Here is a 53,471-nt window from a genome sequence, read left to right as displayed (position 1 = left end):
CCCCTCGAGCCTGTTGTTGCGGACGCGGTAGCTCAGATCGAGCGCGTAGGCCTCGACGTCGAACGAGGTGTCGCCGCTCTGGGGAGTGTAGGCGTCGTGGGTGCGCGCCTCGGGGGTCTCTGCGCCAGCTTGCTCGGTGCTGTTCGGACTCACGGGGCCGCCTGGTACGCGCGGATCTTCACCGCGCGCCACGGGCCGATGGGGTTTCCGCTCCACCGAGAACCGACCGGAACGCTCTCGCCGCGCATGACCAGCGAGGCGGGCCCCACGGTTGCGTGAGCGCCGATCGAGGCCGCGGGCAAGATAACCGAGTGCGGGCCGAGCGTTGCGCCGGGTTCGAGGGTGACGGCATCCATACTCATGATCCGATCATGAAACAGGTGAGTCTGCACAACGCATCCCCGGTTCACGGTGGATCCGTCGCCGAGGTGCACGAGATCCGGCTCCGGCAGCCAGTAGGTCTCGCACCATACTCCGCGGCCGACTCGTGCACCCAGGGACCGCAGCCACACCGCAAGTGCCGGGGTTCCGGATGCCGCACGCGCGAACCACGGCGCCGCAACCATCTCGGTGAAGGTGTCGACCACCTCGGTGCGCCACACGAAACTCGACCACAGCGGATGCTCGCCCGCGCGGATCGGACCGACCAGTGCCCACTTGGCGGCTGTCGTGGCAGCAGCCGCCGCCGCGCCAGCGACGAGCATGACAATGCCAGACAGCAGCACCGTCCACCACGGTCCAATGCTGTCCCACAGGGCGGCCAGGGTCATGAGCACTCCGAAACCGATGAGCCCCGTCACGAACACGGGAACGATCCGCGACAGCTCCCACAGGCTCCGCGCAACGCGCAGTGCTGCGGGCGGCTCATAGGTGCGGGACTCATCGACACTGGCCACGACCCGTCGGAGGCGCACTGCCGGGGACCCGAGCCAAGACGACCCCGCCTTTGCCTTCGCCGGCGCCGCAGAGAGCACCGCGATGAGTCCGTCCTTCGGCACGCGGTGCCCTGGCGCGACCATCCCGGAGTTGCCGACAAAGGCACGCTTGCCGATCCTGACACCGTCGACACGCATCCATCCGCCGCCGAGCTCGTAGGAGGCGACCATCGTGTCATCGGCAAGGAACGCGCCATCGTCGATGGTGGTCATCGACGGAATCAGCAGCACCGTGGATGCCTCGACGTTGCGTCCGACTGACGCGCCCAGCATCCGGAGCCAGATGGGCGTGAACAGACTCGAATAGAGGGGGAACAACACGGTGCGTGCCGAATCGAGCAGGCGCTCGGTCGTCCACACCTGCCAGCCGAGCCGGCTGCGCACCGGGTAGGTTCCCTCGCGAAGGCCGAGCGAGAGCAGGCGCACCGCCAGCACGACGGTGCCGGCGAAGACCACACCGGCGATCAGGATGCCGGGCACGAGCCACGCGAGGCCGAGAAGCGTAGCCTCGGCGAGCGTCTGCGTGTCCCGCATCGCGAGCGCCATGACGCCGGCGCCGGCGGCGAACGCGACGATCGGCAGCAGGGCAAGGCCAAGCGAGGAGGCGATGTAGGCCCAGAGCCACCGGTGGGGAGCGGGCGCGTGTTCCGCGGGCCAGTCGGCGGCGGGCTCGCCGACCCGCACCGCGGGCGAGCCTGCCCACGCCTGGTCGGGCTTGACCCGTCCGAACACCGCCGATCCGGGAGCTACCCGCGCCCGCTGACCGATCTTTGTGCCGGGAGCCAGCGTGCTACGGGCACCGATCACGGCATCCGCATCGATCCGGATGCCGCCCACGCGCACCGTGTCGCCATCGACCCACGTGCCGCTGAGATCGACTTCGGGGTCGATCGCCGCGTTGTCGCCGACCTCCAGCATCCCGGTGACAGGGGGCAGCGTGTGCATGTGGACGTCGCGGCCGATCGAGGCCCCCAGCGCCCGCGCGTAGTAGGTGACCCACGGCGCTCCGACGAACCCGACGGCGTCGACCTGATCGGCGATCTGCTCGGCCAGCCACAGTCGCAGGTGCACGCCGCCGCCGCGCGGATAGTCACCGGGTTGCAGTCCCGCGAGCAGCGTTCGGGCCGCGATCACCGCGATCGACATGCGCCCGAACGGGGTCGCGAAGACGAGGAGGCCGATGACGAGCACCCACCACGGCACGTCCGGGAGGAACGTAAAGCCACCGCCGAGCTGCAACAGCGCGCTCGCGGTAAGGAGGTAGAGGAGCCACCGGATGCCGGACAGGATGAACAGCGGCGCCCCGAGCAGGGTCTGGGCGAGCCGTGTGGTGGCCGGGGTGGGGACGGCGCGGTGGAACGCGGCGGCAGACGCGTCGGCGGCGGCATCCGTTTTCGGAAGAAGGGACGCCATGGCCCCGAGGCGGGGCATGTCGTAGATGTCGGCGACCGTGAACTCGGGAAGCCGCACCCGCACCCGCGAAGCAAGCTGCGCAGCGGCGAGCGACCCGCCGCCGAGGTCGAAGAAATCCGACCCGCGATCCTCAGCGGGAACACCGAGCACAGCCTGCCACTGCTCAGCCAGCCATGCCTCGTTCTCGGACAGCCCCGCAACCGGCTGCTCTGCCCCGGGAACCGGCCACGGCAGCGCTGCGCGATCGACCTTCCCCGACGTGCGCGCCGGAAGGTCAGGCAGCAGCGCGAACAGGGGCATGATGCCGGCGGGCAGGCGGTCTGCGAGGAACGTTCGGGCTGCGGCACGATCGAAGAGGTCGGGATCGTCGACGACGATGTACCCGACCAGGACGGGGTTGCCGGCCTCCGACGTGCGAACCGCGGCAGTCGCGGCGGTGACCCGGGGAAGATCCTGCAGGGCAGCCTCGACCTCACCGAGTTCGATGCGCCGCCCACCGATCTTCACCTGATCGTCGGCTCGCCCCAGAAAGACGAGCCCCTCGGGTTCGTAGCGCACGAGATCGCCCGAGCGGTAGGCGCGATCCCACCCCAGCGTCGGCATGGGAGCGTACTTTTCGGCATCCTTCGCCGGGTCGAGGTAGCGAGCGAGCCCGACGCCGCCGATGATCAGCTCGCCGCTCTCCCCCTCCGAGACCGGGACACCCTCGGCATCCACCACCGCAAGCGACCAGCCCTCGAGAGGAAGCCCGATGCGGACCGGGGCGTCGGGCACGAGCGGCGCAGCGCACGAGACGACAGTCGCCTCGGTAGGACCATAGGTGTTCCAGACCTCGCGGCCCTCGGCTGCCAGGCGCGTCCCGAGTTCGGGCGGCACAGCTTCGCCGCCGAAGATCAGCAACCGGACGTTGTCGATCGTCGAACTCGGCCACATCGCGGCGAGGGTTGGAACCGTCGAGATCACCGTGATCCCCTGTCGCGCAAGCCAATTCGCAAGATCCACCCCGGAGCGAACCAGGGCACGCGGTGCAGGAACGAGGCAGGCTCCGTGCGCCCACGCGAGCCACATCTCCTCGCAGGACGCATCGAACGCCACCGACAGTCCCGCCAGGACCCGGTCGGAGGTCCCGAGCGGCTCCTCCTGCAGGAACAGGCGACTCTCGGCATCCACGAACGCCGCCGCACACCGGTGCGTGACAGCAACACCCTTGGGGACCCCAGTGGAGCCGGAGGTGAAGATGATCCACGCGTCGTCATCCGGCGACGGCTGGGCGAGGACGTCGAGCGCTCGCGTGTGCCCCGCGGGGGCCTCGCCGGCGAACAGGTCCTCGTCTTCGTCGGCTTCCTCGTCGACGGAGTCATCGATGGTTGGAATCTCGGCCGTCACATCCGACGGTTCCGCGGCATCCTCACCGGACGCGTGCGCACTCGGGGAGTACAGGCCGCGACCGGTGATGACACCGCGAACGCCCGCCTCCCCGAATACGAGCGCGGCGCGCTCCTCCGTGTCATCCGCGTCGACCGGCACGTATGCAGCGCCGGCAGCCATCACACCGAGGATGGCGATGTAGAGCTCTTTGGTGCCCGACGTCATGCGGATGCCGACGCGATCGCCATGCCGCACGCCAGCGGCCACGAGGCGCGAGGCGGTGAGAGCGACCCGGGCAGCGAGCTCCCGGTAGCTCACCGCCGGCCCCGCGCCGTCATCGATCGCGGAAGCCTCGGGATGGCGACGCACCGTCTCTTGCAGGATGTCGACGAGCGTACGCGGCGCAGCGGCGTGAGCGGCCCGATCGAGAACGGCCGACTGGTCGAAAGTCACCGTTCGACGGTACCGGGGAGCATGACGCGAGGTGAGGGAAACACTGCAGACCGCCCGAGCCCGTTTACCTCGTGTTCACCTCTACCAACCGATCCCTTAAGAGTCGCTGTCTACCGTCACCTCAGTGCCCTGCACCGGGCCCGCCACAAATACCCCGACACAGTGAAGGATTCACAGTGAAGATCACCCGCTTTGCCCAGCTGGGCGCTGTCGCCGCCGTCGCCACCCTCGCGCTGGCTGGCTGCGCCTCGAACGAGTCCAACGGTGGCTCCGCCTCCGAAGAGCCCATGGAGTCGACCCTCTCGGGCACCATCGGCGCGACCGGCGCTTCGTCGCAGACCGCCGCGCAGGAGGCCTGGGTAGCCAACTTCCAGACCGCCAACCCTGACGTGACCGTCAACTACGAGCCCACCGGCTCGGGAACGGGCCGCGAGAACTTCATCGCCGGCGCGAGCAACTTCATCGGCTCGGACCGCGCGTTCAAGCTCGAGGAGATCGAAGAGAACACCTTCGCTGCGTGCGCGGACGGCGGTTCGGCCGGCATCGTCGAGATCCCGGTATACATCTCGCCCGTGGCCGTCGCCTTCAACCTCGAGGGCATCGAGTCGCTGAACATGACCGCCGATGTCATCGCGGGCATCTTCGCTGGCCAGATCACCAACTGGAACGACGAGGCCATCGCGAGCCTCAACGACGGCGTCGAGCTCCCCGACCTGGCGATCTCGCCGGTTCACCGCTCGGACGACTCGGGCACGACGGAGACCTTCACCTCCTACCTATCGGCGGCAGCTCCCTCGGTGTGGACTTACGAGCCCGACGGCGAATGGCCGATCGAGGGTGGCGAGGCTGCACAGGGCACCTCGGGTGTGGTCGACGCGACCCGCAACGGAAGCGGCACCATCGTCTACGCCGACGCTTCGCAGGTCGGCGGCCTGGGCACGGTCTCGGTCGGCGTCGGTGGCGAGTTCGTCCCCTACTCGGCTGAGGCTGCCGCGATGATCGTCGACTCCTCGCCGCTGCAGGACGGCCGCACCGAGGGCGACATCGTCTTCGACATGGACTACGCGACCGAAGAGGCCGGCGTGTACCCGATCGCCCTCGTGAGCTACGAGATCGGCTGCGTTGAGTACGAGGACGCCAACGTCGCAGAGCTGGTCTCGGCGTACTTCACCTACATTGCCAGCCCCGAAGGCCAGGACGCCGCCGCTGACAACGCCGGCTCGGCTCCGATCTCGGACTCGCTGCGTGAGCAGGTCAACGCCGCAATCGCCCTGATCGGCTGATCAACCTCCCTCTCGGCCGCCCCGTTCGGTACATTCACGATGTACTGAACGGGGCGGGCTGAGCGAGAGAGCCGGTTTCACCGGAGCTCTCGCTGAGCCTGACCCGGACTCGACACGAAGGACACACGGATGGCGACGACCACGGACGCGGGACCCGAAGCCCCGGCGAAGATCCACGCCAAGAAACGCCCGGGAGACCTCGTCTTCTCGGGAACGGCGCTCGGGGCAGGGATCATCATCCTGGCGGTCCTGACCGCTGTCACAGTCTTTTTGGTCATCGAGAGCATCCCGGCCTTCACGACCCCGTCGGACGAGAACCCGCTTCTGAAGGGTCAGACCTTTCTCGAGTACACGTGGCCGCTCGTCTTCGGCACGATCTGGTCCTCGATCCTGGCCCTCGTCATGGCGGCGCCGCTCGCGATCGGGATCGCGCTGTTCATCTCGCACTACGCACCGCGCCGGGCGGCAGCCGTCCTTGGGTACATCATCGATCTCCTCGCCGCCGTGCCCTCGGTGGTCTTCGGCCTCTGGGGCGGCCTGGTGCTCGCCGGGTTCGTGCAGCCCTTCTATGTGTGGCTGAACACTTACCTCGGATGGATTCCGCTGTTCAGCGGCCAGGTGTCAGCCACCGGCCGCACGATCCTCACAGCCGCCCTGGTGCTGGCGATCATGGTGCTGCCGATCATGACCGCGATCTGCCGCGAAGTCTTCCTGCAAACGCCAGTGCTTCATGAAGAGGCGGCTCTCGCCCTGGGCGCCACCCGCTGGGAAATGATCAAGATGGCAGTGCTGCCCTTCGCCCGCGGTGGCATGGTATCGGCGGCGATGCTCGCACTCGGTCGAGCACTCGGCGAGACGATGGCCGTCACGATGGTGCTCTCGGTATCGGGAGTCGTGACCTTCGAGTTGCTGACCCCAACCAACCCGACCACCATCCCGGCGAACATCGCCCTGCAGTTCCCCGAGGCATACGGCACAGGTGTGAGCCTGCTGATCGCCACCGGCCTCGTTCTGTTCGTCGTCACCTTCGCCGTCAACGCGATCGCTCGCTGGATCGTCAACCGCCGCGCTGAGTTCTCGGGAGCCAACTGATGTCCACCGCTACCGCCACCGCGACGCGTTCTGGCGTCAACAACTTCTCGAACGGACGGCTCCCCCGGGGAACGAGCTGGCTCCTGCTCGCAGGCTCCCTCCTGGTCATGGGCCTAGTGTTCTTCCTCCTGAACATCGACCAGCCCGTCGCCAACTACAACATCGTCGCCGCTGTGTTCCTGGGCGCGGTGTTGTACGCCATCCTGATCTTCGTCGTGGCATCCATCGTCGAGGGACGCCGCAACGCGACTGACCGATTCATCACCGCGGTGGTCTCGGCAGCGTTCACCGTCGCTCTCCTGCCGCTGATCTCCCTGCTGTTCACGGTTCTGGTCAACGGTCTTGCCCGGTTCGACCTCGACTTCTTCACGCAGTCGATGCGCAACGTCATCGGCGACGGCGGCGGCGCCTTGCATGCCATCGCCGGAACTCTGATGATCACGCTCACCGCGACGATCATCTCGGTGCCGATCGGCCTCATGACATCGATCTACCTCGTCGAGTACGGCAACAGCGGCAAGCTCGCTCGAGCGATCACGTTCTTCGTCGACGTGATGACCGGCATCCCCTCGATCGTCGCGGGTCTTTTCGCCTACGCCGTGTTTGTCATCTTCTTCGGAGCCGGATACTCGTCAGGTTTCGAAGGCGCCATCGCGCTGAGCGTGCTCATGATCCCGGTCGTCGTCCGATCCTCCGAAGAGATGCTGCGCCTGGTTCCCAACGAACTGCGCGAGGCGTCTTTCGCGCTCGGTGTTCCCAAGTGGCTCACGATCGTCAAGGTCGTGCTGCCGACATCCATCGCCGGTATCACCACCGGTGTCATGCTGGCGATCGCCCGCGTCATCGGAGAGACCGCTCCGCTGCTGCTCACCGCCGGCTACACGCAGAGCATGAACTGGAACATCTGGGATGGAAACATGATGACCCTCCCCGTGTTCGTCTACAACCAGTACGCCAACCAGGGCACCAACCCCGACGCCGCGATTTCGCGCGCGTGGGCCGGGGCCCTGACCCTGATCCTGATCGTCATGGTGCTCAACCTCGCCGCCCGCTTTGTCGCGAAGTTCTTCGCGCCCAAGACCGGTCGCTGAACCCGAAGGAATATCCGTGTCCAAGCGCATCGATGTCAACGACCTCAACGTCTACTACGGCAACTTCCTCGCCGTCGAGGGCGTCTCGCTCACGATCGAGCCCCGCTCGGTAACCGCCTTCATCGGCCCCTCGGGCTGCGGCAAGTCCACCTTCCTTCGCACCCTCAACCGGATGCATGAAGTGATCCCGGGCGCCCGTGTCGAGGGTGAGGTGCTGATCGACGGCGACAACCTGTACGGCGCAGGCGTCGACCCCGTGCTCGTGCGTCGCCAGGTCGGCATGGTCTTCCAGCGCCCCAACCCCTTCCCGACGATGTCGATCCGCGAGAACGTGCTCGCCGGCGTGAAGCTCAACAACCAGCGCATGTCCAAGGGCGACCAGGATGCGCTCGTCGAGAAGTCGCTGCAGGGCGCGAACCTGTGGAACGAGGTCAAGGACCGCCTCGACCGCCCCGGATCGGGTCTGTCGGGTGGTCAGCAGCAGCGCCTGTGCATCGCTCGCGCCATCGCTGTCGAACCGGACGTGCTGCTGATGGACGAGCCCTGCTCGGCCCTGGACCCGATCTCCACCCTCGCGATCGAAGACCTCATCGAGGAGCTCAAGAGCGAGTACACGATCGTCATCGTGACCCACAACATGCAGCAGGCCTCGCGCGTGTCCGACAAGACCGCGTTCTTCAACATCGCCGGCACCGGCAAGCCGGGCAAGCTCATCGAGTACGACGAGACCACCACCATCTTCACCCGCCCGAAGGTCAAGGACACCGAGGACTACGTCTCGGGCCGCTTCGGGTAAGCACCGGGAACGGATGGGGGGGTGTGGCCTGTCGGCTACGCCCCCTCTTCGGTTTCGGTCACAACGATTCGCGCCGCTGAGCGTCAGTCGCGGGCGCTGAGCAGATAGGCGTTCAGGTCGGCCGTGAAAGCGGCATCCGTCGGGATCGACGACCCGTCGATCGAGGTGATGGGCGCTGCTAGACGAACGCTCGACACGAGCCACGCTGCGTCGATGGTCGCGAGCGACGTGGTCGTGATCTGCTCGTACCCGCTCTCGTAGCCGCGCTCCTCGAGGTAGGCGAACATGCTCAGTTGCGTCGTGCCGTGCAGGATGCCGCCGGTCGGCGCCGGAGTGATGAACCGGTCCCCGCGGCGCAGCACCAGGGACGCCGTGGGAGCCTCGAGCACGAAGCCGTCGGTGGTGACGAAGATCGCGTCATCCGCCCCGCGACGGCGAGCCTCACGAAGCGCCGCCATATTGACGGCGTACGACAGCGTCTTGGCCCCCAGAAGCAACCAGGGCGCGCGCGCCGGGACCGTGGAGTCGTAGCCGCGGTCGAGCGTCACAACACGGATGCCGTTCGTGCGCACCGCGGTGAAGTCAGCCGCGGGTGCGAGCGTGACCCACGCGGTTGGGGTCGGCCCGTGCTCGATACCGCGGCTGAGGATGAGCTTGATGACCGACTCTCCCGCCGGGGCGTGCGCGGCCACCGCGGCAATCGCAGCACGCCACTGCGCCAGGTTCGGCGCCGGAAGATCGCAAATCCGCGCGGAGTGGGCGAGCCGGTCGAGGTGGGCGTCGACTTCTTGAGGGTGACCGTCGACGACGCCGATCGACTCGAAGATGCCGTCGCCGCGCTGCGTGCTCAGCTCGCCGACGCTCAGCGCGGGGGCTTCGGGATCCACCGAGGCGAACGTATCAGCGAAGTCGGTGCGGTCGGCATCCGCCTCAGCAGGCTGGATCATGAGGGCGAAAGTCGTGGCCATGCGATGAAGCCTACGCGTCGGGAATACCCAGTCCGGTGACGCGGTTAGACTGTCATAGCCGGGCCGCAGTAACCCCGGGCTCCATCTTCTGCCGCTACGAGCGGCCTCGCGCCGAGAGGCGTTCTGCGGCCCGGCACTTTCGTGTCTGGGTGGCCTGCAGGTCCGCCGCGACTCCGTCCTCCCGCGCCCACCCCCAGGTCGCTGAACCCGCACGCTCCGAGTGTCGAACCCACACGCTCACGCGCGAACCCACAGCATTCAGCGCCCGAAACCTCTGGGTTCGCGACCAATGGTGTGGGTTCGCGCCACGATGCCAGGGCAGGATGCCGAGGTCAGGGGCTGACCGGCTGCGGCCAGCTGACCGGGAGCGAGGCGCTGAACCCACACCTTTCCGCGCCAGCCCACAGCATCCGACGCCCGAAACCTGCGGGCTCGCGACCGATGATGTGGGTTCGCGCCACGATGCCGGGGCAGGATACCGAGGCGGGGAGCGAGGTCGGGCGCTGCGGCCCTTGATCAGGTGAGGGATTCGCGGCGCCAGAGGGCCGCGCAGGCGCTCAGGTCGGATGCGTAGTCACTCAAGCGCAGCGCGCGGGTCGTGAAGGCGGCGCTGCGGTCTGACTCGGTTGCGTCGTAGTCATCAGCCAGGTATGTGGCACCAGCCGCCTGCACACGGCAGAACGCGGCGGCGCGATCGAGAGCTACCGCAAAGTCACCGCGGAAGAGCCCTCGCAGGATCGTGTCGACGAGAGTGACGAGCTCGTCGGGGCTTGCCGGAACGGGCGCCCCGGCGATCAGGGCATCCGCCGTGTCGAGAGCTGCGCGCCCCCGCTCGTACGTCAAAGCCGCTGTGCTCGGGTCGTCATGGATCATCAGCTGCACGAGGTAGAGCCGCCAGAGCGCCCCAGGCAGAGTCTTGGCCGGTGAGCGCGACCATAGCTCCGCGATGTCGTCGATCCCGTGCTCGGCGGTGAAGGCGATAAGCCTGTCAACGACGGCCTCGTCGGGGTTGGCCCGAACGCGTGACAACAGCGCCTGCGCCGTCGAGTGCGCGACACGGGAGACCTCGGCGGGGTCCTCGGCAGCAAACAGCCGGTCGAACAGCTCGGCAGGTCTGCGGACGGGCTTGTGGTAGGGCCGGGGGTCGTCACTCACCCGCTCCAGGGTAGTCGCGACGAGAGCCGCTCAGGTCGCGATCGCGACCACCGCGTCGGACGTGGGCTCGCCCGTCGGGGAACCACCAGCAGGCTCGATCGTGATGGCGATCGTGTCACCCGGCTCCATCTCGCCATCGAGGATCCACGTCTCGGTTCGCTGCCCGCTCGCTGCGAACGCGCCGGCCGGGATCGGAGACTCATCGCCTCTCACGAACCACAGTTCATAGCTCTGATCGTCAGCGATCTGCGGAAGTCCGTCCGAGACGATGACGGCCTTTCCGACGGAGTCGGCCCAGTAAACAGTGGACTCGCCGCCGCCTTCGATCTGAGCCGTCGCGGACTGCGCATCCGGTGCCGACTGAACCTCTTGCAGGGCCACGACCTCGGGCGGGCGGTTGACCCAGTCGTTGATGCTGACGGCGGTGAAGCCCAGCGCGACAAGAAGAACGAAGGATGCCGCGAGGGCGAACATGCTGCGCATCCAGCGCGTGCGGGACTGGGTCTGGATGGCGCCAGTACTCGGCGCCGGTGTCGCACCGATCGGGACGGCATCCGTCTGCGGCGCCAGCGCGATTCGGGTGAGGATGTGGTGGCGAAGCTCTGCGGGCGGGTCGACCTCGGGTGCGTAGTCGGCGAGCGCAGCCGCGGTCTCGAGGTCGCGTTCAGCGATGCCGCGCCATTCCGGATGCATCGTGAGAGCGAGGTCGAAGGCCTGCTGCTGCTCAGCGTCGAGAGCGCCGAGGGCGGACGCCGCCGACAGCTCGGCGAACTCCTGCTCGTTCATGAGGCCACCCCCATTTCTGCTCTCAGGCGCGACAAGCCGTCGCGCATCCGGGTCTTCACTGTTCCCAGCGGCGCCCCCACCAGCGCCGCAATCTCGCTCTGACTGTAACCCCCGAAATACGCGAGGGTGAGGGCCTCGCGCTGTGATTCGGGAAGGGCGGTGAGCGCCTCTGTTACTCGTCGGCTCTCGATCCGCAGTTCCGCCTGCTCGGCGACGCCATCGTGAGCGACGTCGATGTCACGGAACCCGACCCGGATGTCGCGATCGATGCTCGCCTGCGAAGCCCGCACGCGGTCGACGGCTCGGCGGTGTGCGATCGTCAGCACCCAGGATCTGCCCTGGCCTTTGTTCGGAGCGAAGCGCGCGGCGGATTGCCACACCTCCAGGAACACCTCCTGCAGAACCTCTTCGCTCTGCGACCGGTCCACCACCACGCGCAGGATGAGTCCGAAGACCCGCGACGACAGCATGTCGTAGAGGCTCGCGAAAGCCTCGTGGTCGCCGCGCGCGACTCGTTCGAGAAGTTCCGCGACGTGATCGACGGCGCCCGCCCCGTCGTCTGGCACGTCCATGCCGTCGATCACCATGCGTCCAGCATGCCGCATGAATTTCCCATCCGATGTCGACTCGCTTCCGAAGACCCCTGTGTAGGCCGCCACGAGCGGACGACCACGAGCCCTGACGAGGCTCCGACAACACCGGAGGAACAATGTTGATCACCAAGAAGTCGCGCGTCGCAGCTGGCGCCTCGCTGGCGTTCGTCGCCGCACTTGCCCTTTCTGCCTGCTCCACCGCCAGCACGGGGGACATGGACGACGAGATGGCCGAGACGCCGATGACCGAACAGACCACTCCCATGGACGACATGGAGGAAATGGATGCCGCCGCCTACCTCGTGGGCCCGGGCTGCATGGAGTACGCCGAGGCCGTGCCTTCTGGCGCCGGCTCCGTCGATGGCATGGCCATGGACCCCGTTGCTACCGCGGCATCCAACAACCCGCTGCTGACGACGCTCACCGCAGCCGTGAGCGGCGGACTGAACCCCGACGTGAACCTCGTCGACACCCTCAACGGTGGCGAGTTCACCGTCTTCGCTCCGGTCGATGACGCGTTCGCGAAGATCGACCAGGCCACGATCGACACGCTGTCGACTGACTCGGATCTGCTGACGTCGATCCTGACGTACCACGTCGTTCCCGGTCAGATCCTGCCTGAGGACCTTCCCGGCACCCACACCACGGTGCAGGGTGCTGACGTGGAGGTGACCGGTTCGGGCGACGAGCTCATGGTCAACGACTCCATGGTCATCTGCGGTGGCGTTCAGACCGCCAACGCTGTCGTGTACCTCGTCGACACGGTGCTCATGCCTCCCATGTGAGCGCCCGTTGACGATCCCCCAGGGTGGAGGGACGCGAGGCCGTCGTCATCTTCGGATGCGGCGGCCTCGTCGTTTCTGTGTGGTCGGAAGCGGCCCCGGGCTTCAATCCCCGGGCCGCCCCCAGACGACTCCCGGAAACCTCCCGAAGTCACCGTCGAAGGTCACGATCTGTGCGCGATTCTCGATGGCGAGGGCAGCAAGGTGAGCATCCATGACCAGATTCCCACCGGTGCCGACGTCGGCGAGAAGCATGCGCATCCGATCGGAGTGTCCGGCGCCGGGCTCGGGGCTGATGACGCTAGGTCGATTCATCCATCCGTTGAGGATGTCGAAGGCGTCATCGACCGGTAAGGGATTCGCGTAGATCCGACGACTCGTCGCCAGACGAACAAAGGCCAATGCGCAGACCCACGGAATCGCGACGGTTTCCCTCGAACTCAGTGCGCTATCGAGCCACGTCTTGGCCCGTGCGTGATGACGCGCATCCGCGTCTACGGCGTAGAGCAGGACGTTTGCGTCAACGAGTTTCACTTCGCCAGCTCTTGCTTCTGAGTGATTGCCTCGTCTTCCAGTTCAGCCGCGATAGCGAGAGCACGATCCAACGGGACGCTTGCCTTGCCGAGCCTGTGCACCGGCGTCTCGTAGCTGTCCACGGGATCGGGGTCCAGACCAGCGAGGATCGCCGAGTTCACCGCGTCCTTGAAAGAGAGGCCACGCTCACGCATGACCTTGCGCACGGCTTCCTCGGCAGCTGAGGTCAGCGTGATCGTGGTCCGCATCCGTGCATCATATCATCACTTGCGATGATGCTTTGATGCAGCGCGCATGAGACGCTTTACTGCAGGGTCGCAAAGCGGATACCGCGCACGAAGTAGGCTGGTAGCCCTGGGGCCTGTAGCTCAGTCGGTAGAGCATCGGACTTTTAATCCTTGTTGCGTTGTTCTGGAATGAACAGGGATCGGTCACCGTCGGGGTTGTCGAAGGTGACGGACAGGTATGCGGCGTAGAGATCGAGTGCGGACACGCGTAAAGGCGTGGCGATCGCTTCGATCTCATCGGCGAGGAACGCGGTTGCTCCCCTGAGCCTGCTGGCGAGGGTAGAGCGTGAGATGCCGGAACGGTCAGCGACCGTGTTCCCGGTGAGCCCGTAGTTCTTGATGAGGTCCCGGATGTACGCGCCTCGGAGACCCGCGAGGGTGTCGGACTGCAGTGCGGTGACGTTTGCGCTCATGCCTAAACCGTACAGGATTCTGCATGATATGCGCAACGCGACGTTGGTTACGCGCAGATTAACGTTCGCTGTGTGCGACACGTGGCGTGTCGGGGTTGACACTGTGCAGGATCTCGCACAGACTGATCCACATGCAGGACGAATCAGTCGATATCGCGAATAAGGTTCGCGGTGTAGCCGCAGAGAAGCGGGTCAGCCAGGAACGCATCGCTTTGATTCTGGGCATCTCCCTGGGATCGGTGAACGCCCGCATGAACGGCAAGGTCCCGTTCTCCTCCGTCGATCTGCTTCGACTCTCGCGAGCATTCGACGTCGAGGTCGGGGCGTTCTTCCCAGTGCGGGAGCGTGTCGCATGAGCACTGTCCCGCCGATGGTGTACCCGGGTTCCCCGAATGTCCGTTCCACGGACCCGATCGAGTCGCATGAGGCGGCGGACAGGACGGATGTTGCGGGTTCGCAGCAGGAAGTCCTCCGCATCCTCCAGGGGGCGGGGCGCCCGTTGGGTGACGGGGAAATCTACCGGACCCACATCCTGAACCCTGGCCCTCTCGACGTGGTGTGGTCTGAGGCAAGGTTGCGTACCGCCCGCCACGAACTCGTCGAAGCGGGCATGGTCGTGGACGCCGGTGTCGGGGTCACTAGTGCTGGGCGTCGGTGCCGGGTATGGGCGGCGGTGTCGGCATGACCGCAGCCAAGCCCATAGAGATCGGATTTATTAGCGCCGAAGCGTTTGCCACGCGCGTCGTGCCGGACCCGGCGACCGGATGCCACAACTGGAGAGGAAAGACTCGCCACGACGGCTACGGCGTCGTGGTACGCAATCGATCCTCGCGCCAGGCTCACCGAGTCGCCCTCATCCTCGCTGGCATCGACCTGCCAGTCGATGCGGTCGTGGACCATCTGTGCCGAAACCGCCGATGTGTGAATCCCGCTCACCTCGATGTGACGACGAGCCGAACGAACACCGAGCGGGGTATCAGTCCGATCGGTGCGTATCTCCGAGCTCACGCTAGCGGTCGCTGCATCAACGGGCACGACCTCGCGATCGTCGGCTTTCACAGGGCCGGCCGTACGAAGACATGCGCGCAGTGCGGTCGGGATCGAGTCGCCGCCTACAAGGCTCGGAGGGCGTCATGATCACCATCCGTTGGTGTGCCGGTGCACTGTTCTTACTGGCCCTGATCCCCGCGTTCCTGGGTGTCCGCGACTGGTTCCTCGCCGCGTTCCTGTTCGTGATGTTCGTGGTGGCGTTCACCCCGTGGCACCGGCTTGTGGCTGACCTGCCGGCGGGGCACCCGGAGTCGGTGAGCAGCCTCGACCATCTCGACGGGATCGGGCGCTTGAACTTCACCAAGGAGAAGAAATGAGCATCACGAGCGAGACGTTCTACCGCGCTGAGTGCGAGGAGTGCCATCGGACCATTCCCGACGAGGAAGACGAGGCATCGCATTGGCCCCTCGCTTTTGTGGAGGAGTACCTCCGCGAGAAGCACAGTCACGGTGTCGGCGATGTCGAGGTTCAGTGGTTCTACGACGGACAAAGAACGCTATGCCCTGAACATCATCCCGAGGCGCGTCCGTGCGGGACGTGCGGAGGACAAGGCTCAGTCAAACAGCCAGGCCCTCCGCCGAACCTTCCCGAAGGTCGCGAGTGGTCTTTACCTCATCACTGGGCGGAGTGCACCGAGTGTCATTGGGTCGGGTTTCACCCGGCGCCAGATAGCGCCACCTCATGATCGCTCTCGTCCTGGTCGCCGCGCTTATCGCGCTGGTGGTCATCACTTCCCCATCTGATCCTCCGCGGCATCGCCGCTGAACCTCTCCGTATAGAAGGGCACACACATGACGGAGCAAACAACTACCCGGATCTACCTGGGCCGGTTCGATGGTGACCGGCTTGCGGAGGTCACGCATTTCACGTCACGGGGTGACCGGTGCGTCCCCCCGAGCATTGTCGATCTGGTCGCCGCGGACCCTACCCGGGAGTCGTATACCGACTGGGACGGGGACGTGTGGTTTCCCCTCACTGAGGGGCGTGTGACGGAGCAGCGGGCGGACATGGGTGGCGCGTGCTGCTGGTGCGAGTTCCCCCAGGCCAGACAGAAGTACCTCCCCGTACCGGCATCAGCCGCTGTCGGTGGTGTTCACATGCGGCCGTTGCGGCGGGACTCCCGGTTCTGGGCCACGGTCGCTGTGACAGGGCTTGTGGGTGTCGTGCTCGTGTGGCTGGTCATCGCGGCGGTGACCGCATGAACGACTTCACCGCATCCAACGGCATCGGCGTGGAGATCAACGACGAGGAGCAGATCGTCTTCGCTGTAGGCAATCGTCCTATCACTCCGATATGGACCAATTCAAGTGAACTCAAAGCCCTCCGGGAGTTCTTTCGGGCTGAGGAGGATGAACGCCTCGGACGGTGGAGGTATCCCGAGAACCCGGACTATGTCGTCTACCTGCGTCCTGACGGGCAGGTGATGGTCCTCGTCGAGTCATCCGGGCAGACGGTCTACAGGTACCGGGGCGAGGCGGACGAACTGCGCGACATGCGCTCGCGCGACGGGAAGGACATCATGCCGGCCACTCGTGCGGCTGAGGCATACTTCGATGCTCACCCGGAGCCGCTGGATATGCCCGACGGCATCTACATGGTCAACAAGACCTTCCATCCCTACGAGCGACTCGTGCAGCGGCGACGGGGCGAGTGGCTCCACCTCTACCGGGGTTATGCGCCACAGCACGAGACGCACACCGCCGAACAGGTCGCCCGCATCGCGGCGAAAGAGGGCCGTCTGACTCCGCTCGTTCAGGTTCCTGAGCCTGACACGACTGGGGGTGCGTCATGACCGCAGCGAAGTACCTGCAGACGGGTGACTGGGTGACACACCCGGCATCGGGCAGCATCATGGTCGTCACGGCACCACCGGAACCGCTCGGGCAGCGGAGCCTTCTACTCACAGTGTGGACGGTCGGTTCAGGCGATCAGGCCCGGTACACCGTCGACCAGGACGAGGACTACACGGTCCTCGGGTCGGATGAGTTGCGGTCCGTGCGGGTCCAGGAGCAGAGCGTGCAGCTCGCGTTGGGGCGGGATTTGTTGGCGTCGCAGCGGATTGTTGCCGCGATCGACACACACCTGGCGGTGAACCAATGAGCGCCCCGTTCGTCAGGGTTGACGTGACCCCTGATACTCCAGCGTGGGAGCAGGAGCGCCGCAACAGTGTGGGCGCGTCCGAAGCCGCTGCAGTGTTGGGCCTGTCAGCGTACGGGGTGACACCGCTCGACGTGTACAAACACAAGCTCGGTGTGGATCGGCATTTCGATCCGATCCTGGCGTGGGTGGGGCACCAGTCCGAACCGATCATGGAGGCGTGGCTGCGGGAGTTCTCGGGCCTGGATTTGAACATCCGCCCCGGGTTCATGGCCCGCTCGGTGGAGCACCCGTACCTGCATGCGTCGTTTGATCGGGTGAACGAGGCACCGTTCTTCCCCATACAGATGAAAACAGCGCACCAGTATGCGGGGCATCACTGGGATGAGGGTATCCCAACCGACATCCGCGTCCAGGTGCAAGCGGAGATGGCTGTCGCCGGCACACCACGCGCACTGGTGGTCGTGTGGATCGGTGGCCGGGAGTTCCGGCACTTCTGGGAACCCCGCGACTACCGTTTCATCCGCAAACACCTCATCCCCACCCTCCAGCGGTTCTGGGACGGGAACGTGCGCGCGAAGGTCGAACCACCAGTGTCGACGCTCGCGGAGGTGAACGCGATCGCCACGGAGCAGGTCGAGATCGAACTGTCCGATCAGGCGTTCGACACTCTAGAGCGGATCACGGTCCTGAACTCGGACATTCAAGCGCAAGAGGCCGAACGGGACCAGTTGAAGGTAGCGCTCGGGCAGTACGTGGGCGCGGCGGACACCCTCACCCGTGACGGCGTGAAGGTCGCGACGTGGAAGCAACAGAAAGGCCGCGCTGGGTTCGACCTCAAGGGGTTCCGGGATGTGCACCCGGACCTCGCGCAACAGTTCACGACGGTTGGGCAGCCGTTCAGGGTGCTGCGCCGCACAAAGACCAAGGAGCAGAAGTGACCGACCTGAGCGTCGCCGCCGCGCAAGCGAAGAAGCAACCCACCGTCGAGGACTACCTCCTCCGGTACGAACCCGAGTTCGCTCGCGCTCTCGGGCAGTCGATGGATGCCGCGAAGTTCACACAGGACGCCCTCACGGCGATCAAGCAGAACCCGCAGATCGGGCAAGCCGATCCGCGGTCCCTGTTCGGGGCGTTGTTCCTCGCCGCGCAACTCCGGCTCCCGGTAGGTGGCCCGTTGGCGCAGTTCCACCTCACCACCCGGAAAGTCAAGGGTGCAGTGACCGTCGTCCCGATCGTGGGATACAACGGGTACATCCAGCTCGCGATGAACACGGGCCTGTACTCGAAGGTGTCCGCGTTCCTTGTCCATGAGAACGACTACTTCACTATGGGGGCTTCGTCGGAGCGGGGCGAGTTCTACGACTTCAAACACGCAGACGGCGACCGCGGCGCGCTGAAGGGTGTGGTCGCTTACGCGAAAGTGAAGGGCTTCGACGAGTCCTCCTGGGTGTATCTCGATGCTGACACGATCCGCAACCACCACCGCCCCGACTACTGGAGCAGCACACCCTGGGCAACACGTGAGGGCGAGATGTTCCGCAAGACCGCTGTGCGGGTGTTGCAGAAGTACCTCCCGAAGTCGACGGAATCCCTCGCCCTGTCTCTGGCCGCTCAGGCTGACCAGGCCGTCGTGCGGAAGGTCGAAGGGCTCCCCGAGCTCGACATTCAGCATGACGAACCAACCGACGCTGTGGAGCCCGGTTTTGGGGCTCTGGGGCGCACGGCAGAAGAGATCGCCGAGGACCAGCGATGAATGCTAAGCGGCCCACACGCCGACGCAAGCCAAGGAGACGGCCATGAGCCGCGGAATCAGCCATTGGCGACCCGATATCGCCCGCAACCGGGCGTCTCTCGACGCGCTCCCTGACCGGGCCGTCATCATCGACGCACACGGTGACGCATGGCAGAAGTCGGCGTACCTGGATACCTGGTATCGCGCTTTCGACGGAGACGGTGTTCCAGCTTACACGCTGGCGCAGAACGTCGGGACCGTGAGCGTCATGCACAAGGCTGGCGGTGGCGCAGCATGACCGGGTGCCGGTATTGGATCGGTTCGGACACGAAGGGTCACGTATGTGGTGCTGCGGTCGACAGGTTCGGGCTATGCGACAAGCACTTCGATATCGAACTGGAGCGGACCAAGAAACGCCTGGCACGCGAGAAGGCGCAGCATGAGGCGGCGGAGGCCCGGTGGCGGGAACGCAACGCCCGGAAGCTCCCCGCGTGGCGGGTGCAGCTCGAGGCGGCGGAAGCGGAGTACGCCTACCGCACCGCCTCCCCCGTGGCTGACCGTGCCGCGGTAGGCGGGTCCATGCACGGCTCGGTTGTGCGGGCGCAACGGTCGCACCTGTCCGACACGAACGTCGCGAGGGTGGCGGAGTTGGACCGGATCATGGAGCGGCTCCGCGCCGACATCGAACGGATGGAGAGGTCATGAGGTTCCCGTTGCGTTACGGGGTAGGTGTCCTCAAGTCCGGGAAGTGGGTTGAGGCCGGTGAGGATTCCGCACCCGAGGGGGCGATGCGGGACGCTGCGGTCCTGCGGGCCGAGGGCATGTATGCGCGGGCTTTCGACTGGTCCGTGGGGCCTGCGGGGCTGATCCTTGACCCGCAACCCGGAGACCGCGAGTACCGCGCAGACATCACACGGATGGAGCGGCAGCCATGATTGGCCCGAAGATCCGCAAGCTCACCGCGGCGCAGGAGCGGGAAGCGTACAAGCTCGTGACCGAACGCGACAATGGCACGTGCGTCCGCTGCGGGCACCGTGGCCCTACCGAGCGTGACCACCGGCAGAACCGTGACCCGTTCAACACGGTCCCATCCAACCTGCAACTCCTTGGTGGCCCGTTCGGGTGCGGGTGCCACAAGTGGAAGACCGAGAACCCCGCCGCGGCCGTTCTCGAGGGTTTCTCGGTTCCGTCGTGGGCTCGCCCTGAGCTGTGGCCGGCATGGCGGCACGACGTCGGCTGGGTGCTGTACTTCGACACCCCAGACAGTGACGGGGCCTGGTGGAAACAGATCAGCCAGGCGACCGCCGACCTACTCATGAACGGAGGAACCGCCTGATGGCTATCAACAAGAGAACTCGTTTCGAGGTTCTGCGACGCGACAAGTTCCGCTGCTACTACTGCGGCGCGCGGGGAAACGAGACCACAGGTGACGGCCTGACCATCGATCACGTCATCCCCGTAGCACTCGGCGGCAGTGACGCGGCCACGAACCTCGTAGCCGCGTGCGGGGACTGCAATGCGGGCAAGACATCAACTGCGCCCGACGGCGAGACAGTCGACGACCTCAACATCGATGTCGAGCAGTACAAGGCCGCGCGCAAACTAGCGCTCGACGCGCTCGAGGCCGACATCGAGGCTCGAGACGCTTACGTCGACCAGATATGGGAAGAGTGGGACCACATATTCCCCGAGCACGCCCGCGACAACCGAGACGTCGAATCTGTCGCCACGTCGTGGTTCCGCAACGGTGTCCCCGTAGCCATCGCGGCCGAGGCAATGAATGTCGCCCAGCGCAGCCGCGCTCCCAGGGGCACGAAGATGCGTTACGCGGCCGGCGTGGTCAAGAACCTCATGGCTGACGCTGAGGACCGTACACGGGCGCTCGTGGCGGGTGACGAAGTCGTTTACGGCGCTGGGTACGACGCCGGATTCAACGACGGTCAGGGTTTCGAGAAGGCCCGCAGCGACCTCTTGCGGATGCACATTGACGGGGAACGTGGCGGTCTCTACGCAGTGATGACTGAGGATCAGTACATCCCCTGGAAACGGAGGGCGTGATGGGCCGCGAGAGGGCTTCTATCAACATCGACATCTGGGGAGACTCCGCCTTCCGTGACCTCACGGTCCCGGCGCAGGCCCTGTACTTCAAGCTGATGTCGCACCCGAAACTGGACTACTGCGGTGTGGTCGAGTTCCACCCTGGACGGCTCGCGTCAATGAGCCGTGAAACGACCGCGGAAGACATCATGACCGCAGCGTCGGAACTGTCTGAGAAGTGGTGGTGCGTGTTTGACCAGTCAACCGATGAGGTGATGGTCCGCGGGTTTCTCCGCCACGATGGGGTGCTGCTGCAACCGCGCCTGGCGGTCTCGGCGGCGAAGGCTTACGCGGCGATCGCATCGAACAAGATCCGCGCCGTCGTCGTGCATGAGGTGAAGAGATTCAAGCGTGAGAACCCGGGTCTCGCGGCGTGGGATAAGCCGCAGATGATCACTCTCCTGAAACAGGAATCTGCGGATGTTCGGGATACGGTCACGGACCTGGATTGGGCGTTCCTGACGATGACGCTCGGGGAACACTACGCCCGACGTTTCGGGCAGGACTACGCCCAAGCCTCAGACCAAACGTCGGGTAGCGCTACGACCGGGCCTACTACAGCTACAGCTACATCTACACCTACAGCTACATCTTCTAACGAAGATGCGCTCGAGCGGAACGAACGTTATCCACAGGTGCTCCCGCACCCGAGACGGTCAGGGATCGCATCATGACCATCCACGTCTTCGAGGTTCAGCAGTTCATCCACGAAAACGCACTGGAGGTCGCGTGATGAGTACCTATGGGCTCTACGAAATGGGGCTTTCTGCAAAGGCCATCGCAGGAGGCGGGGTTGACCATCCGCACGACCCTTCAGATCTCCGTCGATGCATTGGCTACTGCGAGCGGATGGGTATCTCGACCGAGACCTTGCAACGTCGGATGGCGGGTCGCTCGCCTGAGTGGGATCGGCTGCTGCCTGAGTGGGATCGGCTCGTCGCGATTCTCAAGCAGGAGATGGACTCGCGGACCGATGGGCGCGCACCGCTGACGTACATCGAGATGAAGATCCTTCGCTTTGGCGGGACGAAGTGCGTCTCCTGCGCTGGAACGGGTCGCGGTGTCGATTGTGCGAAGTGCAAGGGCACGGGTAGGCGGTCTGGCGGAAAGTGCCGCGCCGAACACTGCTACAGGGGTGCCGACTTCTGCCGGACATGTAGCGGCCGGGGATACACGAAGGAGGTCGCGTGATGGAAACGATGAATGTCACGGTCCCTGCGGGGGTGTGGGGGCGGCTCGCGTCGGAGGCAGATAACCGTGGTGTGACGGTCGAGGACATCCTCGTCGCGGCTATCAACCATGTGATCCGCCCGCAGGGCCGTAGGGAGATGATTCTCGCATTTGTCAGGGCGGGGTTCACGGACGCTCAGGTCGCCGCGCACACCGGGGAACTGGTCGGGTTCGTCGCGCAGGTCAGACGTGACGCCGGGTTGAAAGCAGTGAGGGGTAGCCGTGGGTGAGTTCGAGGTGGAACGGTTCTGCGTCCGTGGTTGCACCCGGGATGACGGGTCTGGTCTGGTGGCGCGTCACGGGGCGTATTGTGCGCGCTGCCACGGGAGGATCCGTACGGCGTTGCTGATATCTGGTGAGCTCGCCGGTCACCTTCTGCATCACGGTGTTGTGATGCGGCCGGCGGAGGCTGAGCGGGTGGATTCGTCGTCGGAGGCGCCTGTCCCGTTCAATGCTGCGGCGTTTGATGATGTGAACGAGTTGTATTCGTTGCTGGTGTATTGGGTGACGGTGTGGGCTGGGACGCTGCGTCAACCGGTGCCGGGGGTTGCTGGGCGGGCGTGGCGGTCGGACACGGGCCGGATCATCGGCCTGCCCCGATCAACGTCACCAGTGGATGGGCAACGGCTTGTGTCGGGGTTGGCGGGGTGGCTGGGTGACCGGCTCGACGCGATCCTGTCCGCTGACCGGCCGGATGATGTGGATGCGATGTCTGACGCTGTGCGGGATGTGTGGCGGATGAACGCCCGCTGGCCCCGTATCGAACGACCATCGTTCTCGGCTATGCCGTGTCCGAGGCAGGATTGCGGCGCCCGGATCGCCGTGTACCCGCCCACGTTTGAGGGTGATGACAGGCGTGTCGTGTGCACCGCGGGGCACTGGTACCCGGAGGAAGAGTACGAGCACCTGATCCGGGTGTTTGAGCAGGTGGCTCGGGAAGAAGCGAAGACAGCGCGGGTCGCGAAACGTCTCGCGAAGAGATACGGGATCGGAGCAACGACATGACCAAGTACACCAACCAACAGGACCGTACCCAGGAGGAGAAATGACCGATCGAGTGATGAACCGCGGCACGGACTACGCCGAGACGGAGGCGTTGCTGGCGACGCTTGCTGATGACGCGGAGGGGCTTGACCGTCAGTTGCGGAATCTCTATCCGTCCGAGCGCCGCAAACTGTTGGCCGCGTGTTACACGATCGCCCACGCAATCCAGCGGATGCCGGAACCGGAGGGACAGGGAGCATGAGCGCAGCAGGGAACTACCAGAGAGGCCGACACCGCCGCACCGACCCCGCGTGCCACTACCACCGCGAGCCACGAAACCGGTTCGAGCGGTGGCGATACAACCGTGCTCGGGGGCGATCGTGCGAACTATGCATCCGCATCCGAGAGCTTGCCGAACATCCATTCTGGAGGCGCAACGGATGGCGCACCTGGCGTGATGAAAAACCGGGAGGTTCGGAGTGAAGACGATCACGGTCGAACTGAGGGAAGACGAGTTCAGGGCGCTACGCCAGTGGGCACCTGAGATGCGCTTGCCTTGGCGGGAGTCGCTGGCACTTCAAAGAGCGCGTGCTCGCATCGTCTGGGCCGTCGAACGTACTGCTCACGAATCGGGTGATCCGTCATGAGCTTCACCAACGACGACCGATTCCTGCGCCAAGCGACCGAAACCGAGCGACGACGACTCGGAATGGACCCGCGTTCCATCGAGCGCTCAGACGAGCCGGAATGCACGCCGTGGCCCTGGGTTTGTGGGCTGCACATGGTGCAGCATCCGAACCTGGCTCACCGATCGGGTGATCCGTCATGAGGGACCAGTGCTATCGCCGTGGTTGGCCGCACGGCGAAGAGCAGGACGGCGACAACCCGTGCGTGTGCGGCGAGAAGGCATTCCACAGGGGCCTGCATGTCTGCGACGACTGCGGCGCGAAGTGGGCAGGCGGGCGTGCTCCAGGATCGGGTGATCCGTTGCCGGATCGCGCGGAATCGTCCGCTTACCAGGCCGGAGCATCCGGCACCGAGAACCAAGGCGAACAGGAGCAGGAAAGATGAACGGTGCGCGACCAGAAGTGGTCACTCTGTGCGGCTCGACCCGGTTCTACGACGCTTTCCAGCAGGCGAACTACGACCTGACGATGCAAGGCAAGATCGTTCTCTCGGTCGGGTTCTACCCGCACGCCAAGGCTGAGCATGGTCACGGCGAGGGAGTGGGGCACGACAGTGCCGAGAAGGTCGCCCTGGACGAACTGCACAAACGGAAGATCGACATGTCTGATCGCGTGCTGGTACTCAACGTCGGTGGCTACATCGGTGATTCGACTCGTTCCGAAATAGAGCACGCCCACCGTGTCGGCGTGCCGGTCGACTACCTCGAATCGGGAGGTCCGTCATGAGCAGCGGCAGTTCTTGCTCCACATAGAGACGATGATCCACATGATGATCCACATGATGATCGCTATGCTCACCCCCGAATCGGGTGAACAGGTGCATGGCGACACGCCGTAGCGGCGAAGATACTTGACAAACGCGAAATCACGGTAGTCTAGGGTTGTCCGAAGGTCGCGCCCGCCAGGGGTTGCGGCCTTCACCCGTTCTTCCCGGGTGTGCGTGTGCCCCGCACCCCGGGAACACTTCCCCCTCCCGGCTAGTCGCCTGACACGCGGCCCGTGCTGGTCGAAGGGTATCCGTCCCAAGGTTGGGGCGGTCATCGGGTTGTCCCGCCGCCACACGCTGACACCTACATCACGCTTGAGCTGTTGATGAGCGGCGGGACACCACACCCCCAGGAGGCGGTCATGTTCCGCAGGTTCGGTGTACTCGTGGTGACCCTGCTGGTGATCGCGTTCGCCCCGTACCGGGTGCAGCACCGCATGTACATGTGGCATGTCAACAGGAACCACCGTTGATGGTCCGCGACATCCCGAAGACCACAGACGCGATGCTCGACCACATCGGCGCACAGTCGAAAGACAAGGGAGATGCGCTCGACGCGATCGGCCGGTTCCTCCTCGAGCACCCCGAGTACGAAGATGATCCGCGGATTCTCACAGCGCGCCTAGCGCTGCTGCGGTAGAATTAGAACGGCCCGAACAAGTGCTACCAACACTCGCCGGGCCTAACCAGAACCCCCTAGTTGCGTAGGAGATTCAATGGCTGACAGCCAGCGTACCTGCACCTTGAACGGATGCGAGCGGAAACTTCGAGCCCGCGGCTTATGCGGCGCCCACTACATGGCCGCGAAGCGCAGTCGCACCCTCCCGAGCGAATGGACCAGGCAGACGCGCACCACGCCCCCGATGGCCGAACACTTCTGGAGCTTTGTCCTGCGAGGCGCCGATGGCGCCTGCTGGGAGTGGCAAGGTGCAACCTCACGTGGCTACGGGCACATCCGAATCGACGGGCGTCCTCAACGTGCGCACCGGATCGCCTACCGACTCGAAGTAGGCGAGATACCTGACGGCATGCACATCGATCATGTGTGCCGCAACCGTCGATGCGTGAACCCCGACCATCTTCGCCCGGTCACTCACGCTGAGAACCAGCAGAACCGCAACGTGCGCAGGGATTCATCATCTGGGATTCGCAACGTCTTCTGGCATGCGCGAGACAAGCGGTGGGAAGTGTTCGTCAGGCTAAACGGCAAGGCACACTTCGGGGGCTCCTACGCCCCGCAAGGAAGACGCTAAGGAGGCAGCGGTTGCTCTCCGCCAGAAGCTGTTCTCACATTCGCCAGACTGACGACGAACACCTCACCGATGCGAGATTGGCATTGCTGTGACCGACATCGAACGACTCGTCACCGAGCAAGCCGACCCGCGCATGTTCGAATGCCCTGTCTGCGAGTCCCAGTACACGTCACGTCTCGCGGCAGCCGAGTGCTGCGACCCAGCATGGGAACAGTCCTGATGGCCGACGCGAAGTACGGTCACGATCACCAGAAGCTCAGAGCCGAGTGGAAACGCAAGGTCGACGCAGGCGGCGTACACTGCGCCGCAGAGTTGCACGGTCATCCGTGCGTCATGCCAGAGACGATCATCCATCCCGGAAGCAAGTGGGCACTCGGGCACTACGACGAACACATCGACCCGGAGCAGGTCATGCCACCAGCGCCCGAGCACTTCAGGTGCAATGCGAAGGCACCATCTCTCTGGAAGCAGAGGGCCCTCGCGCCCAAGGAGGACTACCAGTGGTTTACATGACCTCCCCGCGTCACCGGGTGTCCCGCACGATCCGCGCACGCATCTCGAAGCGCAGCGCGATGCGTGCAGCACGGAGCATAACCATCGACCGGAAGGGCCTCCTCATCGAGGGCCAACGGTTCCCGTACTGGGTGGGCGCAGAGATAGGCATCCGACACATCGGCAACCTCAACATCCTCGAGGCCAGCATCCTCACCGAGAACGTCACCGTGCGCGGACCACTCGGACGCCACACGAAGATCACCGAGTCGTGGGACTGATGGACACCACAGACCCGGACCTGCACCGCCTCGCACTCACCATCGGATTCAGTGGTGGCGCAACGCAAACCGCAACTCCTCGGCTACTCCGGCGAGCTCAGCCTCGACAGCGACACCGAACTTGACGACGACCGCTGACTACCAACTACGATGACGCGCATGAGGATCATCGGTGCCGCCGCCGCGCTCGGTCTACTCGCGCTCACTGGCTGCGCAGCGACAACAACCAGCGAGCCGGCAGCAACCACGGCGCCCGACAGTGAATGCCTCACCGTCAGCCCGGAAGCGCAAACCGCGCTCGAGGCCGGCATTATCAACGGATACACGGTCACCGCCATCACCGCGGTCCACAACGACGAGGCATGGTGGGTGTCAGCACACCTCACCGGCGACCCTGACGTCACCGCAACATGGATGACCATCCACGACCCAACCGCTCACACGGATAACGCGTACACGTCAGCAACAAAACTCGCAGCCCTCACCTCGACCTACCTGATGCCCGAAGACCTCACCGGCGCAGACATCATCACCCAATCCCAGAACTGCCTCCCCTAACCGGAAGGACGCCCCCGATGACATGGAAGTCCGGGGGCCCATCACGAACATCCACCCCCCAGCACAGAGCATGGCGGGAGGCGGTAATCAACCGGGCCGGGTGGCAATGCGAAATCCGAGACCCCCACCGCTGCACCGGAACAGCCACAGAAGCAGACCACATCATCGAAGTCACCGACAGACCAGACCTCGAACACGACCTCAACAACGGTCAAGCAACCTGCCCCCCATGCCACGCACACAAGACAGCACTCCACGCCAACACCAAACGCTGGACACTGCAACGACGCAACAGCACACACCCACAAGAACAACACCCAGGACTCACCTGACCCCCACCCACCCCCCACCCCCCGGGCCACGTTCTCCCACGGGAGGGGCTGTGATTTTTTCTGCGTACGGGTCTGGGAGATTTGCCCACGGCGCGCTGTGAGCGTGCGTGTGAGGGGCGTTGCGGCGGGCCAGCTGGTGCAGGCGGTGGGTGTGCTCTGCCGGTGTGTCAGATCGGCGTGTGCGGTGAAAACCGTTACAGGGTGATGGTGCGTCCGGTTGTTCGGATGAACCGGCTGTGGGTGTAGCGCTCGTGTCGGCCTTGCCAGGATTTGGTGCCGTGTTCGTCGCTGGTGGTTGCGAAGAAGATGTGCGCGCCGGTTCCTGAGATTGAGCGTTCGGCGTAGATGATGTGTTCGGGGATGAGCGCGGCGAGTTCTCGAGCTTCGGTGTCGGTGATGTGGTCGAGGTCGTAGCAGCCTAGGCCGTCTCCGAGCATGATTCCGAGGCCATCGCCGGCGGTTGATGCTTTGACGTCGCGGTAGGTAGTCCAGGTGTCCGGGTTGGTGCTGGATGCTGGTGCGCCGGTTGTGGTGATGGGACGTTTGCCGTCTGCGCGTGTCCAGGTTTGGCGTCGTGTGAGTTCGGTCGGGTATGCGGTGCGGTGTGCTGCGACTCGGCATCGGGTCGAGCAGTAGAGCGCTTGACTGTTGCGGCTGGTGATGTTCCGGCCGCATGTTCCGCATGTCCTCATGATCCGATTGTAACGGTTTTTGCCGCGTGTTTGCGGTGTTTTGCGTTGACCCGAAACGGGTTGGTGCGGTTGATTCCCGAAACGGGAGGCAAGTGATGGCTGGTCGTGGACCTGCGCCGAAGGATCCTGCGAAGCGGGCTCGGCGGAATGCTGATGTTGTGCCCTTGCGGGTGATTGAGGTTGAGTCTGCGCGGAAGCCGGACCTTCCCGAGTTTGAGGTTGAGGTTCGCCCGAAGGATGGTGAACCGTTCATGGTGCCGTACGTGTGGCCGGCTGCTACGCGTGACTGGTGGGAGATGCTGGAGATGCATCCGCTTGTCGGCGAGTTCACTGATATGGACTGGTCGTACCTGCTTGACACGGCTTTGTTCCATGCGGCGTTCTGGAAAGGGAACCTGGATGCCGGTAAGGAGCTTCGGCTCCGGGAAGCGAAGTACGGGTTCACGCCGGAGGATCGCGCGAGGTTGCGGATCCAGTTCGCTCAGGCGACTGGTGCTGAGGCTGACACGGCCCGGAAGGTTCGTTCGGCGATGCCGTTCGATTCGTGGAGAGTGGAACCGGCCTGATGCCGTGGAAGCCTCGCGCGGGTGAGGTGTTCCCGTCTTTGGGGCGGGATGTTGCCGAGTGGATGGCGACGTTCCTGGCGGCACCTGACCGCACCGATTATGAGCCGTTCATGGTTTCTCGGGAGCAGTACGAGTTCCTGGTGCGCTTGTACGAGCTGGATCCGTCGTCTGGTCGGCGGGTGAAGCATCGTGCGGTGTTGCAGCGTCCTCGAGGTTGGGGGAAGTCTCCTTTCCTGGCTGCGATTGCGTGTGCGGAGGCGTTGGCGCCTGTCGTGTTCGACGGGTGGGACGCGTCAGGTCAACCGGTGGCGAAGCCGTGGTCTGAGGTGCGGACACCGCTGGTGCTCGTGACGGCTGTGACCGACGAGCAGACACGCAACACATGGTCTCCGCTGCTGGAGATGCTGCGTGAGGGTTCCGCGGTCGACGAGTACGACATTGAGCCGATGGATTCGTTCGTGAACCTGCCGAAGGGTCGGATTGAGCCCCGCACGTCGTCGGCTAGGTCGGCGAAGGGGGCCAGGGCGGTCGCGTCGATATTGGATCAGACTGAGGAGTGGGTTCCCGGGAACGGTGGCCCAAAGTTCGCTCAGGTGCTCCGCAACAATGCGACGAAAGTCGGTGGGGTGACGTTGGAGTCCCCGAACGCGTTCACACCGGGTGACGGGTCGGTGGCTGAGTCTTCAGCGAAGTTCTGGGACCAGATCCAGTCGGGGAAGTATCAGAAGCTCGAGGATGTCCGGTCGCTGCTGTATGACCACCGTGAAGCACCGGCAGAGACCGATATCACTGATAGGGATTCGCTGATCTCCGGGTTGCGGGTCGCGTACGGTGATTCGTCCGACCACGCTGATGGGTGTGTGCTGCATGACCCGCCGTGTGATCCGGGGTGGTCACCGATCGGCCGTATCGCCGCCGACTTCTTCGACACGTCGAATGACCCGCAGCAGATGCGTGCGGACTTCCTGAACCAGATCACCCACGCTTCCGATTCGTACGTGTCGTCTCCCGAACTGCGTGCGGTGATTGACCGGGACAAGGTTGTTTCGGGTCAGGAACCGGTCACTCTCGGGTTTGATGGGGCTGAGGGGCGCAGGCAGGGTGTTGCCGACTCGACGGTGCTGGTTGGGTATTCGGTTCAGCAGAAGCACTTGTTTCAGATCGGGTTGTGGGAGCAGCCAGCGAACTGGAAACCGTCCGAGGATCGGCCGTTCTGGCGTCCGTCAGAGGATGAGGTTGATGCTGCTGTTCGCGCGGCGCACCGGAAGTACAACGTGGTCGGTTTCTTCGGCGACCCGTCAGCTGGGTGGGCGACGAAGATCAAGGAATGGGAAGCGGCTTTCCACAAGCAGTACAAGGTGTCGGCGTCGTCGCGTGATGAGCCGATCCGGTGGCGGCAGAAGGAAGTTTCCCGGGCCTGTGAAGGTTTCGAGGCGATGCGGCAAGCGATCGTCACGAACGACCTGACGATTGACGGTTCGGAGCGGATGATTGCTCACTTCCTGAACGGGCGTCGTGATCCTCGCCGTGCCGGGTATGTGGTGAAGAAACCTGACGACGATCAGGACTACGCCAAGGTCGACCTGGTGTGGGGTTCGATGTTCGCTTTCGCGGCCGGTCTTGAGGCTGTGGGTAAGGGTGTGCTGCTCAGTCGTAAGACGGTGCCGCGACGTATCTACTAGGGGGTGTTGATGCCTACGACGGCTGATGAATGGCTCCCTGTTCTGACGAAACGGCTTGATGACCGGGCACCGCGGGTGAAGACACAGCGGGATTACACGAACGGGAACGCACCACTCCCGGAGATGGGTCATAACACGCGGGAGGCGTGGTCAAAGTTTCAGGCGAAGGCGCGCACGAACTGGGGCGAGCTCGTTGTTGAGGCGTTGGCGGAGCGCTGCGTGTTCTCCGGTGTGTCGGTGGGTGGCGCGCTCGAGGATGACGACCGGGTGCGTCGGATTGTGCGGGAGAACCGTCTGGTGATCCAGGTCGGTGATCTAGCCAGGGACATGTTCACCACGTCGATCGGGTACATGATCGTTGGTCGGGACTCGTTCGGGCGTCCGGTTATCACTGCTGAGGCCCCGGAGTTCGTGTATGCGGCACCTGAACCGTTGGTGCCGTGGCGTGCCCGGGCTGCGGTGAAGGTGTGGCGTGACCGGGACGAGGGGTTTGATTACGCGAACGTGTGGGTTCCTGGGGTGCGGGCGAGGTACGCGCGTTCCGCGAAGGATGAGTACGGTGTGATGATCCGTCGCGCGTCTTCCGGTGGGTGGGTAAAGCTCGGTGAGGACACTTACTCGGGGCAGATTCCCGTGTTCATTTTCGAGAACCACGGCGGCACGGGCGAGTTCGAAACACACACCGATCTGCTGGACCGGATCAACACGGGCCTTCTGCAGCGGATCGTGACCGTCGCGATGCAGGCGTTCAAGCAGCGTGCACTCAAGGGCGGGCTCCCCACCCACGATGATGACGGCAACGAGGTGGACTACTCGAAGGTGTTCGAGCCGGCGCCCGGTGCGTTGTGGGATCTCCCTGACGGGATTGACATTTGGGAGTCGCAGGACGCCGCTCAGGGGATCCTGGCGATGCTGCAGGCGTCGAAGGATGACATCCGCGATTTCGCCGCCGCAACTCGGACGCCGTTGGCGACACTGTTGCCTGATGCGTCGAATCAGTCGGCTGAGGGTGCCGCGTTCGCCCGTGAGGGGCTCGTGTTCAAAGCGAAGGACCGGATCGAACGGTTGAAGGTCGGGCTCGCTGAGGTCATCACCGCCGCGTTGCGTGTCGAGGATCCCGAGTTCTCCGAGACCGTTGACGTGTCGTTCGCGCCTCCCTCGTACGTGTCGGAGACCGAGAAGTCGGCTGCGGCTGTGCAGGCGTCTATCGCTGGGGTGCCGTGGCGGTCCCGGATGGCTGACATCTACGGGTATCCCGCTGATGTGATCGACCGGATGGAGCAGGAGCGGGCGCAGGAGATGCTGATCGGGGGGCTGAGTGGATCAGTCAACTCTGGAACGAGTACAGGCAACACAGCGGGCGTATGACCGGCAAGTCAGCATCATCCGCGACCGGGTGACGTCGGCTGTCTCCCAGTATTGGGGTTCTCTTCGCGCGTACCGCGACGCCGACATTACGGCTTTCGTGGATGCCGTACTGCCCATCATCGCTGCCGGCAAGTCAACGGTTTCGGGATTGACTCTCGCGTATCTGACTCAGGTTCGCGCAACCGTCGAATCAACACCGATGGCCCTAGCCCCAGTCGGCGACATGACCGACCTTCGCGGTGTTCCTTCCGCTGAGGTGTACCGCAGACCCGGGAAGACCGTGTATAGCGCGCTGGCTTCGGGAAAGTCTCTGGACGCCGCCGCCGCCGAGGGTTTGGCGAGGGCGGTTTCTCTGGCTCAGACGGATCTGCAGCTCGCGAAGACGCACACAGTGGCGAGGTCTGGTCTGCGGTGGTTCCGGCGCACCCTGTCCGGTGCTGAGAACTGTGCGTTGTGCGCGATCGCGTCAACGCAGCGGTATTACCGCGGCGACCTGATGCCGATACACCCGGGGTGTGATTGCGGCGTGATGGAAGTTTTTTCTGAACGCGATCCGGGTCAAGTCATCGACGATGCAACGCTCGAGATGGTTCACGCGGAGGTTGAGGCGTTCGTCGGTGTTTCTGACCGTGGTGGGCGCGTCCCGGACTACCGGAATCTGATTATCACTCGGGAGCACGGAGAGTACGGCCCGACTTTGGCGTGGCGTTCCCAGAAGTTCACCGGCCCAACCGATTTCTGATCTTCCCCCAATCGTGGGGGTTGGCGTTCACCGAAATGGTGGGCGCTTTTCTATTGCCCGAAACGGGGATCACTGATGACTGAAGCAACCGAACCTGAAGTGGTTGAGACTGCGCCGCAGAGCACCGAACCGGTGCCGGCTGGGCCTGCTCAGCTTCCTGACGACCACCCTCTCGTGAAGACCCTGGCAGCTCAAAAGGAGCTGATCCGGGATCTGAAGGTGAAGGCTGGGCGGCTGGACGAGATCGAGGAAGCGCAGAAGAGCGAACTGCAGAAAGCTCTGGACCGCGCTGATGCTGCGGAGAAGCGTGCGGCGGACGCCGAGATCGCTCACCTCCGGTCATCGACAGCGGCACGTTACGGCGTCCCCGAGGACCTGCTCACAGGTTCCACGGCTGACGACCTCGACGCCGCCGCGCAGAAGCTGCTCAGCTTCCGCGGCACACCCCCCGCAACCCCGTCCGCGGAAGGGCAGGGAAAGCAGGGGTCACCCGTCACGGAGGGTGTGAAGCAGCTCACCCGTGAAGATCTCAAATCCATGTCGCCTGAAGCGATCGTGAAAGCCCGCGAAGAGGGCCGCCTCGAGTCGCTGATGACCGGCAACTAACCACAGAAAGGGCCAATCATGGCTGTCACCAATTTCGTGCCCGACATCTGGTCGGCACAGATCCAGGTCGCGCTCCGCAAGAAGCAGGTCGCCGCGAACCTCGTGAACCGCAACTACGAGGGTGAGATCCGCCGCATGGGCGACTCGGTGAAGATCACTTCCATTGATGATGTGACGATCGGTTCGTACACGGCTCACACCGACATCGACTGGGAAGCGATCGACGACTCGACCCGAACCCTCACGATCAACCAGGCGAAGTATTTCGCGATCCAGCTCGATGACATCGAGAAGGCTCAGGCCGTCGACGGTGGGGCGGCGCTGAACCAGGCGATCGACAACGCCACCTATCAGCTGCGTGACGCGGCCGATACCTTCCTCCTCGCGGCGATGAACACCGCCGTGCAGGGCGGGGCGAACGACCTCGGAACGGTGCCGATCCACACGACCGCGAAGAACCTCTACGACACGTTCGTGGATCTCGCTGTCACCCTCGATGTGGACAACGTTCCCGAGGAGGGCCGGTTCGCTGTCGTTTCGCCGTCGCTGCACGGTCGTCTGCTGAAGCTCGACACGTTCATCACCCCGGGCGACCAGGCAGCACCTGCGGCCCGCCTGAACGGGTTTATCGGTTCCATCGCCGGCCTGGACATCTACAAGTCCAACAACATGCCGGCCGTGACCGACGTGAACGCGACCGGTGGTCTCGCGATCGCGGGCCACATGGTTGCGACGACCTACGCGGAGCAGATCGTTTCGGTGGAGGCGATGCGTCTGCAGAACGTGTTCGCTTACGGTGTTCGTGGTCTGCACGTCTACGGTGCCGCGGTGACTCGCCCGACCGCTATCGCTGTCGCCGAGTTCGACGCGACCGCGTAAGCGACTCCAGAAGGAGGTGGGGGGATGGCTCTTGCTGATTCCCTTGATGTGGAGGCGGTGCTGGGTCGTTCCCTCACCTCCGATGAGGAGTCCCGTGTCGAGTTCCTGATCAGTAAAGCGTCGGGACTGTTCGCGCGTGAGGCTGGGCAGGAGTTCGTCCCCGGTGAGACGACGGGTGCGCGGTTGCGTGTCCGTGCCGGCGGGGTTGTATACCTCCCTCAGCGCCCAGTGGTATCCGTTACCGCTGTGACCGATGAGAACGGCGAAGACCTCGCCTACACGGTCGCTGGTCAGGCTGTGACTGTCACATCTCCGGGCGAGCTCGTGTGGGTGCTGGTGTCGTACACGCACGGTGGGGACGTGCCGGACCTGGTGCGTGACACCGTTGCTGAGGTCGTCGCACGCACCCTGCGGGTACCCGATGACGCTGTGGCGGGGAAGACGCAGGCTGGGGAGACGGTGGGTCCGTTCTCGTCTCAGGCGACGTTCGCGGCGTGGGCTGTGGGCGGCAGTGTCCGGCTGTCCCCGGAGGATGTCGCGGTGGCGCGGTCGTTCCGTAACCCGTGGCGTGCCGTCGTGTCTTTGGGGGCGTGATGGAGTCGGTGACGATCACATCGGTGGGAGCTGTCACCGGTGCGACTGACGCGCAGGGTAACCCCGTCCGCGGTGCGTCAACGAGCGTCACGTCTGCCGGATGGTATGTGGCCGGGAACAACGGCGGCGCGGAAGACCCAACCGGGTACGGCACCGCCGATGTGCCACGCATCACGATCTACAACAAGACTGCCGTCGCGGTGAAAGCGACAGACCAGATCACGATCCGCGGGAGCGTGTGGAAAGTCGTCGGCGTCGTCGAGGGATGGGTTTCACCGTTGGGTTCCACCGTTGGTGGGACGGCGGTGACGTTGGAGAGGGCCGGGTAGATGCCTCGATACCGACTGAAGCAACTCCGATCCCTTGGCGTGATCCTCGCATCAAGCGAGATGGAAGCGTTCGTCCTGGACATCGCGGAGGACATCAAGTCGCGGGTTTCGGACCCGAACGGCGAGTTCATGGCATCTCTCGACGCGCACACGTTCCAAACGACATCCGCCCGCGGTGTGAAACGTGTCGTCGGGCAGGTCGGTGCCGCCCCAGGTGTCGGTGAACGTGTCGAGGCTGCCCGCGGGCCGCTGGCCCGAGCGAAGGCGGCATCCGGTGCGTGACGTCCTGTACCCGATCGTCACCGGCCCGATCATCGCCGGATTGAAAGGGTTCCTGAACGGCCGGGATGAGGCGTATGCGTCCTCGGTGACTGTATCGCGGGTATTGCCGCCCGCTGCGGAACGCACGACACGGATGGTTACTGTCCGTGACGATGGTGGCCCACAGGTGGGGGTGCAGGAACGCCGGCAGGTCGGTTTCAACGTGTGGGCCGAATCGTCGGTGAATACGGAACTGCTGGCCCGCCTGGTGATGGCTGGGGTGCAGTCCCTCCCTGACGGTGACCCGATCACGTTTGTTGACGAAGTGAACGGGCCCTTTGAGGTCGTTGACACACAGTCTGACCTTCTCGTGGTGTCCGGGGTGACCCTGGCGCACTACTTTTTCACGGCGCGTGTTTCAGCGCGCGGCACTGACCTGTAACACAAGACGTTCGGCAGCTCCCGGCCGGCATGTGACGCACCACGCGTCATCTACCAACAAAGGAGACTGCTATGGCTCAGACTGCCAGCGAAGTTCGCGTGGGCGTCAGCGGGAAGGTGCAGGTCGCGCCGCTCGGGACGACCGCGCCTACCGGGATTGATGCGACGTGGACGGGAGCAACCGACCTCGGGTATGTGTCCGAGGATGGCCTCACCGAAACCACGTCGACCACGATGGAGAAGATCCGTGCGTGGCAGAACCGCACGATCGTGCGTTCCGTCGTGACCGAGGGTGAGACCACATTCCAGCTCACCCTGATCCAGACGAACGAGGACATCCTCACGGAGGTGTATGGCCTCGGGAGTGGTGACATCGCGTCTGGCGCGTTCGTGTCCGACCCGGAGGTGGAGCGCCCACACAAGGCGTGGTGCTTCGACGTGATCGACGGCACCAACCTTGTCCGCAAGTTCATCCCTGACGGGCAGATCACCGAGGTCGGCGACATCGTGTACCAGAACGGTGCGGCGATCGGTTTCCAGATCACGGTGATGGCGTACTACAACTCGGCTCTCGGCGGTGCAGTGAAGCACTGGTACACGGAGATCGCTGAGTAACCAGGCCGGGGGTGGCCGTATCGGGAGCTACGGTCACCCCCTCACATCAGTGCTCCCGTTTGCTCCCGAAGGGGTTTCACAATGGCGTCTTTTGAGACCGGCGGCAAGTACACGTTCCATGTGGACGGGAAACCGTACATGCTGCCGATGGCGACATTCGGTGACGCGGAAGAGTTGCAGGCAGCGCTTGAGTCAGCGCGCGGGCAGGGGCTCGGTGTTATCCGGGCCGCGTTCGAGAAACGCGCCGACAAGCGGACGATGGCGGCGATCGACAAGCTCACGTTCCCGCAGGTCGGTGCACTGTTCCGCGAATGGGCTGGCGCGACCGTGGGGGAATCGCAGCCCTCTGCCGACTGATCGAGTCCCACAAGGCAGAGGTCATCGCTGATCTCCGATCCCACTACGGGGTCGGGTTGTGGGATGTGCCGTTGCGGGAACTGTACCCGCTGGTTGTGATGTTGCACCGCGACCCGACGTCGTGGCTGTTCACGAAACTCAACGACTGGGACTACCCCGCGTCCAGGGGTGAGTTGACGCTCGCTGACCTGTTCGACGTGTTCCTCCGGGCGAACTCCCGCAAGGGGGCTAACCCGAAACCGTACCCGCGGCCTTTCACCCCGCACAAACGGTATGGGGGCCGGGGTCGCACGAAACCCCGCACAACCGCTGAGATCGACGCGTTCTTCGAGGCCCGCCGTTTGGAGGACTGATGACCGATTCTCCGATGTACCGGGCTTTCGTCGAGGTTGTCCCCGAAGCTTCCGGGTTCACTGGGGCGTTGACGGGGCAGGTCGCTGCCGCATCCGGCACGGCCGGTGTTGCGGGCGGCTCGGCGATGGCTGGCGGGATCGGGAAGGGTCTCGCGAAAGCTGCCGGTGTTATCGGTGCCGCCATCGCTGCGCTGTCGCTGGGGGATTACCTTCTCGACGCGATCGGTTCCGCCGCGGACTATCAGCAGAACGTTGGCGCTATCGAAGACGTGTTCGGCGGGGCTACCGACGCTGTACTGAAGTTCAGCGATAGCTCCGCGAAAACGTTCGGCCTGTCAGCGAACCAGGCGCTCACCGGGGCGAAGAACTTCGGGATCTTCGGGAAGGCCGCGGGCCTGACCGGTGACGACCTGGCGACGTTCTCCACCGACCTTCTTGGGCTAGGTGCGGATCTTGCCGCTTTCGGCAACACGTCACCCGAAGAAGCGGTCACCGCGTTGGCTGCGGGGCTTCGAGGTGAGTCCGAACCGCTCCGCAAGTACGGTGTGCTCCTCGACGACAACACGCTGCGCGCGAAAGCGATGGAGCTGGGGATCTACGACGGCAACGGGGCGTTGACGTCGCAGCAGAAGATCCTCGCTGCGAACGCTGCGATCTTCGAACAGACCGCCACCCAGCAGGGTCAGTTCGCGGACGAGTCCGACACTCTCGCGGGCAAGCAAGCGATCCTCGCCGCGTCGTGGGAGGACATCGGCACAAAGCTCGGGACGGCGTTCCTGCCGATCGCACAGCAGGTCACCGACTACCTCCTCAACAATCTTCTCCCCGCAGTGGAGGATTTCGCGGAGTGGATGAACTCCCCCGAGGTTCAGGAATGGATCTCCGGTGTTGTCACCGGGTGGGAGGAAGCGAAACCTACCCTCGACGGCATCGCCACATTCTTCAAGGGCCTCCTCGATTTCCTTGTGGGGGTGTTCACCCTCGACCTGGGGAAAGCGTGGGACGGCATCGTCGGGATCTTCACCGGAGCCGGCCAGGCGATCTGGAACGGTCTTGTCAACTGGTTCGACACGATCTCGAGCTGGTTGACGGGCGCGAACCAGTGGATCGTAGACACGTTCGGGGACATCGGTGTTGACGCGATCGCTGGGTTGATCGACGGTTTCCTGCAAGGCTCCGTCGACCTGTACAACACGATCTCGGATGTTGTGGGCGGCGCGATCGGCTGGGCGAAAGACCTCCTCGGGATTCAGTCGCCGTCGAAGGTGTTCGCGGAGATGGGCGCGTACTCCGCTGAGGGGTACGCGCAAGGGTTGCGTTCCAACTACCGGATGGTTCAAGCCGCCGCTGGCGGGATGGGCATGGCTGGCATGTCGGGTGCGTCGGTGACTCAGAACGTCACACTCCGGTCGGATGACCCCAGGTTGGCGGTTCGGCAGATGAGCCGCGAGATGGAGAGGGCACTGGCCGCAGTATGACCATTCTTCTCGACACCATCACGTTCCAGAAGCACGCAACCTCCGGGTGGGTGTACTCCGGTCTGACTGACTGGCGGGGGCAGGTCGGCAACAAGGTTGCGATCACCCAACGCCCGCAAGCGCCGGGTGGTTTCCCATCCGACCCCATTCGGACGTCTCGCGCGATCTCGTTCACCGCGTCCTATCTGGCCGACACGGCAGCCGACGTTGAAGCAGCAATGGATGAGCTTGCCGCTGTAGGGGCTGACGAGTCGGTGCTGATGACGGTCACGCAGTCTGATACGACGTGGCGGTGGGTGAGTGTCGAGGTTGCAGCCGCCGCTGATCATTTCGACCGCAGCACGGGTACCGCCACTGTTGATCTCATCGCTATCGACCCCAGAAGGTACGCGACGGGCGGCTGGCAGGAGACCGCGCCGCCGACTGCTGGTGATGGTGTGGTGTGGCCGCTGGTGTGGCCTCTCGTATGGCCTGGCGGCGGCAACCCCGGCCGGGTGTCGCTGACGAACTCGGGTAAGGCCCCCTCCTCTCCAGTGTTCCAGTTGGTCGGTGGCATGGGTTCCGCGGTCATCACGTGCGTCGACACGGGGGCGCGGATCGGATTCGACCGGGCTATCGCTTCCGGGCAGACGGTTGAGATCGATGTCGCGTCCCGTCGTGCCACGCAGGGCGGGAATGACGTGTCCCGGTGGCTCCGCTATCGGGAATGGCAGGAGGTCCCGGCCGGGACGACGCGCCGCTACCAGCTCGCCGTCACGTCACCGTCTGGGTCGCCGTTGCTGCGGGGGAAGGTGGATTCGGCGTGGTGGTGAAGTGCTACGTGTTCGAAACCCGCGGCGGCGCTGTCGTCACCGAGCTCGAACCGTCAGGGGCGTCATGGGAGGTCCAGTCGAACACGGCAGAAACGATCTCACCCACGTTCCAGTTGTCGCGGACGAGCGGGCTGCGGAACCTGCTGACACCGTGGAAGCACTCGATCGCTGTTGATGTCCGGGGTCGGTTGTTCGGTGGCCCGATCATGCCCCACGATTTCGATGAAGACGCCGCACGGTTGAAGGTAACTGCCCGCGGTTTGCGGGTGTTGTTCGGTCGCCGATCGATTCTCCCGGTTGATGCGCTCACTCAGTCGCTGACGGCGGCGGACGGTACCCCGGACACGTCGCTGGACACGGTGCTCACCGGTCTTGACTTCGGGTCGATCGGTCGGGCTATCGGGGTGCAGGCGTGCGAGTGGCCCGGATTTGATGACATCCCGATCGTGTGGGGTTCCGCCCGGGCGGGGACACGCACGGAGACGTATCCGGCTGTTGACCGGAAGAAGGTTGACGACGCGTGGTCTGACTTGTCCGCGAGGCAGAACGGCCCCGATATCCGGTTGCAACTCAGGTGGGCTGATGCCGACTCGTTCGAATCGATTTATGAGTCCGGGACGGAGGCGCAGCCGCGGTTGCAGGGCGAGGCCGTGCATGCGTGGGAGCCGGCGCAAGGGTCGGGGCTGAAGGTCACCGTGGACCCGTCACGGATGGGTTCGCTCGTGTGGAGCGAGGGTGGTAGGTCGTCGGATCAGGTGCTCATCCGTTCCTTGTACGACTCCACCCTCATCGACAAGGGGTTCCCGCTGCTCGAGCTTGAGTCTGACGCGTCGGTTACGACGTCGGATCCGGCGACGTTGGATTCGTGGAACGCGGAAGCGCTCAGGACGGCGGGTGTGCCGTGGGAGTTCTGGTCGTTCCGGGTCCGCGCCGATCAATCGCCATTCCCGTACGAGTACAACTGCGGTGACCTGATCACTGTGACGGTGACGGAGGAGACGCCCGTGTCTGGCGGGTACATCCCGCCCGGGGTGCATTCGCGGCGGATCGTGGGGATCTCGGGTGACCTGTCGGAAGAGTGGGTAACGATCACGTGTGGGGTGGTGTATGGCTGACCCGACACCCCCGCGGAGTGGTGCCGCGGCTATCGCTGATCAGTTGGTCGCGGATAGGAAGAAGCGTGCCGAGCTTGAGCGTGCAACGGGAACGCAACGCGTGATCGTTGTCGACGACCTGCTCGGGCGTGTGTCCTACGCGGACTTTGACACTGCGGCTACCGGGTCGTGGTCCGGGGTAGGGACAACGACCGATGTGCTGTACGGCCCCGAGGTCGAGGTGACCGTCGAGGTAGATCGTGTGGTCAGTCTTGAGTCGCACATTCGGGCTAGCTGCGCAGCGAACGCCCCGTCCGGGTCGACCGCGAACGTGACCGTGAACTCTTCGATCTGGGTCGACGGGGTGCGGTTGACGTCGGACATCGCTGAGGGCGGGCTGGGAACGTACGCGGCCGGGTCTGGCGGTATCGCCATTGGATCTCAGAACTTCGGTGTGCTGAACGCCCGCGCCCTTGTGACGTTGACCGCCGGCACGCACACAATCCAGGGCGGGTTCCGTGAGATTGCCCGACTAGAAACCGGGTCGGGGACGGTCATGGGTTTCAACTCTGCCGCCGCATCCCTGTTCGTCGACGTGCTGCAACGCACCATTTAGGAGACCACGATGACGCTATCTGCTTCTTTTCCGAGCGAGGACTCGTCCGGTAACCCGATCGACGACACTCGCCGCATATTCGGCGGAATGGTCGCGACAGCGGCGGACGGCACCCCGCGGTTGGGTGTGATCGACCCGGACCCGTCGACACCGCTGGTGACCGGAACCACGTCGATGGCGTACCTGATCAAGGGCGATGAGACGTTCGTGACTCAGCGGGATTCGTCCACGGGGGGCGTCGAGCTGTCAGCGAACGACGCTGTTGCGTCGGTCGCGACGACGACAGCGCCGGTCGCGAACTCTCGTATCGATGTGATCTGGATCAAGTGCCAGTTTGACGTGTACGGCGACTCTGGCCTGTACGCCCCAACGTTCGGGGTGACGCAGGGAACCGCTGACGCTTCCCCTTCGGTGCCGTCGATTCCGACCGGGGCTACTGCGCTCGCGCACGCTGAGGTCACGTCGACTGACACGACGACGGAGACGGTGGTGATCACGCAGGTCGCGCCGTTCACGGCGATGGCTGGTGGTGTGGTTGTTCTTCGCAATGAGACGGAGCAGGCCGCGTGGGTTCCGCCTGTTGGATCTCCTGCGTACCGGCAGGACATTGACGTGGCTTTGGTGCGGTCTTCGTCAGGGTGGGGGTGTGTTCCGCATTCGAAGACGATTCGACGAGTGATGGGCGCGACGAACACGTTCACGAACCAGACGAGCTACGCAGATTTCCCGGTATCTGGTGATGCTTCGGCGTTGCAGATGTCGTTCTCGAAAGGGTCGTCTGACACGAAGTTGCGTGTTGAGGTGACGGGTACAGCGCAACTGTCGTCGGGTGTTTCTCAGCGCGCTTATATCGGCATCCGGGTTGGTTCTACGGACTACGACGTCGCGCTTCGCATGTTCCCTGCTGCGACGTCGCGAGAGAACATCACGGGTGTTGCGGAGATAACGGGTGTCGCAGCGGGATCGTTGACGATCAAGCCGCGGTTCAAGGCTGGCGGGGCTTCACAGTTCCAGTTGTTCACCGACGACTTCGTTTCGTACACAATCACCGAAGTGTCATGAGCGAGTTTGATTGGTTCCTTTCCGGCCCACTCACCTGTGACTGGGATTGCCACCGGGCCCGGGGGTCTCGTGGTGGTGAGGACCGCAGGCATTCCGCGGGGTCGCCTGTGCTACTGCCGTGGGACGCTTCGGTGTCTTACGGGATGTATGACGACGGCGCGTCGTTTGTGCAGTTCACGTACGCGCACGGTTGGGCTCACCAACTCATTCACGTGCAGCGTGACGGGCGTGTGCCGGCAGGGTCCCATCATCCAGCGGGCGCGCGTGTGGCGCTCTCTGACGGGCGCCCGGGAACGTTTGGGGCCGGAAAGTCGACCGGTGCGCACATGCACTTCCAGGGCCACGACCAGCGCGGCCGGCGTATCCCATGGCAGGACGTACCGCCGCCGCCAGGGGTCGCGGCGCTCACCGCGAAACCGTTCGTACCCCCGCAGGAAGAGGAGTATTTCATGTCGTACAGCATCGTCCCGGTCGTCAACGGGGGCATTGACGTGCTATCCCTTGTGACCGGTGACCACATCAGGATCCAGAACACCTACCACGTCCGACTGTTGCAGCGTGCCCGGAAGAACAACAGCGACGACCCGATGCTGGATGTCGAACTCGCGATCGTCGGGGCTTACCTGACGGCGATCAACGACATCAAGGTGGATGGGCAGCAGCTCGCGGACGCGCTCGCGAAGATCGATATCGGCACGATCACCCCGGATGAGGTGAAAGCCGCGGTCACGCAGGCGCTGACGGACGCCGCGCGAAAGATCGCGTCGTGAACGAGGAACAACCCACGGTCAAAGTCACTCTCGCGTCGATCTACGAGAAGCTGCTCGAGGTCGACAAGAAAGTCGATCCGGTGCCTGAGCTGGTCAAAGACCATGAGGGCCGCATCCGGAAGCTCGAGATCCAGGTCGCTATCCAGTGGGTCGGATACGGACTTCTCATCACGTTGGCGCTCACGCAGATGCTAGCGCCGCTATTCGACTGACCCGCCGCAGAAGCGGCACGAACAGGAGCAGATCATGGCAACTTCGAAGTACGCAGACAAGCAGTTCTGGGTGGACACCGCTGACCGTGCAGTAGCGACGGTCGCGCAGGCCGGTATCGCGGCTTTGACCGCGAACGTCACCGGCATCCTCGATGTCGATTTCGCGGCGCTCGCGTCGGTCGCTGGGCTTGCTGGCCTCGTGTCGGTGCTGACGTCGATCGCGTTCCGCGGCGGCAAGTCCGACAGTCCCGCCGCGTAGCCGGCGCCCCCACTTCACTTCGAACCGAAAGGGCTTCTCATGGCGCTGCCTGCTGGTGTTACGACCGCGACGTTCACGTTCGGTAAGGATTTCGATGTGCTCGGTGAGAGCGCGGCGGTGTCTTTGAAGATCACCCCGTCACACACCCTGATCTGGTCGGCTACAGGCGACCGGATCACCGCGTTCGAAGTATCGACGGAAGCGGATGCTGGCACGATCGGTTCGTTCGAGCTCCCGCACACGGACCAGGAAGGGTTCGTGAACGAGGCGGGGGACGCGATCACCGACTGGTGGTACACGATCGTCGGTACGACTCGTATCGGCCGGGACTCGAAGAAGTACACGAAGCGTGTCCAGGTCACCTCCGATGTGGAAACGGTCGATCTCGACACGTTGCCGATCAACGGCACGGTCGGCCCGGTGGGATCTGTCGCGTTGCCGACAATCACGTCGGTGAACGGGTCGACGGGTGTCGTGGTCCTGTCTGCAGCCGATGTTGGCGCTGTCCCGAACACCGAGGCGGGGCGTACTGCGCTCGCCGCGTCACCTGAACTAGGTGCTGCTTATGTTCCGCAGGCGAAGGTCGCGTACAACCCTCTGACGGGGGATCATGCGCTCGGCCTGCGTGCCGCGATCGCAGACGGTACGACTCACCCGCTGAGCGAGCGTTTCGGTACGCTCGCGGCGGCTCAGGCCGTCTTCCCCCGCGCGACCGCGCTAACGGAGGAGATCGACCGTCATGCGATCCAGTGGGGCCTTGACAACTACGGGCACGTCGACTGCCCCGGTGGCCGCACGTACCTCATCGACTCGACCATCTACACGTCCGCTGGCGACGCTCTCAGCCCGCGTGGGCTCGGCAATCAGGTGTTCCGCATGTTCGGAACCATTAAGGTCCGCGACGGTGTGACGAGCACGACGTGGTTCGCGTCTGGCAACTCGCGCACGCACACGTTCGGCGCGAACGTCGACTCGGCGACCGCGCCCGAGTGCCCGAACCTGACGATCTACATCCACACGCTCGACGGCAACCGGGACAACATCACCCCGGCGTCGAACACGTTCGGCGTCTACCTCCGATTCGCGTCCTACGCCGACGTCGACATCTTTGTGAAGAACGTCGGAGGTGGCGCATTCGCGAACTACGGCGTGTCGGATGGCTACACCTACGGCGTGAGCCTGACTCGCGTCTATGCCGAGAACTGCGCAGGCGAATGGGCCGTGCGCTGCGACCTGCGCAACCGGTACGTCACCTACAACGACGTCAAGGTCTGGGACTGCGACAACGGTGGTGTCTTCTGGGATCACTCCGAATCTGTCTCGCACTCGATTCAGGCGTGGGACAACGGCGGCGAGGGTATCTGTGTCCGCAATCAGTCCCGCAACATCGTCAACGGGCTCCGTGCTTCGCGCAACGGCATGAATGGTATCCGGCTCTCGGGCACCGTGAACGCGGTCGGCGGCGACTGGATCTCGATGGACAACGGCACCGCATCGGTTCCTGGCGTCACCGAGTACGCAGACCTGTACCTCGACAACGCCTCGGGCTCGTACGGCCTGACCGGATCGTCACGATTCCACGACATCATCCTCGGTCGGCGCGACTTGGGCGAAGGCGAGGGAGGCTGGGCGCTCTACATCGAAGACGGCATCGTGGGCGACGTGAGCCTCGAAGGCGTCAAGGTCATCAAGATCCCCGGTCTCGGGACGTACCGTCTGCCCGCGACGACGGGTAACCTGCGTGTCGAGTTGACCCCGCCGAACACGTCCACACCGTCGCTGATCGCTGGTGTGTCGTCGGGTCCGGTGACGCGCTGGAAGTCCGCAGCGCAGACGATCAACAACAGTGATGTCCTGACCAACATCACCGATCTCGGCGTTGCGGTGGCCGCGAATCAGAAGCTCCTTGTGGAGTGGACGCTGCACGTGCAGTCGGCAACGACAGAGGACATCAAGCTCGGCCTGTCCTACCCGACCCCGATGCAGGGTCGGTGGGGGATCGTCGCTGGGCTCGACACGGCGCAGACCGGTGGTAGCGGATCGGCCAGACCGATCAGCCTCGCGCTCGCATCTACCGCCGCGCTGGGAACCGGCAACAACCCGATCACGCTGATCAAGGTGATGGCGATCCTCGACGTCGGCTCGACGAGCGGCACGGTCTACCTCCAGTTCGCGCAGAACGTCGCAGCGGTGGCAGATACCAAAGTGCTCAACTACTCGTCCGTCACCGTCTCACCCGTCTCCTGACGGGCGAGGAGCGACTCGTGGGAAACTCTCCCTGCGTGGCGCTTCTCGCTTCAGCAAGCGCAAGCATCGCGAGGATCGCGGCTAGGGCAAGTTGTACACCTCGCCCTCCCGTCCAGGGGGAGAAGACGATCGTCCAGGCAGCTTGGAACGCAACAACGGTGACAAGCGGAGCATAGCGCCCAGTCGCGCGCAGTCCGCCTACGATCAGCAGTGCGCACAGAAGGATCGGAAAGAGCGCGGCCACTACGCCTCCCTCGACCCATGTCGTGAAGAGGATGGAGTGGAGCGAGATCTCGCCGTTGCTCCGCACCCAGAGTGGCATGTAAGTCGATGGGTCTTCGAGTCCAAGGGTTGACGCGATCTTCGAGCCCAGACTGATCGTCGCGGAGTCGATCGCTTGAACGCTGCCCCAGCCGATCCAAGGGCTGACGCTGATCGCGGCTAGCGATAGCGGGGGTTCTGTCCGTCCTCCAAGCAGGGCCGACGACCGGGCTTCCACCTGCTGGCTTGTCTTCGCTGCGACATCTGCTCCGAAGAATCCAGACTCAAGTAGATGTGGGAGACCCCATGCGAGGACACCTAGTCCGATGACGACGAAGACCGTCTGGAGTCCAGCTCGACGTCGACCAGCTAGGCCGCGAGCGAGGATCACTGCGCCGCTCGCGAAACAGACCAAACCGTAAGCGCGCGCACCGACTACCGTACCGAACGCTCCCAGTCCGAGCAGCGTCAGGAAAACCGGCGCGACGCGCGTCGTTTTCAAGGTAACCAGGTAAACAGCGATGAACGTCAGCGGGTAACCGAGGCCGAACTTCCATAGGCCTTCGAAACCACGAGCACCATCGGACTCGGGACCGAAAAAGATCGCGAACACGGCCAGCCCTGTGAACAGCCACACACCAATCTGCGAGGCCTCGCCGACAGTCGTCGTGATGATCCTGTACGAGACAACCGTGAGCAGGAACACGAGCGAGTGTCCAGCTGTAGCAGTTGCCAGTGGCGTCGAATGTATGAAAGCTGACGCTGCGACGACAACCGCTGTGAGGAGGCTCATGGTCGTGATAACCATGAACCACGGTGGGCGTGGACCTATCCGGCGAACTGGTAGCAGCGCTGCTGAGATAAGCGCGGATAAAGGGATACCGAACGCGACTGGAAGGGACGCGGCACCACTCAAGCCGAATATCCTCCGGAACCACGGTTGTTGCTCGAACCGACGCGGTGTTGCTGTCAGAAGATCCACGGGAGCCATGCGGGGCCGGTTAGCAAGATGACCAGCGGCGAGGAGATCAGGACAATGTCACCAACGGTGAACCGATCTGCGCGATTCTGCCATGCCGAGTAGCGCTTCCCTATGTGATGGATGGGAGGCTCCCGGTCAGTCATGGTCGGCAGTGTATCCCAGCCGTGTTTCAGGCAGCGAACTTGCAACTCGAATAGCTGCGCATAACACTCCAACTGTGCATGCCGCCTGTACGGGGTGTGCAGGAAGGTAGTACGTTTGAGTTATGCCGATCCTGAACTACACGACGTCGATCGAAGTCTCCAAGACGATGGGGGAGATCCAGAGTGCGCTCGCTCGCCGCGGCGTCACCAGGATCTCTACCATGTTCGATGACGATGGCGTGCCCGCGGGCCTCGCGTTCACGATGAAGACCGACTACGGCTTCCGCGACTTCGAGCTGCCCGTGCGCACCGACGGTGTGCTCGCCGCGATGCGGGCCGACAAGCAGGTGGCTCGCTCGAAGTGCACACCGGAGCAGGCGGCTCGGGTGGCGTGGCGGATCGCGAAGGACTGGCTTGAGGCGCAGTCCGCGCTGATCGACGCGCAGCTTGCGACGCTCGATGAGGTGATGATGCCGTACATGGTCACCGATACCGGGCAGACGCTCTACCTGCGGTCGCGGGACAACTGGATGAAGGCGATCGAGCAGTGACCGATACTCTCGGTGGTGTGGTTCAGCCTCGCGGGTGGGTGTCTGATGCGGATCGTGAACGCATCCTTGCTGCGCGTGCCGCCGATGCCGCTGCGCAGGATGCGGCGTCTACCGCTCGGGATGAGTACCGTGCCGCGGTCCTCGCCGCGACCGCGCATGGTGCGTCCGTCCGTGAACTCGCCGCGTTGACCGCCCTGTCTGCCCCGACGATTCAGGCGTGGCGGTCGCAAGCGTAAGCGCGACTTTCACATTCTAGGATCCGTCCATAGCTCAGGTTTCCCCGAGCACACCATCCTCTGAAGGCCCCCCTCGTGGGGGCCTTCGTCGTTCCCAGGAGGGACAGCACAGTGACCACCTACGTGATCGTCGACGGGCAGCGGGTCGCTGCGAACGTCGCGGGAGACTACTCCCGTCTCGAGGCGGAGTTCCGTCGCGTCTTCGGCCTCGACCTGATCATCTCGTCGGGTGTGCGGACGTGGCAGGAACAGTACGACCTCTGGCACGCGTTCGCTGTGGCGAAGACCACGAACGTCCGTGCCGCGCACCCCGACGACCCGAAAGCTTTCCACGTCGAGACGAACCCGGTCGGGCCTCGCGCGATCGACATCCGCGACAGCGGGGCCGACGCCGGGGTCACCCGGTACGGGAACCCCAGGTCGAAGTGGATCCGCGACAACGCGCACCGGTTCAACTTCGACCCCGCCGGGTACGACCACTACAACGAGCCGTGGCACCTCGAACACACCGGAGCCACCACCGCATCCGTGCCGGACGGTGCGATGCCGGTCACGGACGCGCAGCGGTTCCTCAAGTCGCTCGGCCTGTACGACGGGGAGATCGACGGCGACCCCGGCCCGAAGACTCGAGGCGGCACGAAGACGTTCCAGGAGTGGGTGGGTCTGGTCGCGGATTCCATCTTCGGGCCGGATACGTCCCGGGTGGCGCGGGTCATCATCGCTGGCGAGAAGCAGGTATCCCGGTCGACGCGGGAGATCCAGCAGTACCTTCAGGGTCGGGGCTTGTTCCACAACTGGGCCGCGGATGACGACTGGGGTAATCAGTGCTCGTGCGGGACGTACCGGTTCCAGGTCGCGGAGAGCCTCGAGAAGGATGCGAAGTGGGGGCCGATCACGGACGGCCGCGCGTTCCCCACGGTGCCGTCGACACCGACCGCGCCGCCGGCAACCCCGCAGCTCGACCCTGCGCAGCCGTGGAAGAACCGCGCCCCGGATTCGCCGCTTGCTACGTGGGTCGGTTCCCCGAACTACGGATACCGGGAACCGGCTGCGGTGAAGACGCACATCACGCTGCACTGGATGGACGGCACCCTCGCCGGGACCGACGCGCACTTCCAAAACCCCGGCACCATCAAGGACGGCCGCGGCACCGGAACATCCACCCAGTACGGCATCGGGCAGACCGAGATCCACCAGTACGTCCCCGAGGCCGAGTACGCCCACGGCGACGGCGACGCCTACTCCAACGCGAACGGGATCTCGATCGAGCACGAAGGCGGACCCGACCGGCCCATCACGGATGCCGTCTACGACCTGTCCGCGCGCCTCGTCGCCGACATCGCGGCCCGCCACCAGCTCGGCGAGCTCAAGGTCGGCGTGAACGTGTACCCCCACAACCATTGGGTAGCGACCGAATGCCCCGGCACTCTCGACCTCGAGCGGATCGTGACCGAAGCGAACCGGATCAACGGGCACATCGAGCAGCCAGTGCCTGATCCGGCCGACCCGGAACCCACCCAGCCCGGACCTGACCCGGAGACACCGGAGGAGGAACCCATGCCCGAACAGCCCGAACCCGAGCCGGAACGGCCGACGTACACGCCGCCGGAACTCCCAGCGAACGTGAACCCGGCGAACGTGGCCGCAGCAATCGGGGCGATCATCCAGTCCGCCCGCGCGCGGGTGATCCTGTACGCGTCGATCGTGCTCGGCGGTGCCGCGGTGTGGACGACCAGCGAAGTCGTCGAAGCGGTCACAACCGCCGCCGCGGCTGGCCTCCCACCCATCGAGGTCGCACTGGCCGGGGCGAAGGCGGGTCTCGGATACCTGCTGCCGCTCCTCGGTGGTCTCGCGCTCGCGAACGTCCCCAAGACCGAAAAGCAGTAACACCAACACACTCGCGCCCCCGGGCCTGTCATCCACGCGATGACGGGGTCCGGGGGCGTCTTTTGTCGTTCCTGGGTTACTGGTCTTGCAGGGATGCGAGGGCATCAACCTTGGCAGCGGAAACTACGAAGTCCATGTACTCGTCCGGGTCTCCCCAGAAGTCCACGAAACCGTCCTCACCTTGGGATTCCACCCAGTTCTCACACGGTGTCTCCCGGTCCACCTTCGTGCCAGGGTTCTGTTCTGCCAGCACGTCGAGCTCGCGTGGCAGCGCTCCGTACGCGCTGACGCACGTATCCCACGCATCCGCGAAATCCTCCGGCGTGGTAGTGGCGCATCCGGTCAAGGTGATCGCAGCCAGGGCGACGGTAGCGATTGCTGCGCGGCGGTTCATGCCACCGGATCGTACCGGGGAGCCAGTGTGCGCGTCTACGCCGCGGTGTGCCCCCGGAGAATTACGATATCTCGACCCACCGGTTAAAAGCCGGTTGCTCTGCCTCTGAGCTACGGGGGCGGTCGGAACTATGCGGCTAGTCTAGACGCACGCCCGGAACGCTCGCGCGGGCTGATCCTCGGGAGCACTTCGGTTGCTTCGGCCATCTCGTCGTCGGTGACTTCGATGTAGAGCTGTGTGGTGGCGAGGGAAGCGTGGCCGAGCATTTCTTGGACGACGCGGACGCGTGCGCCGCCGCGGAGGAGGACGGTGGCGTAGAAGTGTCGGAGGCTGTGCCCGGTGATGTTCGGGTCTGTGATGCCGGCTCGTCGGAGCACGCGGGAGATCCGTGAGGATGCGGACTTCATGAGGATGTGACCGCCGCCGTCAGGGAACTGGTGGTTCTTGTATGGGGACGGGAACCACCACCCGGCCTTCGGCATCCGCCGCGCGATCGTTTGTACGTCTTCTGGCATCCACACGACATGCTCGAGGCCGCCCTTGCGGGTGGATCGGATGCTGTTTGTCACCCAGTCGACGTCTTCGCCGCGGATCTTCACGACCTCGCCGACGCGGAGCCCGGTGAGGGCTGCGATGGTGATGATGTCGCGGGTGCGGCGGTATGCGCCGGAGTCGAGCATGAGTTCGATGTGTTCGAGCTTGAGGGGTCGCGCCCGACGGCGGGGAACTTTTACTTTGGGGAGGCGGGCTGTGGGGTCGTGGGCGAGGTAGCCCTCCGCGACCATCCATTTCCCCCAGGTCTGCAGGTAGGACCGTTCGACTTGTTTCGTCCCGGGTGAGAGGGGCTTGCCGGTGCGGGCGTGGGGTCTGCCGAGGAACATGAGCAGGTCGACGGGTTCGATCTGCCTCGGTTGCAGCCCTGTGTGTTCGGCGAGCATCCGCAGCACGGCTTCACGGCCGTGGATGGTGCGCTCTGCGAGGCCCGCGGCATGTTGGTATGCGGCGAAGTGGGCGAGTACGGGTTCCCATGTCAACATTTCATCCTCCTGAAGGTTTGCTGGTGGAGGAGACGCTATAGATCAGCGGCCGCCGGAGGCGAGCGTCGCCACGCCCAGAGATTCGAGGGCAATGACGGGGCGGGTCGTTCACACGCTCTGGTGCACAGGTTCGGCTATAGGCGTACCGCGTACCCGTCGTCGGTGATCCTGCGCTGATAGATCTGCGCCGCATCCGCTGCCGCACTGGTGACAGCGCCACCGGTCGCGAGGACGACTCGGGTGTGCGCGGCGCACTGTCGCGACGCTACGGCCTTCGATGTGATGCGGGCGAGGTTCAGGTCATCCCGCCCGCAGGTGCATTCCACAGCCCATCCGCGGCCGCTCTTCACTGCAATCGGGTGATGGACGAGCACGCTCATGCTGACACTCCGAAGCGTTCGCGAGAGAAGTCGACTCGGATCAGTTCGCCTAGAACGTCATCCTGATAATCCGCGGGTCGAGGGTTCGAGCCCCTCCGGGCCCACCATGTCAGCGTTACTCGAAAAATCGCCAGAAGCGATGTTTACGAGAGCCGCGGCTACCGACGATTCCGAGCCACGGGCGTGAGGAACGAACTGGTGACAGGTTCGGTTTAGGCCGCGAGTGTGAGCGGCTCGGCTAGCTTGGCTTCGAACTCGATGGGCGTCAAGCCGCCGAGGGTGTCCTGGGCGCGCTGGCGGTGATACTTCCGCTCGATCCAAACGACGATGGCGAGTCGCAGCTCCTGCCGGGTCGCCCACCGCTGCTGGTTGAGGACGTTCGTTTGCAGCAGTGACCAGAACGACTGTGACACTCGGATCATGCTGCGCGGCAAGGTGGTGTCGGCTGACGTGACCCGCAGAATGACCGACCCTCCGGTGTCCTCATTTGGAGATATGTCCGCCAGCCGCACCGCCGACTTCAGATGGCTTGATTAGGAGCATGTCCCTTCGGGTGACTCATCACAGTCCTGCCTCGATCCCTTCCGTCGGTGGTTTCCATCGAAGAAGAAGGAGGAAACGGGCATGACTGATCTCGCAGAACTGGTAGACCACGTGATCGGCGTCGACCCTGACCGTGATCGCGTCACCGCCGCCGTCGTGAGCGTCACCACGCAAGGAGAACTGGCAGCAGCGACATTCCCTGCGACGCGACGAGGGTACGGCCAGGCGCTCCGATGGGCGAAGACCCTTACCGTCGACGAGCGCCGCGCCTGGGCGATCGAGTCGACCGGCAGCTACGGCGCCGGCCTCGCCGCGACCTTGGCAGAGAAGGGCGAGTTCGTGATCGAGTTCGACCACCCGAGCACCCGCGCATCGAAGGACGGAGCGAAGTCTGACTCGCTCGACGCGGTGCGCGCGGCACGCGAGACACTCGGCCGCAAAACCTGGGCAACGCCACGATCTCGAGGACTTCGCGAGGGTTTGCGAACGCTCATCGTGGCCCGGGATTCCGCGAAGCTCGCCCGGGTCGCCGCGATCAACGTGCTCAAGGCGCTCATCGTCACCGCACCCGTCGATCTCCGGGAGGACCTCCGCGGGCTCACGTTCGGACAACTCGTCGACCGGTGCATCCGGCTCCGTCCAGACACGGCGACCGAGCCCGAGCACGCCGCCACCAAACTGTCCCTGCGCAGCACGGCGACCCGGATCAAGCAGCTGACGACCGAATGCCGCGAACTCGAGCTCGCGATGCTTCCGATCGTCCGCGAGATCTGCCCCGCTTTGCTCAACGAACCGGGCATCGGCACGCTCGTCGCCGCGCAAATCCTCATCTCCTGGTCTCACGCCGGGCGATGCCGTAACGAAGCCGCTTTCGCTCGGCTCGGCGGCGTCGCACCGCTGGAAGCCACCTCAGGTCAGAACCAGACGCGGCATCGTCCTCTCACGCGGCGGTGACCGTCAGCTCAACCGAGCGCTTCACACCGCGATCCTCGCGCGCGTGAAGGTGCACCCTGAGACGCGCGACTATCTCGCGCGACGGATCGCTCAGGGTAAGACGAAGAGAGAAGCGATGCGGTGCCTCAAGAGGTACTACGCCCGTCACATCTTCCGACTCCTGGAAAGCACGCCCACGCCCACTTGACAGCGATAGGAGCATCTCCATGGCCGCGTTGTCCCCGCAGCGCCGACTCTTCCCATCGATCCGACCATGTCGTGGCGGCGCAACTCGCGGGCCATCGCGCGGCTGCGGAACTGGCTGCCCCTGTCGGCGTGCAGGATGCAGCCGGCGACCTCACCGCGGCGCGCGACAGCATTTCGGACGGCGTCTACGGCGAGTTTCGCGGTCATCCGATCTGAGATCGAGTACCCGACGATTCGGTTGGAGAACACGTCCTTGATCGCGCAGCAGTAGAGCTTGCCTTCGCTCGTCCAGTGCTCCGTGTAGGGTCGGCCAGCAGCGCCCTGTCTGGCTTGCGCCGGGTGGGTTTCTGCTGGCCGCCCTCCGAACCGGAC

72 protein-coding genes, 1 tRNA gene and 2 pseudogenes (1 of these 75 running past the window's edge) are annotated in these 53,471 nt (G+C 64.4%); 57 read left to right on the top strand and 18 right to left on the bottom strand.

Annotated features, from left to right (window positions below):
* Positions 1-153: the 5' portion of a M1 family metallopeptidase gene (locus tag LL236_RS00360; RefSeq protein ID WP_228176823.1), read on the bottom strand. It extends 1,218 nt beyond the left edge of the window; 153 of the gene's 1,371 nt are visible here — the first part of the coding sequence; it begins with the start codon at positions 151-153; its stop codon lies beyond the left edge, outside the window.
* Positions 150-4,169, bottom strand: coding sequence for a Pls/PosA family non-ribosomal peptide synthetase (locus tag LL236_RS00355; protein WP_228176822.1), 4,020 nt, complete (start codon positions 4,167-4,169; stop codon positions 150-152). Before LL236_RS00355 ends, LL236_RS00360 begins: the two co-directional genes overlap by 4 nt.
* A 176-nt stretch (positions 4,170-4,345) precedes the next feature.
* On the opposite strand from LL236_RS00355, the gene LL236_RS00350 reads away from it, so the two are divergent.
* From LL236_RS00350 to pstB, 4 genes are all read left to right on the top strand, one after another.
* Positions 4,346-5,452 carry a phosphate ABC transporter substrate-binding protein PstS gene (locus LL236_RS00350; protein WP_228176821.1) on the top strand — a complete coding sequence of 369 codons (1,107 nt, stop codon included), beginning with the start codon at positions 4,346-4,348 and terminating at the stop codon, positions 5,450-5,452.
* A 129-nt stretch (positions 5,453-5,581) separates the two neighbouring features.
* Positions 5,582-6,544, top strand: a complete 963-nt coding sequence (gene pstC / locus LL236_RS00345; RefSeq protein WP_228176820.1) for a phosphate ABC transporter permease subunit PstC — start codon at positions 5,582-5,584, stop codon at positions 6,542-6,544.
* Positions 6,544-7,635, top strand: coding sequence for a phosphate ABC transporter permease PstA (gene pstA / locus LL236_RS00340; protein WP_228176819.1), 1,092 nt, complete (start codon positions 6,544-6,546; stop codon positions 7,633-7,635). The genes pstC and pstA overlap by 1 nt, the downstream gene beginning before the upstream one ends.
* 16 nt (positions 7,636-7,651) lie before the next feature.
* The gene (gene pstB / locus LL236_RS00335) at positions 7,652-8,431 is read left to right on the top strand and encodes a phosphate ABC transporter ATP-binding protein PstB (protein ID WP_228176818.1); all 780 of its coding nucleotides are present in this window, start codon (positions 7,652-7,654) and stop codon (positions 8,429-8,431) included.
* Between the two features lie 83 nt (positions 8,432-8,514).
* Here pstB and LL236_RS00330 read toward each other — a convergent pair whose 3' ends face one another.
* The 4 genes from LL236_RS00330 to sigK form a co-directional block, all read right to left on the bottom strand.
* Positions 8,515-9,399, bottom strand: coding sequence for an aminodeoxychorismate lyase (locus tag LL236_RS00330; RefSeq protein WP_228176817.1), 885 nt, complete (start codon positions 9,397-9,399; stop codon positions 8,515-8,517).
* A gap of 516 nt (positions 9,400-9,915) precedes the next feature.
* Positions 9,916-10,554 carry a DNA-directed RNA polymerase subunit beta gene (locus LL236_RS00325; RefSeq protein WP_228176816.1) on the bottom strand — a complete coding sequence of 213 codons (639 nt, stop codon included), beginning with the start codon at positions 10,552-10,554 and terminating at the stop codon, positions 9,916-9,918.
* Between the two features lie 30 nt (positions 10,555-10,584).
* Positions 10,585-11,340: an anti-sigma factor gene (locus LL236_RS00320; protein ID WP_228176815.1), complete on the bottom strand. Its 756-nt coding sequence runs from the start codon at positions 11,338-11,340 to the stop codon at positions 10,585-10,587.
* Positions 11,337-11,927: an ECF RNA polymerase sigma factor SigK gene (gene sigK, locus LL236_RS00315; RefSeq protein WP_228176814.1), complete on the bottom strand. Its 591-nt coding sequence runs from the start codon at positions 11,925-11,927 to the stop codon at positions 11,337-11,339. The genes LL236_RS00320 and sigK overlap by 4 nt, the downstream gene beginning before the upstream one ends.
* A gap of 122 nt (positions 11,928-12,049) precedes the next feature.
* Here sigK and LL236_RS00310 point away from each other — a divergent pair, with 122 nt between their 5' ends.
* Entirely contained in the window at positions 12,050-12,718 is a 669-nt protein-coding gene (locus LL236_RS00310) for a fasciclin domain-containing protein (protein ID WP_292732389.1), read from the top strand.
* A 102-nt stretch (positions 12,719-12,820) separates the two neighbouring features.
* Here LL236_RS00310 and LL236_RS00305 read toward each other — a convergent pair whose 3' ends face one another.
* The 3 genes from LL236_RS00305 to LL236_RS00295 all read right to left on the bottom strand — a co-directional run bounded on the left by LL236_RS00305 (position 12,821) and on the right by LL236_RS00295 (position 13,949).
* Positions 12,821-13,249, bottom strand: a complete 429-nt coding sequence (locus tag LL236_RS00305; protein ID WP_228176813.1) for a TA system VapC family ribonuclease toxin — start codon at positions 13,247-13,249, stop codon at positions 12,821-12,823.
* Entirely contained in the window at positions 13,246-13,497 is a 252-nt protein-coding gene (locus LL236_RS00300) for an antitoxin (RefSeq protein ID WP_228176812.1), read from the bottom strand. The genes LL236_RS00305 and LL236_RS00300 overlap by 4 nt, the downstream gene beginning before the upstream one ends.
* Positions 13,498-13,640: 143 nt before the next feature.
* Positions 13,641-13,949, bottom strand: a complete 309-nt coding sequence (locus LL236_RS00295; protein ID WP_228176811.1) for a helix-turn-helix domain-containing protein — start codon at positions 13,947-13,949, stop codon at positions 13,641-13,643.
* Positions 13,950-14,080: 131 nt separating this feature from the next.
* On the opposite strand from LL236_RS00295, the gene LL236_RS00290 reads away from it, so the two are divergent.
* From LL236_RS00290 to LL236_RS15095, 26 genes are all read left to right on the top strand, one after another.
* Positions 14,081-14,305 carry a helix-turn-helix domain-containing protein gene (locus tag LL236_RS00290; RefSeq protein WP_228176810.1) on the top strand — a complete coding sequence of 75 codons (225 nt, stop codon included), beginning with the start codon at positions 14,081-14,083 and terminating at the stop codon, positions 14,303-14,305.
* The gene (locus LL236_RS00285; protein ID WP_228176809.1) at positions 14,302-14,634 is read left to right on the top strand and encodes a hypothetical protein; all 333 of its coding nucleotides are present in this window, start codon (positions 14,302-14,304) and stop codon (positions 14,632-14,634) included. The genes LL236_RS00290 and LL236_RS00285 overlap by 4 nt, the downstream gene beginning before the upstream one ends.
* Entirely contained in the window at positions 14,613-15,086 is a 474-nt protein-coding gene (locus tag LL236_RS15105) for an HNH endonuclease (RefSeq protein ID WP_374197984.1), read from the top strand. The genes LL236_RS00285 and LL236_RS15105 overlap by 22 nt, the downstream gene beginning before the upstream one ends.
* Complete coding sequence (locus tag LL236_RS00280) at positions 15,083-15,316, top strand: hypothetical protein (protein WP_228176808.1); 234 nt, start codon at positions 15,083-15,085, stop codon at positions 15,314-15,316. The genes LL236_RS15105 and LL236_RS00280 overlap by 4 nt, the downstream gene beginning before the upstream one ends.
* A 474-nt stretch (positions 15,317-15,790) precedes the next feature.
* A complete protein-coding gene (locus LL236_RS00275) occupies positions 15,791-16,201 on the top strand; it encodes a hypothetical protein (RefSeq protein ID WP_228176807.1) in 411 nt (136 codons plus the stop codon).
* A complete protein-coding gene (locus tag LL236_RS00270; RefSeq protein ID WP_228176806.1) occupies positions 16,198-16,791 on the top strand; it encodes a hypothetical protein in 594 nt (197 codons plus the stop codon). The genes LL236_RS00275 and LL236_RS00270 overlap by 4 nt, the downstream gene beginning before the upstream one ends.
* Positions 16,788-17,099, top strand: a complete 312-nt coding sequence (locus LL236_RS00265; protein WP_228176805.1) for a hypothetical protein — start codon at positions 16,788-16,790, stop codon at positions 17,097-17,099. The genes LL236_RS00270 and LL236_RS00265 overlap by 4 nt, the downstream gene beginning before the upstream one ends.
* Positions 17,096-18,037: a YqaJ viral recombinase family nuclease gene (locus tag LL236_RS00260; protein ID WP_228176804.1), complete on the top strand. Its 942-nt coding sequence runs from the start codon at positions 17,096-17,098 to the stop codon at positions 18,035-18,037. Before LL236_RS00265 ends, LL236_RS00260 begins: the two co-directional genes overlap by 4 nt.
* Positions 18,034-18,852 carry a recombinase RecT gene (locus tag LL236_RS00255; protein WP_228176803.1) on the top strand — a complete coding sequence of 273 codons (819 nt, stop codon included), beginning with the start codon at positions 18,034-18,036 and terminating at the stop codon, positions 18,850-18,852. Before LL236_RS00260 ends, LL236_RS00255 begins: the two co-directional genes overlap by 4 nt.
* 43 nt (positions 18,853-18,895) lie before the next feature.
* Positions 18,896-19,129, top strand: coding sequence for a hypothetical protein (locus LL236_RS00250; RefSeq protein WP_228176802.1), 234 nt, complete (start codon positions 18,896-18,898; stop codon positions 19,127-19,129).
* The gene (locus LL236_RS00245; protein ID WP_228176801.1) at positions 19,126-19,536 is read left to right on the top strand and encodes a hypothetical protein; all 411 of its coding nucleotides are present in this window, start codon (positions 19,126-19,128) and stop codon (positions 19,534-19,536) included. The genes LL236_RS00250 and LL236_RS00245 overlap by 4 nt, the downstream gene beginning before the upstream one ends.
* Positions 19,533-19,766, top strand: coding sequence for a hypothetical protein (locus LL236_RS00240; protein ID WP_228176800.1), 234 nt, complete (start codon positions 19,533-19,535; stop codon positions 19,764-19,766). Before LL236_RS00245 ends, LL236_RS00240 begins: the two co-directional genes overlap by 4 nt.
* Positions 19,763-20,167: a hypothetical protein gene (locus LL236_RS00235; RefSeq protein ID WP_228176799.1), complete on the top strand. Its 405-nt coding sequence runs from the start codon at positions 19,763-19,765 to the stop codon at positions 20,165-20,167. The genes LL236_RS00240 and LL236_RS00235 overlap by 4 nt, the downstream gene beginning before the upstream one ends.
* The gene (locus tag LL236_RS00230) at positions 20,167-20,889 is read left to right on the top strand and encodes an HNH endonuclease (protein ID WP_228176798.1); all 723 of its coding nucleotides are present in this window, start codon (positions 20,167-20,169) and stop codon (positions 20,887-20,889) included. The genes LL236_RS00235 and LL236_RS00230 overlap by 1 nt, the downstream gene beginning before the upstream one ends.
* A complete protein-coding gene (locus LL236_RS00225; protein ID WP_228176797.1) occupies positions 20,886-21,602 on the top strand; it encodes a hypothetical protein in 717 nt (238 codons plus the stop codon). Before LL236_RS00230 ends, LL236_RS00225 begins: the two co-directional genes overlap by 4 nt.
* Positions 21,603-22,115: 513 nt before the next feature.
* Positions 22,116-22,388: a hypothetical protein gene (locus LL236_RS00220; RefSeq protein WP_228176796.1), complete on the top strand. Its 273-nt coding sequence runs from the start codon at positions 22,116-22,118 to the stop codon at positions 22,386-22,388.
* A gap of 187 nt (positions 22,389-22,575) precedes the next feature.
* Positions 22,576-23,163, top strand: a complete 588-nt coding sequence (locus LL236_RS00215) for a hypothetical protein (protein ID WP_228176795.1) — start codon at positions 22,576-22,578, stop codon at positions 23,161-23,163.
* Positions 23,164-23,203: 40 nt separating this feature from the next.
* Positions 23,204-23,404 (top strand): hypothetical protein, encoded by a 201-nt coding sequence (locus tag LL236_RS00210; RefSeq protein ID WP_228176794.1) that lies wholly within the window; start codon positions 23,204-23,206, stop codon positions 23,402-23,404.
* A 381-nt stretch (positions 23,405-23,785) separates the two neighbouring features.
* Entirely contained in the window at positions 23,786-23,971 is a 186-nt protein-coding gene (locus LL236_RS00205; protein ID WP_228176793.1) for a hypothetical protein, read from the top strand.
* Positions 23,972-24,230: 259 nt separating this feature from the next.
* Entirely contained in the window at positions 24,231-24,554 is a 324-nt protein-coding gene (locus tag LL236_RS00200; RefSeq protein ID WP_228176792.1) for a hypothetical protein, read from the top strand.
* Positions 24,555-25,066: 512 nt separating this feature from the next.
* The gene (locus LL236_RS00195) at positions 25,067-25,234 is read left to right on the top strand and encodes a hypothetical protein (protein ID WP_228176791.1); all 168 of its coding nucleotides are present in this window, start codon (positions 25,067-25,069) and stop codon (positions 25,232-25,234) included.
* Positions 25,235-25,310: 76 nt separating this feature from the next.
* Positions 25,311-25,847, top strand: a complete 537-nt coding sequence (locus LL236_RS15100) for an HNH endonuclease signature motif containing protein (protein ID WP_374197983.1) — start codon at positions 25,311-25,313, stop codon at positions 25,845-25,847.
* Positions 25,848-26,066: 219 nt separating this feature from the next.
* Positions 26,067-26,360, top strand: coding sequence for a hypothetical protein (locus LL236_RS00190; RefSeq protein WP_228176790.1), 294 nt, complete (start codon positions 26,067-26,069; stop codon positions 26,358-26,360).
* Positions 26,357-26,620 carry a hypothetical protein gene (locus LL236_RS00185; RefSeq protein ID WP_228176789.1) on the top strand — a complete coding sequence of 88 codons (264 nt, stop codon included), beginning with the start codon at positions 26,357-26,359 and terminating at the stop codon, positions 26,618-26,620. Before LL236_RS00190 ends, LL236_RS00185 begins: the two co-directional genes overlap by 4 nt.
* Before the next feature lie 159 nt (positions 26,621-26,779).
* The gene (locus tag LL236_RS00180) at positions 26,780-27,178 is read left to right on the top strand and encodes a hypothetical protein (RefSeq protein ID WP_228176788.1); all 399 of its coding nucleotides are present in this window, start codon (positions 26,780-26,782) and stop codon (positions 27,176-27,178) included.
* Between the two features lie 17 nt (positions 27,179-27,195).
* Positions 27,196-27,510: an HNH endonuclease gene (locus LL236_RS15095; protein ID WP_374197982.1), complete on the top strand. Its 315-nt coding sequence runs from the start codon at positions 27,196-27,198 to the stop codon at positions 27,508-27,510.
* Between the two features lie 194 nt (positions 27,511-27,704).
* On the opposite strand, the gene LL236_RS00175 is transcribed toward LL236_RS15095, so the two are convergent.
* Positions 27,705-28,202: a bifunctional DNA primase/polymerase gene (locus tag LL236_RS00175; RefSeq protein WP_228176787.1), complete on the bottom strand. Its 498-nt coding sequence runs from the start codon at positions 28,200-28,202 to the stop codon at positions 27,705-27,707.
* Between the two features lie 95 nt (positions 28,203-28,297).
* On the opposite strand from LL236_RS00175, the gene LL236_RS00170 reads away from it, so the two are divergent.
* The 22 genes from LL236_RS00170 to LL236_RS00065 all read left to right on the top strand — a co-directional run bounded on the left by LL236_RS00170 (position 28,298) and on the right by LL236_RS00065 (position 45,545).
* Positions 28,298-28,768 carry a phage terminase small subunit gene (locus tag LL236_RS00170; protein WP_445241958.1) on the top strand — a complete coding sequence of 157 codons (471 nt, stop codon included), beginning with the start codon at positions 28,298-28,300 and terminating at the stop codon, positions 28,766-28,768.
* Positions 28,768-30,450: a hypothetical protein gene (locus LL236_RS00165; protein ID WP_228176785.1), complete on the top strand. Its 1,683-nt coding sequence runs from the start codon at positions 28,768-28,770 to the stop codon at positions 30,448-30,450. The genes LL236_RS00170 and LL236_RS00165 overlap by 1 nt, the downstream gene beginning before the upstream one ends.
* A gap of 9 nt (positions 30,451-30,459) precedes the next feature.
* Complete coding sequence (locus LL236_RS00160) at positions 30,460-31,818, top strand: phage portal protein (protein ID WP_228176784.1); 1,359 nt, start codon at positions 30,460-30,462, stop codon at positions 31,816-31,818.
* Positions 31,769-32,560, top strand: coding sequence for a hypothetical protein (locus LL236_RS00155; protein ID WP_228176783.1), 792 nt, complete (start codon positions 31,769-31,771; stop codon positions 32,558-32,560). Before LL236_RS00160 ends, LL236_RS00155 begins: the two co-directional genes overlap by 50 nt.
* A gap of 75 nt (positions 32,561-32,635) precedes the next feature.
* Positions 32,636-33,166 carry a hypothetical protein gene (locus LL236_RS00150; RefSeq protein ID WP_228176782.1) on the top strand — a complete coding sequence of 177 codons (531 nt, stop codon included), beginning with the start codon at positions 32,636-32,638 and terminating at the stop codon, positions 33,164-33,166.
* Between the two features lie 18 nt (positions 33,167-33,184).
* Positions 33,185-34,045, top strand: coding sequence for a hypothetical protein (locus LL236_RS00145; RefSeq protein ID WP_228176781.1), 861 nt, complete (start codon positions 33,185-33,187; stop codon positions 34,043-34,045).
* Between the two features lie 24 nt (positions 34,046-34,069).
* Positions 34,070-34,639 carry a hypothetical protein gene (locus tag LL236_RS00140; RefSeq protein WP_228176780.1) on the top strand — a complete coding sequence of 190 codons (570 nt, stop codon included), beginning with the start codon at positions 34,070-34,072 and terminating at the stop codon, positions 34,637-34,639.
* Between the two features lie 8 nt (positions 34,640-34,647).
* Positions 34,648-34,968 (top strand): hypothetical protein, encoded by a 321-nt coding sequence (locus LL236_RS00135; protein ID WP_228176779.1) that lies wholly within the window; start codon positions 34,648-34,650, stop codon positions 34,966-34,968.
* 39 nt (positions 34,969-35,007) lie between these two features.
* Complete coding sequence (locus tag LL236_RS00130) at positions 35,008-35,250, top strand: hypothetical protein (protein WP_228176778.1); 243 nt, start codon at positions 35,008-35,010, stop codon at positions 35,248-35,250.
* Positions 35,243-35,671, top strand: a complete 429-nt coding sequence (locus tag LL236_RS00125) for a hypothetical protein (protein ID WP_228176777.1) — start codon at positions 35,243-35,245, stop codon at positions 35,669-35,671. Before LL236_RS00130 ends, LL236_RS00125 begins: the two co-directional genes overlap by 8 nt.
* Before the next feature lie 71 nt (positions 35,672-35,742).
* Positions 35,743-36,285, top strand: a complete 543-nt coding sequence (locus LL236_RS00120) for a phage tail tube protein (protein ID WP_228176776.1) — start codon at positions 35,743-35,745, stop codon at positions 36,283-36,285.
* An 81-nt stretch (positions 36,286-36,366) separates the two neighbouring features.
* Complete coding sequence (locus tag LL236_RS00115; protein ID WP_228176775.1) at positions 36,367-36,642, top strand: hypothetical protein; 276 nt, start codon at positions 36,367-36,369, stop codon at positions 36,640-36,642.
* The gene (locus tag LL236_RS00110; RefSeq protein ID WP_228176774.1) at positions 36,597-36,995 is read left to right on the top strand and encodes a hypothetical protein; all 399 of its coding nucleotides are present in this window, start codon (positions 36,597-36,599) and stop codon (positions 36,993-36,995) included. Before LL236_RS00115 ends, LL236_RS00110 begins: the two co-directional genes overlap by 46 nt.
* Positions 36,995-38,473: a phage tail protein gene (locus LL236_RS00105; protein WP_228176773.1), complete on the top strand. Its 1,479-nt coding sequence runs from the start codon at positions 36,995-36,997 to the stop codon at positions 38,471-38,473. The genes LL236_RS00110 and LL236_RS00105 overlap by 1 nt, the downstream gene beginning before the upstream one ends.
* Positions 38,470-39,285: a phage tail domain-containing protein gene (locus tag LL236_RS00100; protein WP_228176772.1), complete on the top strand. Its 816-nt coding sequence runs from the start codon at positions 38,470-38,472 to the stop codon at positions 39,283-39,285. Before LL236_RS00105 ends, LL236_RS00100 begins: the two co-directional genes overlap by 4 nt.
* On the top strand, positions 39,276-40,400 hold the full coding sequence (locus tag LL236_RS00095) for a hypothetical protein (protein WP_228176771.1): 1,125 nt from the start codon (positions 39,276-39,278) through the stop codon (positions 40,398-40,400). Before LL236_RS00100 ends, LL236_RS00095 begins: the two co-directional genes overlap by 10 nt.
* The gene (locus tag LL236_RS00090) at positions 40,393-40,995 is read left to right on the top strand and encodes a hypothetical protein (RefSeq protein WP_228176770.1); all 603 of its coding nucleotides are present in this window, start codon (positions 40,393-40,395) and stop codon (positions 40,993-40,995) included. The genes LL236_RS00095 and LL236_RS00090 overlap by 8 nt, the downstream gene beginning before the upstream one ends.
* A gap of 9 nt (positions 40,996-41,004) precedes the next feature.
* Entirely contained in the window at positions 41,005-42,057 is a 1,053-nt protein-coding gene (locus LL236_RS00085; protein ID WP_228176769.1) for a hypothetical protein, read from the top strand.
* Positions 42,058-42,506: 449 nt separating this feature from the next.
* Complete coding sequence (locus tag LL236_RS00080; RefSeq protein ID WP_228176768.1) at positions 42,507-42,827, top strand: hypothetical protein; 321 nt, start codon at positions 42,507-42,509, stop codon at positions 42,825-42,827.
* Positions 42,824-43,039 (top strand): hypothetical protein, encoded by a 216-nt coding sequence (locus tag LL236_RS00075; protein WP_228176767.1) that lies wholly within the window; start codon positions 42,824-42,826, stop codon positions 43,037-43,039. The genes LL236_RS00080 and LL236_RS00075 overlap by 4 nt, the downstream gene beginning before the upstream one ends.
* A 34-nt stretch (positions 43,040-43,073) precedes the next feature.
* A complete protein-coding gene (locus LL236_RS00070) occupies positions 43,074-43,298 on the top strand; it encodes a holin (protein ID WP_228176766.1) in 225 nt (74 codons plus the stop codon).
* Positions 43,299-43,337: 39 nt separating this feature from the next.
* A complete protein-coding gene (locus LL236_RS00065) occupies positions 43,338-45,545 on the top strand; it encodes a hypothetical protein (RefSeq protein ID WP_228176765.1) in 2,208 nt (735 codons plus the stop codon).
* On the opposite strand, the gene LL236_RS00060 is transcribed toward LL236_RS00065, so the two are convergent.
* Positions 45,523-46,614 carry a hypothetical protein gene (locus LL236_RS00060; RefSeq protein WP_228176764.1) on the bottom strand — a complete coding sequence of 364 codons (1,092 nt, stop codon included), beginning with the start codon at positions 46,612-46,614 and terminating at the stop codon, positions 45,523-45,525. The two genes, LL236_RS00065 and LL236_RS00060, sit on opposite strands and share 23 nt — an antisense overlap.
* 161 nt (positions 46,615-46,775) lie before the next feature.
* The gene (locus LL236_RS00055) at positions 46,776-46,931 is read right to left on the bottom strand and encodes a hypothetical protein (protein WP_228176763.1); all 156 of its coding nucleotides are present in this window, start codon (positions 46,929-46,931) and stop codon (positions 46,776-46,778) included.
* 122 nt (positions 46,932-47,053) lie between these two features.
* Here LL236_RS00055 and LL236_RS00050 point away from each other — a divergent pair, with 122 nt between their 5' ends.
* The 3 genes from LL236_RS00050 (at position 47,054) to LL236_RS00040 (ending at position 49,605) form a co-directional block, all read left to right on the top strand.
* On the top strand, positions 47,054-47,482 hold the full coding sequence (locus LL236_RS00050) for a hypothetical protein (protein WP_228176762.1): 429 nt from the start codon (positions 47,054-47,056) through the stop codon (positions 47,480-47,482).
* 38 nt (positions 47,483-47,520) lie between these two features.
* Positions 47,521-47,718 carry a hypothetical protein gene (locus LL236_RS00045; protein ID WP_228176761.1) on the top strand — a complete coding sequence of 66 codons (198 nt, stop codon included), beginning with the start codon at positions 47,521-47,523 and terminating at the stop codon, positions 47,716-47,718.
* Positions 47,719-47,829: 111 nt separating this feature from the next.
* The gene (locus LL236_RS00040; protein ID WP_228176760.1) at positions 47,830-49,605 is read left to right on the top strand and encodes an N-acetylmuramoyl-L-alanine amidase; all 1,776 of its coding nucleotides are present in this window, start codon (positions 47,830-47,832) and stop codon (positions 49,603-49,605) included.
* Positions 49,606-49,681: 76 nt separating this feature from the next.
* Here the strand turns inward: LL236_RS00040 and LL236_RS00035 are convergent, their stop codons facing one another.
* The 5 genes and pseudogenes from LL236_RS00035 to LL236_RS00015 all read right to left on the bottom strand — a co-directional run.
* Complete coding sequence (locus LL236_RS00035; RefSeq protein WP_228176759.1) at positions 49,682-49,999, bottom strand: hypothetical protein; 318 nt, start codon at positions 49,997-49,999, stop codon at positions 49,682-49,684.
* A gap of 48 nt (positions 50,000-50,047) precedes the next feature.
* Positions 50,048-50,119: transfer RNA gene (locus LL236_RS00030), tRNA-Lys, on the bottom strand.
* Positions 50,120-50,127: 8 nt separating this feature from the next.
* Entirely contained in the window at positions 50,128-51,033 is a 906-nt protein-coding gene (locus LL236_RS00025; RefSeq protein WP_228176758.1) for a tyrosine-type recombinase/integrase, read from the bottom strand.
* Positions 51,034-51,170: 137 nt separating this feature from the next.
* Entirely contained in the window at positions 51,171-51,416 is a 246-nt protein-coding gene (locus tag LL236_RS00020; RefSeq protein ID WP_228176757.1) for a hypothetical protein, read from the bottom strand.
* A gap of 212 nt (positions 51,417-51,628) precedes the next feature.
* A pseudogene (locus LL236_RS00015) lies at positions 51,629-51,823 on the bottom strand (IS3 family transposase); the annotation flags it as partial.
* 217 nt (positions 51,824-52,040) lie between these two features.
* On the opposite strand from LL236_RS00015, the gene LL236_RS00010 reads away from it, so the two are divergent.
* Entirely contained in the window at positions 52,041-52,913 is an 873-nt protein-coding gene (locus LL236_RS00010) for an IS110 family transposase (protein WP_228176756.1), read from the top strand.
* Positions 52,914-53,100: 187 nt separating this feature from the next.
* Here the strand turns inward: LL236_RS00010 and LL236_RS00005 are convergent.
* Positions 53,101-53,399, bottom strand: a pseudogene (locus tag LL236_RS00005) (transposase); the annotation flags it as partial.
* Between the last annotated feature and the right edge of the window lie 72 nt (positions 53,400-53,471).

It is taken from the genome of Microbacterium schleiferi, from assembly GCF_020781975.1.
Lineage (GTDB): Bacteria > Actinomycetota > Actinomycetes > Actinomycetales > Microbacteriaceae > Microbacterium.
The sequence above is the reverse complement of the archived record's forward strand: the minus strand, read 5'-3'. Positions and strand labels throughout refer to the sequence as shown.

What these genes read in the sequence shown, in the direction of transcription:
- LL236_RS00185 (WP_228176789.1), top strand. Translation starts at nt 26,357, where the DNA reads ATGACCTCCCCGCGTCACCGGGTGTCCCGCACGATCCGCGCACGCATC.
- LL236_RS00150 (WP_228176782.1), top strand. Translation starts at nt 32,636, where the DNA reads ATGACTGAAGCAACCGAACCTGAAGTGGTTGAGACTGCGCCGCAGAGC.
- LL236_RS00020 (WP_228176757.1), bottom strand. Translation starts at nt 51,416, where the DNA reads ATGAGCGTGCTCGTCCATCACCCGATTGCAGTGAAGAGCGGCCGCGGA.
- LL236_RS00110 (WP_228176774.1), top strand. Translation starts at nt 36,597, where the DNA reads ATGGGCTGGCGCGACCGTGGGGGAATCGCAGCCCTCTGCCGACTGATC.
- LL236_RS00115 (WP_228176775.1), top strand. Translation starts at nt 36,367, where the DNA reads ATGGCGTCTTTTGAGACCGGCGGCAAGTACACGTTCCATGTGGACGGG.
- LL236_RS00055 (WP_228176763.1), bottom strand. Translation starts at nt 46,931, where the DNA reads ATGACTGACCGGGAGCCTCCCATCCATCACATAGGGAAGCGCTACTCG.
- LL236_RS00290 (WP_228176810.1), top strand. Translation starts at nt 14,081, where the DNA reads ATGCAGGACGAATCAGTCGATATCGCGAATAAGGTTCGCGGTGTAGCC.
- LL236_RS00100 (WP_228176772.1), top strand. Translation starts at nt 38,470, where the DNA reads ATGACCATTCTTCTCGACACCATCACGTTCCAGAAGCACGCAACCTCC.
- LL236_RS00300 (WP_228176812.1), bottom strand. Translation starts at nt 13,497, where the DNA reads ATGCGGACCACGATCACGCTGACCTCAGCTGCCGAGGAAGCCGTGCGC.
- pstA (WP_228176819.1), top strand. Translation starts at nt 6,544, where the DNA reads ATGTCCACCGCTACCGCCACCGCGACGCGTTCTGGCGTCAACAACTTC.
- LL236_RS00035 (WP_228176759.1), bottom strand. Translation starts at nt 49,999, where the DNA reads ATGAACCGCCGCGCAGCAATCGCTACCGTCGCCCTGGCTGCGATCACC.
- LL236_RS00310 (WP_292732389.1), top strand. Translation starts at nt 12,050, where the DNA reads ATGTTGATCACCAAGAAGTCGCGCGTCGCAGCTGGCGCCTCGCTGGCG.
- LL236_RS00065 (WP_228176765.1), top strand. Translation starts at nt 43,338, where the DNA reads ATGGCGCTGCCTGCTGGTGTTACGACCGCGACGTTCACGTTCGGTAAG.
- LL236_RS00170 (WP_445241958.1), top strand. Translation starts at nt 28,298, where the DNA reads ATGGCTGGTCGTGGACCTGCGCCGAAGGATCCTGCGAAGCGGGCTCGG.
- LL236_RS00165 (WP_228176785.1), top strand. Translation starts at nt 28,768, where the DNA reads ATGCCGTGGAAGCCTCGCGCGGGTGAGGTGTTCCCGTCTTTGGGGCGG.
- LL236_RS00085 (WP_228176769.1), top strand. Translation starts at nt 41,005, where the DNA reads ATGACGCTATCTGCTTCTTTTCCGAGCGAGGACTCGTCCGGTAACCCG.
- LL236_RS00250 (WP_228176802.1), top strand. Translation starts at nt 18,896, where the DNA reads ATGAGCCGCGGAATCAGCCATTGGCGACCCGATATCGCCCGCAACCGG.
- LL236_RS15105 (WP_374197984.1), top strand. Translation starts at nt 14,613, where the DNA reads ATGGGCGGCGGTGTCGGCATGACCGCAGCCAAGCCCATAGAGATCGGA.
- LL236_RS00080 (WP_228176768.1), top strand. Translation starts at nt 42,507, where the DNA reads ATGTCGTACAGCATCGTCCCGGTCGTCAACGGGGGCATTGACGTGCTA.
- LL236_RS00010 (WP_228176756.1), top strand. Translation starts at nt 52,041, where the DNA reads ATGACTGATCTCGCAGAACTGGTAGACCACGTGATCGGCGTCGACCCT.
- LL236_RS00235 (WP_228176799.1), top strand. Translation starts at nt 19,763, where the DNA reads ATGATTGGCCCGAAGATCCGCAAGCTCACCGCGGCGCAGGAGCGGGAA.
- LL236_RS00160 (WP_228176784.1), top strand. Translation starts at nt 30,460, where the DNA reads ATGCCTACGACGGCTGATGAATGGCTCCCTGTTCTGACGAAACGGCTT.
- LL236_RS00230 (WP_228176798.1), top strand. Translation starts at nt 20,167, where the DNA reads ATGGCTATCAACAAGAGAACTCGTTTCGAGGTTCTGCGACGCGACAAG.
- LL236_RS00175 (WP_228176787.1), bottom strand. Translation starts at nt 28,202, where the DNA reads ATGAGGACATGCGGAACATGCGGCCGGAACATCACCAGCCGCAACAGT.
- LL236_RS00180 (WP_228176788.1), top strand. Translation starts at nt 26,780, where the DNA reads ATGAGGATCATCGGTGCCGCCGCCGCGCTCGGTCTACTCGCGCTCACT.
- LL236_RS00060 (WP_228176764.1), bottom strand. Translation starts at nt 46,614, where the DNA reads ATGGTTATCACGACCATGAGCCTCCTCACAGCGGTTGTCGTCGCAGCG.
- LL236_RS00195 (WP_228176791.1), top strand. Translation starts at nt 25,067, where the DNA reads ATGGTCCGCGACATCCCGAAGACCACAGACGCGATGCTCGACCACATC.
- LL236_RS00275 (WP_228176807.1), top strand. Translation starts at nt 15,791, where the DNA reads ATGACGGAGCAAACAACTACCCGGATCTACCTGGGCCGGTTCGATGGT.
- LL236_RS00240 (WP_228176800.1), top strand. Translation starts at nt 19,533, where the DNA reads ATGAGGTTCCCGTTGCGTTACGGGGTAGGTGTCCTCAAGTCCGGGAAG.
- LL236_RS00330 (WP_228176817.1), bottom strand. Translation starts at nt 9,399, where the DNA reads ATGGCCACGACTTTCGCCCTCATGATCCAGCCTGCTGAGGCGGATGCC.
- LL236_RS00190 (WP_228176790.1), top strand. Translation starts at nt 26,067, where the DNA reads ATGGCCGACGCGAAGTACGGTCACGATCACCAGAAGCTCAGAGCCGAG.
- LL236_RS00140 (WP_228176780.1), top strand. Translation starts at nt 34,070, where the DNA reads ATGGCTCTTGCTGATTCCCTTGATGTGGAGGCGGTGCTGGGTCGTTCC.
- LL236_RS00120 (WP_228176776.1), top strand. Translation starts at nt 35,743, where the DNA reads ATGGCTCAGACTGCCAGCGAAGTTCGCGTGGGCGTCAGCGGGAAGGTG.
- LL236_RS00145 (WP_228176781.1), top strand. Translation starts at nt 33,185, where the DNA reads ATGGCTGTCACCAATTTCGTGCCCGACATCTGGTCGGCACAGATCCAG.
- LL236_RS00295 (WP_228176811.1), bottom strand. Translation starts at nt 13,949, where the DNA reads ATGAGCGCAAACGTCACCGCACTGCAGTCCGACACCCTCGCGGGTCTC.
- LL236_RS00070 (WP_228176766.1), top strand. Translation starts at nt 43,074, where the DNA reads ATGGCAACTTCGAAGTACGCAGACAAGCAGTTCTGGGTGGACACCGCT.
- LL236_RS15100 (WP_374197983.1), top strand. Translation starts at nt 25,311, where the DNA reads ATGGCTGACAGCCAGCGTACCTGCACCTTGAACGGATGCGAGCGGAAA.
- LL236_RS00270 (WP_228176806.1), top strand. Translation starts at nt 16,198, where the DNA reads ATGAACGACTTCACCGCATCCAACGGCATCGGCGTGGAGATCAACGAC.
- LL236_RS00050 (WP_228176762.1), top strand. Translation starts at nt 47,054, where the DNA reads ATGCCGATCCTGAACTACACGACGTCGATCGAAGTCTCCAAGACGATG.
- LL236_RS00245 (WP_228176801.1), top strand. Translation starts at nt 19,126, where the DNA reads ATGACCGGGTGCCGGTATTGGATCGGTTCGGACACGAAGGGTCACGTA.
- LL236_RS00280 (WP_228176808.1), top strand. Translation starts at nt 15,083, where the DNA reads ATGATCACCATCCGTTGGTGTGCCGGTGCACTGTTCTTACTGGCCCTG.
- pstC (WP_228176820.1), top strand. Translation starts at nt 5,582, where the DNA reads ATGGCGACGACCACGGACGCGGGACCCGAAGCCCCGGCGAAGATCCAC.
- LL236_RS00320 (WP_228176815.1), bottom strand. Translation starts at nt 11,340, where the DNA reads ATGAACGAGCAGGAGTTCGCCGAGCTGTCGGCGGCGTCCGCCCTCGGC.
- LL236_RS00265 (WP_228176805.1), top strand. Translation starts at nt 16,788, where the DNA reads ATGACCGCAGCGAAGTACCTGCAGACGGGTGACTGGGTGACACACCCG.
- LL236_RS00260 (WP_228176804.1), top strand. Translation starts at nt 17,096, where the DNA reads ATGAGCGCCCCGTTCGTCAGGGTTGACGTGACCCCTGATACTCCAGCG.
- LL236_RS00205 (WP_228176793.1), top strand. Translation starts at nt 23,786, where the DNA reads ATGAGCTTCACCAACGACGACCGATTCCTGCGCCAAGCGACCGAAACC.
- LL236_RS00105 (WP_228176773.1), top strand. Translation starts at nt 36,995, where the DNA reads ATGACCGATTCTCCGATGTACCGGGCTTTCGTCGAGGTTGTCCCCGAA.
- LL236_RS00285 (WP_228176809.1), top strand. Translation starts at nt 14,302, where the DNA reads ATGAGCACTGTCCCGCCGATGGTGTACCCGGGTTCCCCGAATGTCCGT.
- sigK (WP_228176814.1), bottom strand. Translation starts at nt 11,927, where the DNA reads ATGGTGATCGACGGCATGGACGTGCCAGACGACGGGGCGGGCGCCGTC.
- LL236_RS15095 (WP_374197982.1), top strand. Translation starts at nt 27,196, where the DNA reads ATGACATGGAAGTCCGGGGGCCCATCACGAACATCCACCCCCCAGCAC.
- LL236_RS00090 (WP_228176770.1), top strand. Translation starts at nt 40,393, where the DNA reads ATGGCTGACCCGACACCCCCGCGGAGTGGTGCCGCGGCTATCGCTGAT.
- LL236_RS00210 (WP_228176794.1), top strand. Translation starts at nt 23,204, where the DNA reads ATGACCGATCGAGTGATGAACCGCGGCACGGACTACGCCGAGACGGAG.